At 68.4% G+C, this 52,823-nt stretch carries 59 protein-coding genes and 1 tRNA gene (2 of these 60 cut by a window edge); 25 read left to right on the forward strand and 35 right to left on the reverse strand.

Annotated features, from left to right (window positions below):
• The 5 genes from ACZ5M6_RS03475 to ACZ5M6_RS03495 all read left to right on the forward strand — a co-directional run.
• Window positions 1–1,314 carry the 3' portion of a carotenoid oxygenase family protein gene (locus tag ACZ5M6_RS03475; RefSeq protein ID WP_054764487.1) on the forward strand. The gene continues 165 nt to the left of window position 1, outside the view, so the window shows 1,314 of its 1,479 coding nt (coding positions 166–1,479); the start codon falls outside the window, past its left edge; the stop codon is at window positions 1,312–1,314.
• Between the two features lie 82 nt (window positions 1,315–1,396).
• Window positions 1,397–2,548 (forward strand): acyltransferase family protein, encoded by a 1,152-nt coding sequence (locus ACZ5M6_RS03480; protein WP_464159683.1) that lies wholly within the window; start codon window positions 1,397–1,399, stop codon window positions 2,546–2,548.
• Window positions 2,549–2,596: 48 nt separating this feature from the next.
• Window positions 2,597–3,127, forward strand: a complete 531-nt coding sequence (locus tag ACZ5M6_RS03485) for a CHAP domain-containing protein (protein WP_054764489.1) — start codon at window positions 2,597–2,599, stop codon at window positions 3,125–3,127.
• Between the two features lie 40 nt (window positions 3,128–3,167).
• Complete coding sequence (locus ACZ5M6_RS03490) at window positions 3,168–3,965, forward strand: tryptophan 2,3-dioxygenase (protein ID WP_464159684.1); 798 nt, start codon at window positions 3,168–3,170, stop codon at window positions 3,963–3,965.
• Window positions 3,966–4,057: 92 nt separating this feature from the next.
• Entirely contained in the window at window positions 4,058–4,543 is a 486-nt protein-coding gene (locus ACZ5M6_RS03495; RefSeq protein WP_182714359.1) for a PA2169 family four-helix-bundle protein, read from the forward strand.
• A 76-nt stretch (window positions 4,544–4,619) separates the two neighbouring features.
• Here the strand turns inward: ACZ5M6_RS03495 and rplS are convergent, their stop codons facing one another.
• The gene (gene rplS, locus ACZ5M6_RS03500) at window positions 4,620–5,042 is read right to left on the reverse strand and encodes a 50S ribosomal protein L19 (protein ID WP_054764492.1); all 423 of its coding nucleotides are present in this window, start codon (window positions 5,040–5,042) and stop codon (window positions 4,620–4,622) included.
• A gap of 1 nt (window position 5,043) precedes the next feature.
• Window positions 5,044–5,784, reverse strand: a complete 741-nt coding sequence (gene trmD, locus ACZ5M6_RS03505; protein ID WP_464159685.1) for a tRNA (guanosine(37)-N1)-methyltransferase TrmD — start codon at window positions 5,782–5,784, stop codon at window positions 5,044–5,046.
• A 112-nt stretch (window positions 5,785–5,896) separates the two neighbouring features.
• Here trmD and ACZ5M6_RS03510 point away from each other — a divergent pair, with 112 nt between their 5' ends.
• Window positions 5,897–6,034, forward strand: a complete 138-nt coding sequence (locus tag ACZ5M6_RS03510) for an entericidin A/B family lipoprotein (RefSeq protein WP_054764494.1) — start codon at window positions 5,897–5,899, stop codon at window positions 6,032–6,034.
• Window positions 6,035–6,124: 90 nt separating this feature from the next.
• Here ACZ5M6_RS03510 and ACZ5M6_RS03515 read toward each other — a convergent pair whose 3' ends face one another.
• The 7 genes from ACZ5M6_RS03515 to trxA form a co-directional block, all read right to left on the reverse strand.
• Window positions 6,125–7,834 carry an AmpG family muropeptide MFS transporter gene (locus ACZ5M6_RS03515; protein ID WP_464159686.1) on the reverse strand — a complete coding sequence of 570 codons (1,710 nt, stop codon included), beginning with the start codon at window positions 7,832–7,834 and terminating at the stop codon, window positions 6,125–6,127.
• Window positions 7,835–7,873: 39 nt separating this feature from the next.
• Window positions 7,874–9,394, reverse strand: coding sequence for a response regulator (locus ACZ5M6_RS03520; RefSeq protein WP_464159687.1), 1,521 nt, complete (start codon window positions 9,392–9,394; stop codon window positions 7,874–7,876).
• A gap of 71 nt (window positions 9,395–9,465) precedes the next feature.
• The gene (locus ACZ5M6_RS03525; protein ID WP_464159688.1) at window positions 9,466–11,070 is read right to left on the reverse strand and encodes a YifB family Mg chelatase-like AAA ATPase; all 1,605 of its coding nucleotides are present in this window, start codon (window positions 11,068–11,070) and stop codon (window positions 9,466–9,468) included.
• Between the two features lie 61 nt (window positions 11,071–11,131).
• Window positions 11,132–12,088: a glutathione synthase gene (gene gshB, locus ACZ5M6_RS03530; protein ID WP_464159689.1), complete on the reverse strand. Its 957-nt coding sequence runs from the start codon at window positions 12,086–12,088 to the stop codon at window positions 11,132–11,134.
• 88 nt (window positions 12,089–12,176) lie between these two features.
• Window positions 12,177–12,371 (reverse strand): Trm112 family protein, encoded by a 195-nt coding sequence (locus ACZ5M6_RS03535; protein WP_054764499.1) that lies wholly within the window; start codon window positions 12,369–12,371, stop codon window positions 12,177–12,179.
• A 79-nt stretch (window positions 12,372–12,450) separates the two neighbouring features.
• Window positions 12,451–13,107 (reverse strand): LON peptidase substrate-binding domain-containing protein, encoded by a 657-nt coding sequence (locus ACZ5M6_RS03540; protein WP_054764500.1) that lies wholly within the window; start codon window positions 13,105–13,107, stop codon window positions 12,451–12,453.
• 13 nt (window positions 13,108–13,120) lie between these two features.
• Window positions 13,121–14,026, reverse strand: coding sequence for a thioredoxin (gene trxA / locus ACZ5M6_RS03545; protein WP_464159690.1), 906 nt, complete (start codon window positions 14,024–14,026; stop codon window positions 13,121–13,123).
• Window positions 14,027–14,219: 193 nt separating this feature from the next.
• Here trxA and ACZ5M6_RS03550 point away from each other — a divergent pair, with 193 nt between their 5' ends.
• The gene (locus tag ACZ5M6_RS03550; protein WP_464159691.1) at window positions 14,220–15,689 is read left to right on the forward strand and encodes an amidohydrolase; all 1,470 of its coding nucleotides are present in this window, start codon (window positions 14,220–14,222) and stop codon (window positions 15,687–15,689) included.
• Window positions 15,689–17,029 carry an amidohydrolase family protein gene (locus tag ACZ5M6_RS03555; protein ID WP_464159692.1) on the forward strand — a complete coding sequence of 447 codons (1,341 nt, stop codon included), beginning with the start codon at window positions 15,689–15,691 and terminating at the stop codon, window positions 17,027–17,029. Before ACZ5M6_RS03550 ends, ACZ5M6_RS03555 begins: the two co-directional genes overlap by 1 nt.
• A 62-nt stretch (window positions 17,030–17,091) precedes the next feature.
• Here ACZ5M6_RS03555 and ACZ5M6_RS03560 read toward each other — a convergent pair whose 3' ends face one another.
• On the reverse strand, window positions 17,092–18,501 hold the full coding sequence (locus tag ACZ5M6_RS03560; RefSeq protein ID WP_464159693.1) for a coniferyl aldehyde dehydrogenase: 1,410 nt from the start codon (window positions 18,499–18,501) through the stop codon (window positions 17,092–17,094).
• Between the two features lie 104 nt (window positions 18,502–18,605).
• On the opposite strand from ACZ5M6_RS03560, the gene ACZ5M6_RS03565 reads away from it, so the two are divergent.
• Genes ACZ5M6_RS03565 through arfB form a run of 3 tightly spaced genes read left to right on the forward strand, consistent with a single transcriptional unit; the run spans window position 18,606 to window position 20,868 of the window.
• Window positions 18,606–19,964 (forward strand): PAS domain S-box protein, encoded by a 1,359-nt coding sequence (locus ACZ5M6_RS03565; protein ID WP_464159694.1) that lies wholly within the window; start codon window positions 18,606–18,608, stop codon window positions 19,962–19,964.
• Window positions 19,965–20,008: 44 nt separating this feature from the next.
• On the forward strand, window positions 20,009–20,467 hold the full coding sequence (locus ACZ5M6_RS03570; RefSeq protein WP_152949325.1) for a YaiI/YqxD family protein: 459 nt from the start codon (window positions 20,009–20,011) through the stop codon (window positions 20,465–20,467).
• Complete coding sequence (gene arfB / locus ACZ5M6_RS03575; protein ID WP_054764507.1) at window positions 20,464–20,868, forward strand: alternative ribosome rescue aminoacyl-tRNA hydrolase ArfB; 405 nt, start codon at window positions 20,464–20,466, stop codon at window positions 20,866–20,868. The genes ACZ5M6_RS03570 and arfB overlap by 4 nt, the downstream gene beginning before the upstream one ends.
• Window positions 20,869–20,875: 7 nt before the next feature.
• Here the strand turns inward: arfB and ACZ5M6_RS03580 are convergent, their stop codons facing one another.
• The 4 genes from ACZ5M6_RS03580 to ACZ5M6_RS03595 are packed head-to-tail and all read right to left on the reverse strand — an operon-like array spanning window position 20,876 to window position 24,494.
• Window positions 20,876–21,355: a hypothetical protein gene (locus ACZ5M6_RS03580; protein ID WP_054764508.1), complete on the reverse strand. Its 480-nt coding sequence runs from the start codon at window positions 21,353–21,355 to the stop codon at window positions 20,876–20,878.
• Window positions 21,356–21,368: 13 nt separating this feature from the next.
• The gene (ubiB, locus tag ACZ5M6_RS03585; protein ID WP_464159695.1) at window positions 21,369–22,949 is read right to left on the reverse strand and encodes a 2-polyprenylphenol 6-hydroxylase; all 1,581 of its coding nucleotides are present in this window, start codon (window positions 22,947–22,949) and stop codon (window positions 21,369–21,371) included.
• Window positions 22,937–23,725 carry a class I SAM-dependent methyltransferase gene (locus ACZ5M6_RS03590; protein ID WP_182714346.1) on the reverse strand — a complete coding sequence of 263 codons (789 nt, stop codon included), beginning with the start codon at window positions 23,723–23,725 and terminating at the stop codon, window positions 22,937–22,939. Before ACZ5M6_RS03590 ends, ubiB begins: the two co-directional genes overlap by 13 nt.
• A 10-nt stretch (window positions 23,726–23,735) precedes the next feature.
• A complete protein-coding gene (locus ACZ5M6_RS03595) occupies window positions 23,736–24,494 on the reverse strand; it encodes a Crp/Fnr family transcriptional regulator (protein ID WP_287395686.1) in 759 nt (252 codons plus the stop codon).
• Window positions 24,495–24,660: 166 nt separating this feature from the next.
• On the opposite strand from ACZ5M6_RS03595, the gene ACZ5M6_RS03600 reads away from it, so the two are divergent.
• The 3 genes from ACZ5M6_RS03600 to ACZ5M6_RS03610 all read left to right on the forward strand — a co-directional run bounded on the left by ACZ5M6_RS03600 (window position 24,661) and on the right by ACZ5M6_RS03610 (window position 26,029).
• Window positions 24,661–24,966, forward strand: coding sequence for a 4a-hydroxytetrahydrobiopterin dehydratase (locus tag ACZ5M6_RS03600; protein ID WP_152949329.1), 306 nt, complete (start codon window positions 24,661–24,663; stop codon window positions 24,964–24,966).
• Complete coding sequence (locus ACZ5M6_RS03605) at window positions 24,963–25,763, forward strand: SDR family oxidoreductase (protein ID WP_054764511.1); 801 nt, start codon at window positions 24,963–24,965, stop codon at window positions 25,761–25,763. Before ACZ5M6_RS03600 ends, ACZ5M6_RS03605 begins: the two co-directional genes overlap by 4 nt.
• Window positions 25,764–25,952: 189 nt before the next feature.
• Window positions 25,953–26,029 (forward strand) — tRNA-Arg (locus ACZ5M6_RS03610).
• 105 nt (window positions 26,030–26,134) lie between these two features.
• Here ACZ5M6_RS03610 and ACZ5M6_RS03615 read toward each other — a convergent pair.
• The 4 genes from ACZ5M6_RS03615 to ACZ5M6_RS03630 form a co-directional block, all read right to left on the reverse strand.
• A complete protein-coding gene (locus ACZ5M6_RS03615; RefSeq protein WP_231681394.1) occupies window positions 26,135–27,130 on the reverse strand; it encodes a TolC family protein in 996 nt (331 codons plus the stop codon).
• Window positions 27,131–27,149: 19 nt separating this feature from the next.
• Window positions 27,150–27,353 carry a YgaP family membrane protein gene (locus ACZ5M6_RS03620; protein WP_464159696.1) on the reverse strand — a complete coding sequence of 68 codons (204 nt, stop codon included), beginning with the start codon at window positions 27,351–27,353 and terminating at the stop codon, window positions 27,150–27,152.
• Between the two features lie 27 nt (window positions 27,354–27,380).
• Complete coding sequence (locus ACZ5M6_RS03625; RefSeq protein ID WP_464159697.1) at window positions 27,381–27,953, reverse strand: NAD(P)/FAD-dependent oxidoreductase; 573 nt, start codon at window positions 27,951–27,953, stop codon at window positions 27,381–27,383.
• Between the two features lie 423 nt (window positions 27,954–28,376).
• Window positions 28,377–28,649, reverse strand: a complete 273-nt coding sequence (locus ACZ5M6_RS03630) for a hypothetical protein (RefSeq protein ID WP_464159698.1) — start codon at window positions 28,647–28,649, stop codon at window positions 28,377–28,379.
• A 117-nt stretch (window positions 28,650–28,766) separates the two neighbouring features.
• Between ACZ5M6_RS03630 and ACZ5M6_RS03635 the strand changes: the two genes are divergently transcribed.
• The 3 genes from ACZ5M6_RS03635 to ACZ5M6_RS03645 are packed head-to-tail and all read left to right on the forward strand — an operon-like array spanning window position 28,767 to window position 33,380.
• Window positions 28,767–29,105, forward strand: coding sequence for a rhodanese-like domain-containing protein (locus tag ACZ5M6_RS03635; protein WP_054764514.1), 339 nt, complete (start codon window positions 28,767–28,769; stop codon window positions 29,103–29,105).
• A 31-nt stretch (window positions 29,106–29,136) separates the two neighbouring features.
• Window positions 29,137–30,162: an efflux RND transporter periplasmic adaptor subunit gene (locus tag ACZ5M6_RS03640; protein ID WP_464159699.1), complete on the forward strand. Its 1,026-nt coding sequence runs from the start codon at window positions 29,137–29,139 to the stop codon at window positions 30,160–30,162.
• Window positions 30,159–33,380, forward strand: coding sequence for an efflux RND transporter permease subunit (locus ACZ5M6_RS03645; protein WP_464159700.1), 3,222 nt, complete (start codon window positions 30,159–30,161; stop codon window positions 33,378–33,380). Before ACZ5M6_RS03640 ends, ACZ5M6_RS03645 begins: the two co-directional genes overlap by 4 nt.
• 60 nt (window positions 33,381–33,440) lie before the next feature.
• Here ACZ5M6_RS03645 and ACZ5M6_RS03650 read toward each other — a convergent pair whose 3' ends face one another.
• From ACZ5M6_RS03650 to ACZ5M6_RS03680, 7 genes are all read right to left on the reverse strand, one after another.
• Window positions 33,441–33,860 carry an ArsR/SmtB family transcription factor gene (locus tag ACZ5M6_RS03650; RefSeq protein WP_054764517.1) on the reverse strand — a complete coding sequence of 140 codons (420 nt, stop codon included), beginning with the start codon at window positions 33,858–33,860 and terminating at the stop codon, window positions 33,441–33,443.
• The gene (locus ACZ5M6_RS03655) at window positions 33,857–34,516 is read right to left on the reverse strand and encodes a peroxiredoxin (protein WP_182714341.1); all 660 of its coding nucleotides are present in this window, start codon (window positions 34,514–34,516) and stop codon (window positions 33,857–33,859) included. Before ACZ5M6_RS03655 ends, ACZ5M6_RS03650 begins: the two co-directional genes overlap by 4 nt.
• A 174-nt stretch (window positions 34,517–34,690) precedes the next feature.
• Window positions 34,691–34,858 carry a hypothetical protein gene (locus ACZ5M6_RS03660; protein WP_336968780.1) on the reverse strand — a complete coding sequence of 56 codons (168 nt, stop codon included), beginning with the start codon at window positions 34,856–34,858 and terminating at the stop codon, window positions 34,691–34,693.
• A gap of 71 nt (window positions 34,859–34,929) precedes the next feature.
• On the reverse strand, window positions 34,930–36,120 hold the full coding sequence (locus tag ACZ5M6_RS03665; protein ID WP_464159701.1) for an alkaline phosphatase: 1,191 nt from the start codon (window positions 36,118–36,120) through the stop codon (window positions 34,930–34,932).
• A 110-nt stretch (window positions 36,121–36,230) separates the two neighbouring features.
• On the reverse strand, window positions 36,231–36,524 hold the full coding sequence (locus tag ACZ5M6_RS03670) for a DUF167 domain-containing protein (RefSeq protein WP_464159702.1): 294 nt from the start codon (window positions 36,522–36,524) through the stop codon (window positions 36,231–36,233).
• 73 nt (window positions 36,525–36,597) lie between these two features.
• On the reverse strand, window positions 36,598–37,527 hold the full coding sequence (locus ACZ5M6_RS03675) for an electron transfer flavoprotein subunit alpha/FixB family protein (RefSeq protein WP_336968788.1): 930 nt from the start codon (window positions 37,525–37,527) through the stop codon (window positions 36,598–36,600).
• A gap of 1 nt (window position 37,528) precedes the next feature.
• Window positions 37,529–38,293, reverse strand: coding sequence for an electron transfer flavoprotein subunit beta/FixA family protein (locus tag ACZ5M6_RS03680; RefSeq protein WP_464159703.1), 765 nt, complete (start codon window positions 38,291–38,293; stop codon window positions 37,529–37,531).
• A gap of 115 nt (window positions 38,294–38,408) precedes the next feature.
• On the opposite strand from ACZ5M6_RS03680, the gene ACZ5M6_RS03685 reads away from it, so the two are divergent.
• Complete coding sequence (locus ACZ5M6_RS03685; RefSeq protein WP_182714337.1) at window positions 38,409–38,753, forward strand: hypothetical protein; 345 nt, start codon at window positions 38,409–38,411, stop codon at window positions 38,751–38,753.
• Between the two features lie 339 nt (window positions 38,754–39,092).
• Here the strand turns inward: ACZ5M6_RS03685 and ACZ5M6_RS03690 are convergent, their stop codons facing one another.
• On the reverse strand, window positions 39,093–39,602 hold the full coding sequence (locus ACZ5M6_RS03690) for a prolyl-tRNA synthetase associated domain-containing protein (protein ID WP_464159704.1): 510 nt from the start codon (window positions 39,600–39,602) through the stop codon (window positions 39,093–39,095).
• A gap of 53 nt (window positions 39,603–39,655) precedes the next feature.
• On the opposite strand from ACZ5M6_RS03690, the gene ACZ5M6_RS03695 reads away from it, so the two are divergent.
• On the forward strand, window positions 39,656–40,423 hold the full coding sequence (locus ACZ5M6_RS03695; protein WP_152949343.1) for a DUF6065 family protein: 768 nt from the start codon (window positions 39,656–39,658) through the stop codon (window positions 40,421–40,423).
• A 45-nt stretch (window positions 40,424–40,468) separates the two neighbouring features.
• Here the strand turns inward: ACZ5M6_RS03695 and ACZ5M6_RS03700 are convergent, their stop codons facing one another.
• From ACZ5M6_RS03700 to ACZ5M6_RS03725, 6 genes are all read right to left on the reverse strand, one after another.
• Entirely contained in the window at window positions 40,469–41,056 is a 588-nt protein-coding gene (locus tag ACZ5M6_RS03700) for a CC0125/CC1285 family lipoprotein (protein ID WP_054764525.1), read from the reverse strand.
• 114 nt (window positions 41,057–41,170) lie between these two features.
• On the reverse strand, window positions 41,171–41,809 hold the full coding sequence (locus ACZ5M6_RS03705) for a LysE family translocator (RefSeq protein ID WP_182714335.1): 639 nt from the start codon (window positions 41,807–41,809) through the stop codon (window positions 41,171–41,173).
• Between the two features lie 60 nt (window positions 41,810–41,869).
• A complete protein-coding gene (locus tag ACZ5M6_RS03710) occupies window positions 41,870–42,487 on the reverse strand; it encodes a hypothetical protein (RefSeq protein ID WP_152949345.1) in 618 nt (205 codons plus the stop codon).
• Between the two features lie 77 nt (window positions 42,488–42,564).
• Complete coding sequence (locus ACZ5M6_RS03715) at window positions 42,565–43,047, reverse strand: translation initiation factor IF-2 (protein WP_152949346.1); 483 nt, start codon at window positions 43,045–43,047, stop codon at window positions 42,565–42,567.
• Window positions 43,048–43,112: 65 nt separating this feature from the next.
• Window positions 43,113–43,913, reverse strand: a complete 801-nt coding sequence (locus ACZ5M6_RS03720) for a metallophosphoesterase family protein (RefSeq protein ID WP_152949347.1) — start codon at window positions 43,911–43,913, stop codon at window positions 43,113–43,115.
• A gap of 21 nt (window positions 43,914–43,934) precedes the next feature.
• Window positions 43,935–44,714 (reverse strand): nucleotidyltransferase family protein, encoded by a 780-nt coding sequence (locus ACZ5M6_RS03725; RefSeq protein ID WP_054764530.1) that lies wholly within the window; start codon window positions 44,712–44,714, stop codon window positions 43,935–43,937.
• Window positions 44,715–44,841: 127 nt separating this feature from the next.
• Here ACZ5M6_RS03725 and ACZ5M6_RS03730 point away from each other — a divergent pair, with 127 nt between their 5' ends.
• Together ACZ5M6_RS03730 and ACZ5M6_RS03735 are read left to right on the forward strand one after the other, a co-directional pair.
• Complete coding sequence (locus ACZ5M6_RS03730) at window positions 44,842–46,983, forward strand: hybrid sensor histidine kinase/response regulator (RefSeq protein WP_464159705.1); 2,142 nt, start codon at window positions 44,842–44,844, stop codon at window positions 46,981–46,983.
• Window positions 46,984–47,151: 168 nt separating this feature from the next.
• A complete protein-coding gene (locus ACZ5M6_RS03735) occupies window positions 47,152–48,201 on the forward strand; it encodes a ribonucleotide-diphosphate reductase subunit beta (protein WP_191554865.1) in 1,050 nt (349 codons plus the stop codon).
• 6 nt (window positions 48,202–48,207) lie between these two features.
• On the opposite strand, the gene ACZ5M6_RS03740 is transcribed toward ACZ5M6_RS03735, so the two are convergent.
• On the reverse strand, window positions 48,208–48,702 hold the full coding sequence (locus ACZ5M6_RS03740; RefSeq protein WP_054766805.1) for a hypothetical protein: 495 nt from the start codon (window positions 48,700–48,702) through the stop codon (window positions 48,208–48,210).
• A gap of 150 nt (window positions 48,703–48,852) precedes the next feature.
• Here ACZ5M6_RS03740 and ACZ5M6_RS03745 point away from each other — a divergent pair, with 150 nt between their 5' ends.
• A complete protein-coding gene (locus tag ACZ5M6_RS03745) occupies window positions 48,853–49,116 on the forward strand; it encodes a hypothetical protein (protein WP_464159706.1) in 264 nt (87 codons plus the stop codon).
• Between the two features lie 3 nt (window positions 49,117–49,119).
• Here ACZ5M6_RS03745 and ACZ5M6_RS03750 read toward each other — a convergent pair whose 3' ends face one another.
• Together ACZ5M6_RS03750 and ACZ5M6_RS03755 are read right to left on the reverse strand one after the other, a co-directional pair.
• Window positions 49,120–50,592, reverse strand: coding sequence for a sensor histidine kinase (locus ACZ5M6_RS03750; protein WP_152949349.1), 1,473 nt, complete (start codon window positions 50,590–50,592; stop codon window positions 49,120–49,122).
• Window positions 50,589–51,350 carry a TVP38/TMEM64 family protein gene (locus ACZ5M6_RS03755; RefSeq protein WP_464159707.1) on the reverse strand — a complete coding sequence of 254 codons (762 nt, stop codon included), beginning with the start codon at window positions 51,348–51,350 and terminating at the stop codon, window positions 50,589–50,591. Before ACZ5M6_RS03755 ends, ACZ5M6_RS03750 begins: the two co-directional genes overlap by 4 nt.
• Before the next feature lie 126 nt (window positions 51,351–51,476).
• Here ACZ5M6_RS03755 and rpmH point away from each other — a divergent pair, with 126 nt between their 5' ends.
• The 3 genes in view from rpmH to yidC are tightly spaced (at most 30 nt apart) and all read left to right on the forward strand, a layout consistent with a single transcriptional unit that may run on beyond the window.
• Window positions 51,477–51,611, forward strand: a complete 135-nt coding sequence (gene rpmH, locus ACZ5M6_RS03760; RefSeq protein ID WP_003164000.1) for a 50S ribosomal protein L34 — start codon at window positions 51,477–51,479, stop codon at window positions 51,609–51,611.
• 30 nt (window positions 51,612–51,641) lie between these two features.
• A complete protein-coding gene (rnpA, locus tag ACZ5M6_RS03765; protein WP_054764534.1) occupies window positions 51,642–52,058 on the forward strand; it encodes a ribonuclease P protein component in 417 nt (138 codons plus the stop codon).
• Window positions 52,055–52,823, forward strand: partial view of a membrane protein insertase YidC gene (gene yidC / locus ACZ5M6_RS03770; RefSeq protein ID WP_464159708.1) — the 5' end (the start) only. Its footprint extends 1,031 nt past the window's final position; 769 of the gene's 1,800 nt are visible here — the first part of the coding sequence; it begins with the start codon at window positions 52,055–52,057; its stop codon lies beyond the right edge, outside the window. The genes rnpA and yidC overlap by 4 nt, the downstream gene beginning before the upstream one ends.

Genomic DNA, 52,823 nt, shown 5'->3' on the forward strand with positions numbered 1-52,823 from the left:
GCCCTGCGCCTGATCCACGGCCGCGCGCCGTCGGGTCTGGAGGGCGTTCTTTATCGCAACGGGCCGGGGCGCTTCCGTCGGCCGGGCGGATCGGCGACCCACTGGTTCGACGGCGACGGCCTGATGCGGGCCTTTAGGATTCAGGACGGTCAGGCCACGCTGGAGGCCCGTTTCGCCGATACGCCCAAGCGCCGAACCGAGACGGAGCTGGACGCCGTCGTCACCCCCGGCTTCGGCACACGCGGCGACGCCCGCGCGCGAGTCGGCTCCAATGACGACGCCAACGCCGCCAATACGGGGATCATGCCGGCGGGCGATCGGGTCTGGGCCCTGTGGGAGGGCGGGTCGCCCCTGGCCATGGACGCCGCCGACCTGTCCACCCAGGCGTTCGTCACCCTGCGGAGCGATCTGAAGGGCATGCCCTTCCAGGCCCACCCGCGTCGAGGACCGGACGGCTCGATCTGGAACGTCGGCGCGGCAGGCGATCGGGCGGTGATCTGGCGGTTAAACCCCGACGGGGGACTGAATCAGGCGGAGGTGCTGCGTCTGCCGCGCGCCAGCTACATGCACGACTTCACGGCGACTGACCGGCATCTGATCCTGGTGATGCAGCCCTGGCTGTTCGAGACCCAGGCGACGCCGATCATCAACGGCCTGGTTTGGCGGCCTGAGGCGGGAACCCAGGTCATGGTGCTGGACAAGGACGATCTGAGCCGGCGGCGGATCTATGAACTGCCCGGCTTCTTCCACTTCCACCTGGGCGACGCCTGGGCCGAGGCGGACGGGACCATTCGCTTCGATGTCGCCGCAGCCGAGGATCCGCGCTTCGCCGTCGATGGGGCGAGGGTGCTGGTGGAGGGGCAGGGAACGGTTCCAGGGGATCCGGCGACCCTGGCCTTGATCACCCTTCGACCTGACGGGCGGGCCGAAATGACGCGCTCCAACGCCGTCGGGGAGTTTCCGCAGAGCGATCCGCGTCGTCGGGGGCTTAAGCGACGCCTGACCGTCCATACGGGCGGAGAAACGCGCGGCCGGCCTCTGCCCACCGGCCTGGCCTTGCAGGACTGGGAGACGGGTCGATCCGAGGGCTTCACCTTCGGCCGCCATCAGGTCGTTGAAGAGGTGCTGTTCGCGCCCAAGCCCGGCGCGACGGCCGAGCGGGACGCCTGGCTGATCGGCCCCTCCATCAATCTGGACGCCGGTCGCACCGAACTGCATGTGTTCGACGCCGCCCGGATCGCGGACGGGCCGGTCGTCAGCTGGGCTGCGGACTTCGCCCTGCCCGCCGGCTTCCACGGGGCCTGGGTCGGTTAGTGCCCTGGCCGGGCCAAAAGGCGGCAGGCGCCGTTCTTGCGGCCTTCATGGTTCGCAAAGCCTGACGTGCCAAGGTGAGACCATGACCCCCGTTCAAACGCCGGCCGATCTTCGACCCTTGACGGCCCTGCGGTTCGCCGCAGCCCTGTGGGTCGCCGTCTACACCTTCTGGCCCAATCTGGCCGGGGCGCCGCAGACGGCCGTGGTCGCCAAAGGCTATCTGGGCGTCGAACTGTTCTTCGTCCTGTCCGGCTTCATTCTGAGCCACGTCTATCTTCAGGCGGCGGGCGAGAAGCGGTTTTCCTATCGCGGCTTCCTGTGGGCGCGGATCGCCAGGGTCTATCCGCTGCATCTCGCCACCCTGATCGGGGTCGGAGGGCTGGCGGCGGCGGCTCTGATCGCGGGAATGAGCGTGGACGCCAACGTCCTGTCCTGGTCGTCGCTTCCCGCCAATCTGCTGATGCTCCACGCCTGGGGCCTGGCGCCGGTGGCCGGTTGGAACCATCCGTCCTGGTCGATCTCGGCGGAATGGTTCGCCTATCTGTGCTTTCCCCTGTTCGCCTTCGTCTTCTGGCGTCTGCGCGACAAGCCGGTCGCGGCCGTGGTTGGGGCGGCGGCCTTTCTGACGGTGCTGTATTTCGTGTTCGAGCAGGCGGCGGGTTTTCCTCTGACGGAGGCCACCATCCGCTGGGGGGCGCTTCGGATCGTGCCCTGTTTCGCCCTCGGGTGCGCCCTCTACCTGGTCTATCGCAAGGTGGGGCAGCGGCTGTCCGCTCTCCTGGCGGGCGGGGCGGCGGCGATCGCCTTCGTCTTGATGATGGTCAGCGCGGCCCTGGGGCTGTGGGATGGGATCACCGTCCTGTGCGCCGGCGCTCTGATCCTCGCCCTGGCTGTCCTTCCCAATGCAAGCGCCGGCTGGCTGGCCTCGCGCCCGGCCGTCTATCTGGGTGAGATCAGCTATTCGGTCTATATGGTCTGCGTGCCGTGGAATCTGCTGGCCGTCGGCCTGGCGGCGAAGCTGACGGGCGCCGCTGACAAGCAACTTCAAATTTTCGTGTGGCTGGCGATTCTGGCCCTTTTGCCCGTCGTGGCGGCGGTCGCCTATCACCTGGTCGAACGCCCGGCGCGACAGGCTTTGAGGGGGTTGGCCGAGCGGCCGAAATCCGTGTCAAGCGCTACAGAAGACCGTCCGTCGCCTGACGGCGGTATGTCGAAAACGGTTGTCGAATCCTGAGAGCCTGTGTTCTAAAAACACCATCGGCAGTCGGGATACGGCCTCAGCATGACAAAACGGCTCAAAGCCGCCGCGGTTGCGGCGACCCTCGGTTTTTTTGCACTGGGCGCAGTTCCCTCCAATGCAAAGGCTGACGAGCCGTACTGGCAGTGCGTGACCTTCGCCCGCATGTTCTCGGGCATCAACATCTTCGGCGACGCCTGGACCTGGTGGCGTCAGGCCGCCGAGAAGTTCCGCACGGGCAAGGCGCCCGAGACCGGTTCGGTCCTGGTCTTCCGCCCGGAAGGCCGGATGAGCCGCGGCCATGTCGCCGTCGTTTCCGACATTCTGACCGACCGGGTGGTGCGCGTGACCCACGCCAACTGGGGCGGCAGCCGCGGCAAGGTCGAGGAAAACGTCACCGTCGTGGACGTCTCGCCCGCCAACGACTGGTCCCAGGTCAAGGTCTGGTACAATCCGATCAACGGCCTGGGCACGACCGTCTATCCGACCTACGGCTTCATCTATAAGGGCGCGCGCGACGCCTTCGACGCCGGCCGCCAGATGGCCGCCAATGTGTCGGGCCAGGGTCAGCAATAGGCGGACTTGCGCCTTTCCCGGCCGCGGGCGATAGCGGCGCATGACCCAATCCCGCGACATGACCTACGCCGGCTATCTGGCGTTGGACGATCTGCTTTCGACCCAGCATCCGCTGTCGGATCAGCACGACGAAATGCTCTTCGTCGTCATCCACCAGACCAAGGAGTTGTGGCTGAAGCAGATGCTGCACGAAGTGGCCCTGGCCCAGACCCTGGTGCGGGCCGGCGACCTGGTCCCCGCCTATAAGAGCCTGGCGCGGGTCAGCCGCATCCAGGCGGTGATGACCCAGAGCTGGGACATTCTGGCGACCATGACCCCGGCCGACTATCTGCGGTTCCGGGGCGTGCTGGGCGCGTCCTCCGGTTTCCAGAGCGACCAGTTCCGTCGCTTCGAGGCCATGCTGGGGCTGAAGGACGCCGCCTTCCTGAAGTTCCATGTGGACCGACCCCAGGCCCATGCGGCGCTGGAGGCGGCGATCGCGTCGCCCAGTCTGTATGACGACGCCCTGGCCCAGTTGGCCAAGGCCGGCCTGTCGGTGCCCGAGGCCGTGCTGAACCGCGACGTGACCCAGCCCTATGAACCGTCCGAGGCGGTAGAGGCGGCTTGGCTCGAGGTCTATCGGGACACGGAGCGCTGGTGGGCCCTGTATCAGCTGGCCGAGAAGCTGGTCGACCTGGACGACGCCCTGCTGACCTGGCGACATAAGCACGTCGTCACGGTCGAGCGCATCATCGGCCGGCGCCGTGGGACGGGCGGAACGGAAGGGGCGGCCTATCTGGCCACGACCCTGACCAAGCGGTGCTTTCCTGAGCTGTGGTCGCTGCGGACCGCCCTCTGACGGCCTGTTGATCGGGCGCGGCGCCGCATCCGGCAACCTTCGCCGCGTCCGGCCATTGTCCGCTTGACCGCCTAAGCGGAGGAGCCGACGCAATGAGCAATCCCAACGCCCATGACATCAAGGTCTTGAACGGCCTGATCGAGACCACCCTGGACAGCGCCGACGGCTACGCCCAGGCGGCCGAAGAGACGACCGATCCCCATTTCCGCAGCCTGTTCGAGCGCCGCAGCGAGGAGCGCCGCCAGGTGGTCGAGGACCTGTCGGCCGCCGTGTCCGGTCTGGGCGGCGACCCCGAGGCTCACGGCTCCATCCTGGCCAAGGCCCACCGCGCCTTTCTGGACGTCAAACACGCCCTGTTGAGGAATGACGACAGCGTGGTGGGGTCGATCAACAGCGGCGAGGGGTTCATCGCCGCAAAGTTCGACAAGGCTCTGGATGACACGGCCATCTCGGCCACCACCCGTGAAACCATTCGTCGCGCCTACGCCTCCATCAAGACGGGCCATGATCAGATGGAGGGGCTGAAACACAGTCTGGAAGGCCAGAGGGATGCGTCCAACCCGCTGTTTCCGCAGTAGGAGGCGCGCCGGACGAACAAAAAAGGCCCCGGGCGTCGCTGCCGGGGCCCTTATCGTTTTGCGAACGCGCCTGGGATCAGGCTTCGTCGCCCTTGTCGGCGGCGCCGGTCTCCGGGACCACCACGCCCTTGGCGGGACGAACCGTCTGACGCTCGGCGATCCGGGCCGACTTGCCGCGACGGTCGCGCAGATAATAGAGCTTGGCGCGACGCACGACGCCGCGGCGCTTCACCTCGATCGACTCGACGTTCGGCGACAGAATGGGAAACTTCCGCTCGACGCCTTCGCCGAACGAAATCTTGCGGACGGTGAAGGTCTCGTTCACGCCGCCGCCGTCACGGGCGATGCAGACGCCTTCGAAGGCCTGGACGCGCTCGCGCTCGCCTTCCTTGATCTTCACATTGACGCGCAGGGTGTCGCCGGGCTGGAAGTCCGGGATCTTGCGGTCGCCCAGAACGCGGGCTTTTTCTTCAGCTTCCAGCTGTTGAACGATGTTCATTTCATTTCTCCTCGAGCTTGGCGCTCTTTACCTGTGAGTTGGCGAGATGCGCCTGCCAGAGGTCCGGCCGTCGCTCCCGCGTGGTCTGCTCCCGCTGCGCCTGACGCCATTCGGCGACCTTCTTATGGTCGCCCGACAGCAGCACCTCGGGAATCTCAAGCCCCTCGAACGTCCGCGGTCGCGTGTACTGCGGATGCTCCAGAAGCCCGTCCTCGAAACTTTCGGACGACAGGCTGTCGCCTGAACCGAGCACTCCGGGGATCAGTCTTACGCACGCCTCGATCACGACCATGGCCGCCGCCTCGCCGCCGGCGAGGACCGCGTCTCCGACCGAGACCTCCTCGAACCCCCGGGCGTCCAGCACCCGTTGATCCACCCCCTCGAAACGGCCGCACAGCACGACGATCCCGTCCGCTGTCGCCCATTCCTTGACGCGCGCCTGGGTCAGGGGCCGACCCCGGGCGCTCATATACAAAAGCGGCCGTTTCGGCCCAGGCAGGCTGTCGACCGCCCTGGCCACCACGTCCGCCTTAAGCACGGCTCCCGGACCGCCGCCCGCAGGGGTGTCGTCCAGGAAGCCGCGCGTATCTGTGGAAAAGGCGCGGATGTCAACCGTATCCAGGCTCCACAGCCCCTTCTCGCGCCAGGCCGTGCCGATCAGCGACACCCCGAGCGGGCCCGGAAAGGCTTCGGGGAACATGGTCAGGACGGTGGCCAGAAAAGGGGGGGCAGTGAAGGGCATGGCGGCCCTTTAGCCCCGAACGACGGCGAAAATCCATTGTTTGCGACAGGGATGCGCAACCAAGGCCAAGCTTGGGCGTTCGTGCGGAGCTTGACCATAAACGAGGTTCGCCATGCGCAAGATCATCACCCTGTCGCTCGTCGCCGCCGCCCTGGCCGTCTCGGCCTGCAACACTATCGCGGGCGTCGGCCGCGACGTCTCAGCCGCCGGATCGGCCGTCAGCTCGGGCGCGGAACGGGCGAAACACTGATCGGATGATCCGCAAGGCCCGTCCGTACCGGCGGGCCTTTGCAGTTCAGGACGGCTGGCCCTCGGTCGCCGCCACGGCGGGATCCAGGTCTTAGGCCGTCTGACGGGCCTGAAGCGCGGTCTGTTTTCCGGCCACGACGAAGGCCAGGACGATGCCGAACAGGCCGATGACGAAGGAATAGAGGAAGAAGGCCACATAGCCGGCGCCCAGGGCCGCAGGCGTCACGCCGCTGGCCGCCGCGCCGGTGGTCAACACGCCCTCCTGTAGATTGGCGAACAGGCCGCGCAGGCCCGCGAAGGGGCCGTTCCCTTCCGCCGCCCGGGCCGAGGCCTCCACGATCCGGCCCGATTGCGAGGCGATCAGCTTGCCCGGCAGGGCGTACAGCGAGGTGAAGAGGGCGTATTGGGTGGCCGTAAAGCCGATCGAGGTCAGGCTGGACATATAGGCGATCAGGGCCGTCCCCGCGTAGCCGCCAGAGACGTTGTCGACGCCGATGGCCACCGTCAGGGCCGACAGACTGTGCCCCTGGGTCGCCAGCCAGGCGAAGACCAGGTTGGAGACCGGGCTCATGAAGGCGCCGATGACCATGGTGCGGATCAGGCCCAGCCTGGCCACCGACCAGCCGCCGATGAAGACGCCGAGCGTCGTCATGACCACGCCGAACACCTTGCGCACCTCGGCCAGCTCGGTCTTGGTGAAGCCCAGGTCGATATAGAAGGGCGGCATGATGTTCAGCACGAAGTCGGCCAGGCGATAGACGCAGATCAGGGCCAGGATCAGGGTCGCGACGCCGGCGAACCGCTTGTAGAAGTCGGCCACCGGCTGGCCGAAGGATCCGGCCAGATAGGCGCCGGGGCGGGTCTTCAGTCCCGGCAGAGGCCAGCAGGCCAGAACCATGACGCCCAGGCCCAGGAAGACCGAGACGAACTGCAGATAGACGCCTTCGGGCTTGGCCGACAACGCCGCCTTCACCGCAGCCTGGCCCTCCGCCCCCAGGCCGAAGAGACCGAACAGGCCGTTCAGCGGCGCGGACTGGCCTGTCAGGCCCGAGCCGAGGAACATGGCGGCGACGCCGATGATCGCCAGACGGGCGACCCACTCCAGCACCTCCAGCCTAGGCCGCGACGGCACGTCGCCGACGGGGATGGGGCGGATCGAATGGGCCTTTTCGCGGGGCGCGAACAGGACGCCGGCGATGCCGAGACCCATCAGGGCGGCCATGACGGCGTAGGACAGGTTCCAGTTGTAGAGATCGGCCAGGACCAGGGGCACGGCGCCCGCGACGATCATGGCGACGCGGTATCCCATCTGGTAGGCGGCGGCCATGGCGCCGTGGCGGCTGTCATCAGCCGCCTCGATCCGCCAGGCGTCGATGACGATGTCCTGGGTGGCGCCGAAGAATCCGACCAGGGCGGCGAAACCGGCGACGGCGATCAGGGCGTCGGCCGGGTTCAGCGTGGAGATCGACCACAGGCCGAAGACGATCACGCCCTGGGTCACCAGCATCCAGGCGCGACGGTGTCCCAGGAGGGGCGTCAGAAGAGGGACGGCGGTCCGGTCGATCAGGGGCGCCCAGACGAACTTCAGCGAATAGGACAGGGTGGCCAGGGCGAAGAAGCCGATCACCTCCAGCGTCAGGCCGCTTTCCCGCAGCCAGGCTGTCAGGGTGTCGAAGATCAGCAGATTGGGCAGACCGGCCGAAAAACCCAGAAGCAGCATGATGAAGACGCGCCGCTCGCCATAGACGGCCAGGCCGCCGAAACGGCTTGCGGGTTTGGCGGGTGTGGTCTGGTCGGTCATGCACGGCTCCGGCGGCGGCCGGAGACGGACGCCGTTAACTCAGCCGACCTTGGCGCGGATGTCGCGCTTCGTCCAGCGGGCCAGGGCGGCGCGCAGCCCCTCGGCGTCCAGCGGCTTGACCAGATGGTCGTCCATCCCGGCCTCCAGGCACAGGCGGCGGTCCTCGGCGAAGGCGTTGGCGGTCAGGGCCAGTATGGGGGTGGCGTCGCCTGTGGCGCGGATGGCGCGGGTGGCGGCGGGGCCGTCCATGCCCGGCATCCGCATGTCCATCAAGACCAGATCATAGCGGGCGCGTGCCAGGGCGGCGACGGCCTCCTGACCGCTGGCGGCGGTTTCGACGATGCAGCCCTCGCGCTGCAACAGGGTGCGGGCCAGCAGGGCGCCGACCGGATTGTCCTCGGCCAGCAGGACCCGCGTCCCGGCGAAGCGGGCAGGGACGACCCGGTCGTCCTCAGCCGCCGGAGAGGCGGCGCCGGCCTCGCGCATGGGATCGTCCTGGGCCGCGACGGCCAGCACCCGTTCGGCGAGGGAGGCGCGGCGCAGAGGCTTGATCAGATAGCCGTGGAAGCCCTGGGCGCGGTAGCGCGCGATCAGATCGCGCTCGGACGGTTTCAGCAGGATCACGCCCCGGCCGTCCGATGGCGGAAGCGCCAAGTCGCCGGACAAGGCGCCGACGTGATCGACCAGAACGACCGGCGCCGATGCGGCGAACCGCCCACCGGACGCCTCGATCTGGGCGACGGCGGCGGCCTGGACGAAGGGGTCGGGCGAGCGGACGGCGACGGTCAGGCCCGCCAGAGGCTGGTCTCGCGTACCGGGAACGACATCGAAGGCGGCCTCGAAACAGAAGCGGGCGCCGCCGCCCGGGCGGTCTGCGACCTGGACAGACCCGCCCATGGCCCGCGCCAGTTTTCGGACGACGGCAAGCCCCAGGCCCGCCCCGTCGTGTCGCACGGCGTCGGAAACGTCGGCGTGTCCGAACTCTTCGAAGATGCGCGTGCGGGCTTCGTGCGGCACGCCGGGGCCCGTGTCATCGACGATGAAGGCCAGGTGCGCCGCCCCGCCGGCGCCGTTTCGCCGTTCGACCGCGATGTAGACGCCGCCGGTCTCGGTGAACTTGACCGCATTGCCGGCCAGGTTGAACAGAACCTGCTTCAGCCGGCCCTCGTCGGCCCTGATGTCGGGGACGTCGGCGCCGACGGACCAGACGATCTCCAGCCCCTTGTCATGGGCGCGCGGGCTCAGCAGTTCGGCGACGCTGCGGACCAGGGGCTCCACATCGACCGGCGCCAGGTCGAACTCCAGCGCCCCGGCCTCAAGCCGCGCATAGTCCAGAAGGTCGTTGACCAGTCCCAAAAGATGTTCGGCCGACTGGCGGGCGTTCTCGGCATAGGCGCGCTGGGCGCCGTCCAACCGGGTCCGCTGCAACAGATGGATCATGCCCAGCACCCCGTTCAGGGGGGTGCGCATCTCGTGACTCATCAGGCGCAGGAACTGCTGGGCCGGATCGGCCGTCGCCGCCGAGCCTTCGGTCCGTTTCGTCGCCGCCCGCCGCGCCATGGTCTGTTCCGTCTCCGCGAGGGACGACCTCTAAGCCGAGCGGAGTTAAGGACGCTTCAAGAGGCCCTGGATCAATCGTGGATGAAGGCCGCCCGACCGGCGGCCTCGGCCAGGCTGGAGCGGGCGGCGACGCGGCGGTCGAAATCGGCCTCGGCGCCGACCGTGTTGCGGCGATAGATCAGGGCCTCGGCGATATGGCGGCGCAAGACCCCGTCGCAGCCGTCCAGGTCGGCGATGGTGCGGGCCAGCCTGAGGGTGCGGGTCCAGCCCCGCGCCGTCAGCCCCCCGGCCTCGCCCGCCCGCATCAGCAGCATCCGCCCCGCCTCGTCCGGCGTGGCGAACCGGTCCAGCGCCTCGCCGGAGACCCGGGCGTTCAGCCCCTGGGCGGGATCCAGGCCGGCGGCCCGCGCCCGGTCTTCCTGCAGGGCGCGCGCAGCGGCGACGCGCGCCCTGGCCTCGGCCGTGCCCTCGGACGGGGGCGGCAGGATCATGTCGGCGGCGGTGACGGGCGGCGTCTCGACCGTCAGGTCGATCCGGTCGAACATCGGGCCGGACACCCGGTTCTGATAGTCCCGCTGGCATCGGGGCGCCTTGCCGCAGGCGCCGCGCCCGGCCCCGCCCATGCCGCAACGACAGGGGTTCATCGCCGCCACCAGCTGAAACCGAGCCGGATAGCGGATATGGGCGTTGGCGCGAGCCACGACGATCTCGCCCGTCTCCAGGGGCGCCCGCAGCGAGTCCAGGGCCTGGGCGCTGTATTCGGGCAGTTCATCAAGGAAGAGGACGCCGTTATGGGCCAGCGACGCCTCGCCCGGCTTGGCCCGCAGACCCCCGCCGGTCAGGGCCGCCATCGAGGCTGAATGGTGCGGGCTGCGGAAGGGACGGTCCCTTGTCAGGGCGCCCCGCTCGATCAGGCCGGCGACCGACCAGACCATGGAGGTCTCCAGCAGCTCCTGCGAGGTCAAGGGCGGCAACAGGCCGGGCAGGCGCTGGGCCATCATCGACTTGCCCGATCCGGGCGGGCCGATGAACAGCAGATTGTGGCCGCCCGCCGCCGCGATCTCCAGCGCCCGCTTGGCGCCTTCCTGGCCCTTGACCTCGCGCAGGTCGGGCACGGCCTTGCCGCCGGCCAGGGGACCGGGCTCAGGCGCGCGCAGCACCTGGCTTCCCTTGAAATGATTGATCAGGGCGATCAGGGACCGCGGCGCCAGAATACGCGCCCCGCCGGCCCAGGCGGCTTCCGGCCCCGTGGCTTCCGGGCAGATCAGACCCAGGCCCAGGGCGTCGGCGGCCACGGCGGCCGGCAGGGCGCCGCCGACCCTGGCGATCTGCCCGTCCAGCCCCAGCTCGCCGATGGCGGCCCAGCCGTCCAGGGCGTCCGGCCCGATCACCCCCATGGCCGCCATCAGGGCCAGGGCGATGGGCAGGTCGAAATGGCTGCCTTCTTTTGGTAGGTCGGCGGGGGCCAGATTGGCGATGATTCGCCGTGAGGGCAGGGCCAGACCGATCCCGGCGAAGGCGCCGCGCACCCGCTCGCGGCTTTCAGCCACCGCCTTGTCCGGCAGGCCGACGATGTTGAACACCGTCTGCTGATCCTGGCCGACCAGCTGGACCTCGACGTCCACACGCCGCGCCTCGACCCCGTCAAAGGCGACCGTAACGACTCGCGCGACCATGGCTCCGTCCCCCCTTGGAGCGAGGAACGAACCATGAACTGAACTCTAATTCAAGTGGCGATTACGCAACCTGTGCGGCGCGTTTCGCTTCTATGACCTCCCACATCCGCGCCGTGGCGTCGACGCCGGTGAAGGTCTTCAACTGTTGGGCGCCTGTGGGGGAGGTGACGTTGATCTCGGTCAGCCAGTCGCCGATCACGTCGATCCCGACGAAGATCAGGCCGCGTTCCTTCAGGGTCGGACCAATGGCGGCGCAGATTTCGAGATCGCGCGGCGTCAGCTCGACCGGCGCGGCCGTGCCTCCGACCCGCAGGTTTGACCGGACCTGGTCCTTGGCCGGAATTCGGTTGATGGCGCCCACCGGCTCGCCGTCCACCAGCAGGATGCGCTTGTCGCCCCTGGACACGGCGGGAATGAATTTCTGGATCACCAGAGGATCGCGCGATCCCATGGCGTGGATTTCGATCAGGGCGTCCAGATTGGGATCGTCCGCCTTCAGCCGCACCACGCCCGAGCCTGCGGCCCCATGCAGGGGCTTCAGCACCACCTCGCCGTGGCGCCGGTGGAAGTCGCCCAGCTGGACGGGGTCGGAACTGATCAGGGTCGGCGGGGTCAGGTCGGGGAAGCGCGTGACCAAGAGCTTCTCCGGCGCCGAACGCACCTCGGCCGGATCGTTGACCACCAGGGTCGAAGGGTGGATCGTTTCCAAGAGATAGGTGGCGGTCACATAGGCTATGTCGAACGGCGGGTCCTGACGCATCAGGACCACATCGACGTCCTGCCCCAGGTCCAGCCGAACGGGGTCGCCGAAATCGACGTGGTCGCCGGCCTTGCGACGAACGGCGACCGGACGGGCGCGGCAGTAGAGCCGCCCCTCCTCAAGGGCCAAGGTGCGGAAATCATAGACCCACAGCCGGTGCCCGCGCGCCTGGGCCGTTTCCGCCATCAGAAAGGTGGTGTCGGACTCAATATTGACGGCCTCGATCGGGTCCATCTGGATGGCGACTTTGAGGGTCATGGTGTCTGGGGCCTATCGCGCCTTGCGCTGCTTGGGCCCGATCGGCGTGAGGCGCCCGAGCCGAGGGTTCGTCTTCGTCTGTTGCGGTTCAGTCCAGCGGCCTGGCTTCTTCGGCCAGCATGATCGGCACGCCTTCCCGGATCGGATAGGCCAGTTTCGCGCCCGGCGAGATCAGTTCGCCGGCCTCGCGGTCATAGGTTAGGCGGCCCCGCGTCACCGGACAGACCAGCACCTCGAGCAGGCGAGGGTCGACGGAAACCGGCGTCTGGAAGGCGTCGCTCATGAGGGCTCCTGTCGTCTGCGAAAACCGGGTCGGAAAGGCTGTTTAGGGTCACGGCGCGCTTTGCGCCATATGGGCGGGCCTATTGGATCGACGATGCGGCGTCGTCGCCCCCGTCGGCGGCGTCGATCCGCAACAGGGCGGTCAGGGCCTCGGCGCGCGACATCAGGCTCATCGACTCCAGCAGGGCCTGTTTTTCGGCGGGTTCGAACGGCAGGGCCATGGCCAGGCTGTTGACCAGGGCCTCCATAGGCGCGGTCTCGGCCGTGTCCCAGTCGATCTCCAGGGCGCGGTGAGCCATGTAGTCCCGCAAGGCGTCCAGAAAGGCGTGGCGGTCGAAATCCGGCTCCTCAGGCGGGGGCGCCAGATCGTCCTCATAGGCGTCGAACGCCGCCCGCACCTGTCGATACGGCGTCTTGGTCGGCAGTTCGGCCGCGACGCGGAACCGCGACACCCCGGTCAGGGTGATCAGATAGCGCCCGTCCGACGTCTCGGCGAAGCCGGTGATCCGTCCCGCGCAGCCGACCGAAGACAGGCCGGGCAGGGCCGGCGTCCCGCCCTTGGGCTGGATCAGGCCGATGATCCGGTCGCCCGCCATGGCGTCGTCCACCATGTTCAGATAGCGCGGCTCGAAGATGTTCAGCGGCAGCTGGCCGCGGGGCAGCAGGATGGCGCCGCCCAGCGGAAACACCGGAATGACCTGGGGCAGGTCCAAAGCGCGCACATAGCCCTGGGGCATGGAAGGGTCCGCCCTAGGAGAAGAGGATGGAGGACAGGCGGCGCCGCCCGTCCTTGGAGACGTCCGACCCCAGGCCGGCCGCCTCGAAGATGACCAGAAGCTGTTTGCGCGCGGCCTGATCGTTCCATTCGCGATCGGCCTGGACGATGGACAGAAGATTGTCGATCGCGCCCTTGAAGTCGCCGGCCGCGCTCTGGGCTTCGGCCAGGTCGAAGCGCGCCTGATGATCGTTCGGATCGGCCGCGACCCTGGCTTCCAGCTCGGCCGATGCGCCGGCGGGCGCCTTGGCCGCCAGGGCCAGCTGGGCCCGCACGCTCTGAACCGCCGGTTCTTTGGACTCGGCCGGCGCCATGGCGATGGTCTGGGTCGCCTGTTCGACGTCGCCGCCCGCCATATAGACACGCGCCAGGCCGGCGATGGCCTTTTCATTCTCCGGCTCGATCGACAAGACGTGGGCGAAGGCCTGGGCCGCGCCGCCGAAGTCGTTCAGGCCCAGCGATTCTTCACCCAGCTCCAGCAGTTGAGCGGTCTCGGCGGACCCGGCCTGGCCGCCGGTCAGCTTGTCGATGAAGGCCTTGATCTGGCTCTCCGGAATAGCGCCCTGGAAGCCGTCCACCGGCTGGCCGTTGACGAAGGCGTAGACGGTCGGGATCGACTGCACCCGCAGCTGGCCTGCATAGGCCGGGTTGGCGTCGACGTCGATCTTGACCATCTTGACCGCCCCCTTGGCGGCGCGCACGGCCTTCTCCAGCGCCGGCCCCAGAGTCCGGCAGGGGCCGCACCAGGTGGCCCAGAAGTCGACGATCACCGGCTGGGTCTTCGACGCCTCGATCACGTCCTTCATGAAGGAGGCGTCCGTGCCTTCCTTGATCAGGTCGCCGGAAGGGCGCGGGTCCAGGGTCGGGTCGGCGAAGGTCATGGGGAAGTCCGTGTATCGAAGAGCCTTAGAACCCCAGATGGTCGCCTTACCGGCCCAACACAACTCCCCAGGCCGTGCGAGCGTGGCGCGATCGAGAAAGAACGTCGAAATCTTTTGACGGCCGGGCGGCAAGCCCCTTCTATGACTGCTGCAAGACACGCCGGGGCTGGCGTGTCGTCGGGAGAGGGATCTGATGATCAGACATCATCTGCGGGGCGTCGGCCTCGCGGCCTTGGCGTGCGCCTTGGGCCTGTCGGCCTGCGCCACGACGGAGCCGGACCAGGGCGGGACCGCCCCGGCCAAGGACAGGAGCCTGGCGGCCGGGCTGGACCCGGCGACGAGGTCGGACCCCTATCCTTCGACCTATCAACCGTTGCCGCGCGAGAATTTCGCCGTGGTCGGGGCTACGGTCCTGACCGGGACGGACCGCAAGATCGAAAACGGCGTGGTCGTGGTCACCGACGGCAAGATCGCCGCCGTCGGCGACGCCTCGACCCCCGTCCCTGCGGGCTATCGGCTGATCGAGGCGCGCGGCCGCTATGTCACGCCGGGGATCATCGACGTCCACAGCCACCTGGGCGTCTATCCGTCCCCCGGGGTCCAGGGCATGAGCGACGGCAATGAGGCGACCAGCCCGAACACCGCCCAGGTCTGGGCCGAACATTCGCTTTGGCCCCAGGATCCGGGCTTCAACACCGCCCGCGCCGGCGGGGTGACCACGCTCCACATCCTGCCCGGCTCGGCCAATCTGTTCGGCGGCCGGGGCGTCACCATCCGCAATACGCCCTCCATCACCATGCAGGGCATGAAGTTTCCGCAGGCCCCCTATACGGTCAAGATGGCCTGCGGCGAGAACCCGTCGCGGGTCTATGGCGGCCGCAACCAGAGTCCGGCGACCGGCATGGGCAATATGGCCGGCTATCGCGCCGCCTTCATCGCCGCGCGCGAATACAAGGCCAAGTGGGACAAGTGGCGCGAGACCGGCGAGGGGACGCCCCCGACCCGCAATCTGCAGAACGAGACCTTGGCCGGGGTGCTGGACGGCTCGATCCTGATCCAGAACCACTGCTACCGCGCCGACGAAATGGCGCTGATGATGGATATGGCCAAGGAGTTCGGCTACCGCATCACCACCTTCCACCACGCCACCGAGGCCTACAAGCTGGCCCCGCAACTGGCCCAGGCCGGCATCTGCGCGGCCATGTGGACCGGCTGGTGGGGCTTCAAGATGGAGGCGCTCGACGCCATCGAGGAGAACGCCGCCCTGGTGGACGCAGCCCAGGGCTCCTGCGCCGTGATCCATTCCGACGACGCCGAACTGACTCAACGGTTGAACCAGGAAGCCGCCGCCGCCCTGTCGGCCGGTCGCCGCGCCGGCCTGAACATTTCGGAAGAACACGCCATCAGCTGGATCACCTCCAACGCCGCCAAGGCCATCGGCGTCGCCGACCAGACCGGCTCGCTGGAGGCCGGCAAGCGCGCCGACGTGGTGATCTGGAGCGCCGATCCCTTCTCCATCTACGCCCGCGCAGACCAGGTCTTCATCGACGGCGCCCTGGCCTTCGACCGGACCAACCCCGCCTATCAGCCGACCAGCGATTTCGAGCTGGGCCAGCCGGGCTATGGCCTGACCGCCGCCAACGTCGCCGAAGGAGCCCGCTGATGCGTCTGCCCCACGTCCTTGCGGCCGCTGTGGCCGCCCTGTCTGTCGCCGCGCCTGCAGTCGCCCAGGACACCGTGGCGATCACGGGCGGCCGGGTTCTGACCGGAACCTCCGTCATCGAGCGCGGCACGGTGGTGATCCGCGACGGCAAGATCGTCTCGGTCGGAACGGGCGCCGCCCCGGCCGGCGCCCGCGTCATCGACGCGACCGGCAAGACGGTCGCCCCTGGCTTCGTCGCCGTCGATTCCGGCCTGGCCGGGACCGAGGTGGGCTCGGTCGGCGGCACCAATGAGCTGCGCAACGCGTCCAACACCCTCAGCGCCGCCTTCGACATCTCCTATGGCCTCGACCCCTGGTCCTTCACCCTGCCGGTGGCGCGTCTGGGCGGCATCACCCGCGCCGTGGTCGTGCCCCAGCACCCCGGCTCGTCCGGCGGCCATGTGCATGAGGACGAGACGGCCGGCGCCGGCGACGGCGGCTATCAGACGCCGGGCCTGTTCGCCGGCCAGGCGGCGATCATCGACCTGGGTCAGGATGCGAACATCCTGGTCAAGCCGCGCGTGGCCATGGTCGCCCCGTTCGGCGAGGCCGGGGCCGACATCGCCGGCGGCGCGCGCGGCGCCCAGTTCGTCCTGTTCAAGGAGACGATGGCCGAGGTCCGTCTCTACGCCCGCAACAAATCGGCCTATGAGCGGGCGGGCCTGCGCGACCTCAGCCTGTCGCGCGCCGACCTGGAGGCCCTGATCCCGGTCGCCAACGGCTCCATGCCCCTGATCGTCACCGTCCACCGGGCGTCCGACATCCAGCAGGTGCTGCGCCTGGCGCGCGAGGAAGGGATCAAGTTGATCCTGGACGGCGCCGAGGAAGGCTGGCTGGTCGCCGGCGAGATCGCTTCGGCCGGCGTGCCCGTCTTGCTGAACCCCATCTCCAACCTGCCCGCCGACTTCGAGATGCGGGCGGCGCGGATGGAGAATGCGGCGGCCCTGAACGCGGCCGGCGTCGTCATCGCCATCAAGGGCAACGAGGGTTCGACCCACCGCGCCCGCGAGGCCCGCTACAACGCCGGCAACGCCGTCTCGCACGGCCTGCCTTACGGCGCCGCCATCGCCGCCCTGACGGTCAATCCGGCCAAGATCTTCGGCATGGCCGGACAGTTCGGCCAGATCGCGCCGGGCGCCGCCGCCGACGTCGTGGTCTGGTCCGGCGACCCGCTGGAGCCGCTCAGCCAGCCTTCGGCCGTCTTCATCGACGGGGTCGAGCAACCGTTGACCAGCCGCGCCCTGCTGCTGCGCGACCGTTATCGTCAACAGACGCCGATGCCGCCGGCCTATCGCAACTGACGGCCTTTCAGGTCTGAACGGAAAGGGCGGGACCGCAGGGTTCCGCCCTTTTTCGTTTTGGCCTAGCGGGCCAGAAACCGCAGGGCCGCGCGCGCCAGCCGGCCCGCCGCCCCGTCCCACGGCGGCCCCAGCCGTTCAAAGGCGTTCACCGGCCCCACGTCATAGACCGCCCGCGCATGGCTGAAGCGTTTGAAGCCCTCAGGCCCGTGATAGGCGCCCAGGCCGCTGGGGCCGACCCCGCCGAACGGCAGGTCGTTCTGGGCGATATGAAGCATGGTCCCGTTCAGGGTCACGCCGCCCGACAGGCCGGAACCCAGGATCCGGTCGCGCGTCCGGGCCTGGTTGGTGAAGCCGTACAGGGCCAGGGGCCGGGGCCGGGCGGCCACGAAGGCCAGGGCTTCATCCAGGCTGTCGTATCCGACCACCGGCAGGACCGGGCCGAAGATCTCCTCCTGCATCAGCAGGCCGTCGCTCGGCGGGTTCAGCACCAGGGTCGGGGCGATCTTGCCGTTGTTCCCGTCGCCCGCATCCGGGTGCTCCAGCACCTCGGCCCCCGCCGCCCGCGCCGCCGCCACCGCCTCGCGCAGCCGGAGCCGGTGACGGTCGCTGATCACCCCGCTGTAGTCGGGGTTGTCCTGAAGGGTCGGATAGGCCCGCCGCGCCTGATCCATCACGGCCTCGGCGAAGGCCCGGACCTGACCGGCCGGGACCAGGGCGTAGTCGGGGGCGATACAGGTCTGGCCCGCGTTCAGGAATTTGCCGAAGGCGATCGACCGGGCCGCCTTGTCCAGCGGATAGTCGGGGGCCACGACCGCCGGCGACTTGCCGCCCAGCTCCAGCGTCACCGGCGTCAGGTTTTCCGCCGCCGCCCGCATCACCTCCCGCCCCACCCGCGTCGAACCGGTGAAGACCAGATGGTCGAAGGCCAGGCGCGAAAAGGCCTGGGCTGTATCGACGCCGCCGTTGACCACGGTCAGCACCGCCGGATCGAACCGTTCGGCCACGGCGGCTTCCAGCAGGGCGCCGAAGGCGGGCGTCAGCTCGGACGGCTTGATCATCACCCGATTGCCCGCCGCCAGGGCGTCCACCGTCGGCCCGAGCGCCAGCAGCAGGGGATAGTTCCACGGCGCGATCACCCCGACCACGCCCAGGGGCTCATGCCGGATCCAGGCCCGCGACGGCTGGAACATCAGGTCCACCGGACGCCGCTCGTCGCGCATCCACCGCCCCAGACGGGCGCGCGCATGGTCCAGGCTGCGGATCAGGGGCGTGACCTCCAGCAGCCCCGTCTCCATCGCCGACCGCGCCCCGAAATCCGCATCTATGGCCCGCGCAAAGGCCTCGCGCCGCTCCAGCACCAGGGCCTTCAGCGTCTCCAGCCGCCCGCGCCGCTCCTGGGCCGACGCAGCCCCCTCCGCCCGCGAGGCCGCGTGCTGAAGCCCGAACCGGTCCGAGAGCTGAGCCTGGGTCATCCTGTTCCGATCCTTCGCACCAATTTTTCTTGTATAATCAAAATCATTGCCAGATAACCCCGGCTTATCTAGGGTTGTCGAACCATCGGAGGCAGACGCCGGGCATGACCAGATCCATCGCGGTGACCAGCGAGCGCCTGGGGCGGATCGTTGAGGAGGCCGCGAGCGAGGTCTATGTCTTCGGCGTAGAGGACTTCTATTTTCGACTCGTCAACAAGGGCGCCCGGGAAAACCTGGGCTACAACGCGGACGAACTGTCCCGCCTGACGCCCTGGGATCTGAAGCCCCGCATCCGTCGCGACGACTTCCTGGCTCTGATCCGGCCGCTGCTCGCCGGCGAAGTCGATCGGCTCGACTTCGACACCGTTCATCGACGCAAGGACGGGTCCGAATACGACGTCTCCGTCAAGCTCCAGCTGTTCGACGACGGCGACGACCCGGTCTTCTACGCCGCCATCCAGGACACGACCGAATACCGGCGTGTGGAGCAGCAGCTGCGCGACACGGCCCAGCGGCTGGACGTCATCCTCGACAATACCACCATGGCGGTCTTCCTGATGGACGACCGGCAGCACTGCGTCTTCATGAACCGGGCGGCGGAAAAACTGACCGGCTACGCCTTCGAGGAGACCACCGGGCGACCGCTGCACGACGTCATCCACCACACCCGTCCGGACGGATCCCACTTCCCACTGTCCGAATGCGCCATCGACCGCGCCTTCCCCGAGCGGGCCGGCGTCCAGGGGGAGGAGGTCTTCGTCCACAAGGACGGCGGCTTCTATCCCGTCGCCTTCACCGCCAGCCCCATCCACGGCGAGGGCGCCCAGGTGATCGGGACCGTGATCGAGGCGCGCGACATCAGCGAGGAGAAGCGCAACGCCGAGGTCCGCAACCTCTTGATGCACGAGGTGGACCACCGGGCGCGCAATCTTCTGGCCATCGTCCAGTCCCTGGTGCGCCTGACCCGCGCCGACGATCTGGACGACTACAGGTCGGTCCTGGCGGGCCGGATCGGCGCCCTGGCCCGCGCCCAGACCTCCCTGGCCAGCCGGCGCTGGGAGGGCGGGCGGCTGGAGGACGTCGTCTGGGAAGAACTGGACGCCCTGTGTCCGAAAGAGGCGGTGGAGGTCGAGGGTCCGCCGGTCGATCTGTCCCCCGAACAGGTGCAGCCCCTCAGCATGCTGCTGCATGAGCTGGCGACGAACGCCAGCAAATATGGAGCCTGCAGCCGCAGCGGCGGTCGCATCTGCGTGGACTGGGCGATCAAGGACGGTCAGGCGACCCTGAGATGGCGCGAGGTTGGCGGCCCGCCCGTCAGTGCGCCGACGCGCCAGGGTTTCGGCTCTTCGCTGCAAACCAATATGGCCCGGCAACTGGGCGGCGCCTTGAGCCGCAACTGGGCGAGTGAAGGATTGGAGGTGGAGATCGTCTTCCCTCTGGAGCCCCCGTCGCCGATCGCATGAGGGAGGGTGTGGCGCCCCACCCCCGTCCGCGCTAGGTCAGGCCCATGCCGACCGCCCTCTACATCGACGCCGACGCCTGCCCGGTGAAGGAGGAGGTCTATCGCGTGGCGCGGCGCTATGGGCTGAAGACCTATGTGGTCTCCAACGGCTGGATGCAGGTGCCGCGCGAGGCCCTGATCGAACAGGTGGTGGTGGACGCAGGCCCCGACGTGGCCGACGACTGGATCGCCGAACGGGCGGGTGTGGGCGATGTGGTGATCACGGCCGACATTCCCCTGGCCGACCGCTGCCTGAAGGCCGGGGCCCAGGCGCTGAAATCGAACGGCCAGGCCTTCACCCCGGACTCCATCGGCTCGGCCCTGGCCGGGCGGATGGTGGGCGAGCATCTGCGGTCGATGGGGGTGGCCACCTCCGGCCCGCCGCCCTTCTCGGCCGCCGACCGGTCGCGCTTCCTCCAGGCCCTGGACCAGGCCGTGGTCAAGGCGCGCAAGGCCGCTCCATGAGCACCGTCATTCCCGAGGAGGAGCTGGAGTTCCGCTTCTATCGCGCCGGCGGCCCCGGCGGGCAGAACGTCAACAAGGTCTCGACCGCCGTCCAGATGCGGTTCGACGTGAAGAACTCCTCCAGCCTGACCGAACCGGTCAAGGCGCGGCTGATGAAGCTGGCCGGCAGTCGGCTGACGCTCGACGGGGTGATCCTGATCAACGCCGTCCGTTTCCGCACCCAGGAGCGCAACCGCGCCGATGCGATCCAACGGCTGCAGGCCCTGGTGGACGAGGCCTCGATCAAGCCGGTCTTCCGCGTCCCGACCCGGCCCACCAGGGCGTCGAAGGAGCGCCGGCTGAAGGCCAAGACCAGCCGCGCCTCGATCAAGTCGGGGCGGGGCCGACCGTCGCTCGACTAGGCTCGGATCACTCTTCGACCGGGCGGAAACGCAGGCCCGCGATCCGATCTTCGGGATCGAACAGGATCATCCATTCGGTCACCTTGTTGTCGAAAGTAATGCGGAACAACTGGGCGTCGCCTTCGGCCGCCACGAAATCGACGGAGCGGACCTCCCCGAAGCTCTTGATCAGGGGGATCAGCTGGGGCGCCAGCTGGCGCATGCGCCCGCCCAGGTCGGGGGTGAAGACGGCGTAGTTGAAACCGGCGCCTTGGGCCGAGGCGATGACGTTGCGCAGCGCTTCTTCCGCACGAGCGATGTCGGGCGCCTGGGCTTGGGTCTGAGGTTCGGCTTGGGCCTGGGTGGGCGTTTGAACGGGGGGGACCTGGGCCGCCGGGGCTGCGCCGTCGAAGGTGTTGGCCACGGCGCCGGCCGCGACCTGGCTGAGGGCGGCGTGCGGCGCGGCGACAGCGGTCAATGCCAGGGCCACGATCAGGATGGTCTTCATGCGAAGGCTCCGGTCAGTGCAGATAGGGCCAGAGCGAAAGGCCCAGGGCCGTCAGGGCCGCGACGACCGCGACCGTCAATGAAGCCGCGACCCAAGCCGGAGTTCTCGGCTTTTCGATGACCATCGCCGTTGGGGCGGGCGGATCCTGGATCAGGCGCGAAAGGGCCCGCGCCGCCGCGATCACCTCGTTCAGGGCGTCGCGCGCCTGGGCCTGGGGCCCCAGTTCGCGGCGAATCCACCGCTCCACCACCGGCTGGGCCGCCTTCCAAAGGTCGTGGTCCGGCTGAAGCCGGCGGGCCACCCCCTCGACCGAGACCATGGTCTTCTGCAGCAGGATCAGTTCGGGCCTCAGCCGCATGTCGAACAGGGCGGTGATCTCGAACAGCTGGCCCAGCAGACGGCCCATCGACACCTGGCTGGCGGCGCGTCCGATCACCGGCTCGCCCACGGCGCGCAGGGCCTGGGCGAAGGTCTCCACCGAATGGTGCGGCGGCACATAGCCCGCCTCGAAATGGACCCGGGCGATCCGGTCGTAATCCCGGCTGATGAAGCCCCACAGGATCTCGGCCAGATAGCGCCGCTCGGCCGGGCCCAGCCGCCCGACGATTCCGAAGTCGATGGCCGTCAGATGGGCCGGGGCGCTGGCGAACAGATTGCCCTCGTGCAGGTCAGCGTGGAAAACTCCGTGATCCAGGGCCTGAACGAGGAAGGCGCGCACCACATTGTCAGCCAGGAGGTCGGTGTCCAGCCCCGGCAGCTCGGCCAGGGTCGGGTCGGTCATGGGCAGACCTGGCGCCCATTCCAGGGTCAACACCCGCTTGCCGACCCCGTCCCAGACGACGGCGGGGGCGGACATATAGCCGTCCTTGGCCAGGATGTCGGCCATTTCGCTGGCGGCCGCCGCCTCCAGCCGCATGTCCAGCTCCAGCTCCAGCGAATTGGCGATGGTCTCGACGAAGGCCTGGGGCTCCAGCCGCCGCGACAGGGGAACCAGCCGGTACACCAGGGCGGCGCCGAGCCGCATGGCGTCCAGACCGTCGGCGACGCGCCGCTCGACCCCCGGCCGCAGCACCTTGACCGCCACGGCCCGACCGTCGGCCAGGGTGGCCCGGTGCGCCTGGGCCAGGGAGGCGGCGGCGACCGGCGGACTCAGGTCGATGAACAGGCTCTCGACCGACCGACCGAGGGATTTCTCGATCTCGCGCCGCGCCTCTTCCAGCGAAAAGGGCGGCAGGGCGTCCTTCAGCCGGCCCAGGTCGCGGGCGAACTGGATGCCGAAGATGTCGGCCCGCGTGGCCAGAACCTGGCCCAGCTTGATCGCCACGGGCCCCAGATGTTCGAAGGCCTTGCCCAGCCTCTGGCCCGGCCGCCCCTCGCGCCCGTCGCGGCCCGACAGCATCTGCACGAACCGGGCGAAGGGTCGGGTCCAGACCGGCAGAAGGGGGGTGACCTCGCGCGGGATCAGGGCGTCGTGGCGCGCCAGCACCCACAGCCAGCCGACCAGGCGCAGGAAGGCGGCCACGGGGTTGCGCACTGCCACGGCGGCGGGCGGCGGTGGAGCCGTGCGATAGATCCGGCCGGTCAGATCGCCCACCCGTGGTGGATGGCGGCGATCCCGCCCGACAGATTGGTCACCGACACCCGCTTGAACCCGGCCTCTTCGATCAGGGTCTTGAAGGCCGCCTGGTCGGGGAAGCGGCGGATGCTCTCGACCAGATACTGATAGCTGTCGCGATCCTTGGCCACCCAGCCGCCGATGCGCGGAATGGCGTGGAAGGACCAGGCGTCATAGATCTTGCGCACCGGCCCCGCCGTGGGCCGCGAGAACTCCAGGCACAGGAACCGCCCGCCCGGCTTCAGCACCCGCCGCGCCTCGGCCAGGGCCTTGTCGATATGGGCCACGTTGCGGATGCCGAAACTGATCGAATAGGCGTCGACCGATGCGTCCGGCAGGGGCAGGTTCATCGCGTCCCCGACCGACCAGCTCATCTCCGGCTCGCCGCCCTTGGCCACGCCCGCCAGGATCATCTCGGCGTTATAGTCCAGCACGATGACCGAGGCGTCCGTCCCGCCGCGACGCTCCTGGGCCGCGCGCGCCATCTTGGAATAGCGCCGCGCCATGTCGCCGGTGCCGCCGGCCACGTCCAGGATGGTCTCGCCGGGGCGCGGGTTCAGCTTGGCGGCGGCGATGTCCTTCCACACCCGATGGACGCCGACGCTCATCAGGTCGTTCATCACATCGTAGTTCGAGGCGACGGAGTCGAAGACCCCGCGCACCATCTTCACCTTTTCGCGCGCGTCGACGTCGCGGAAACCGAAGGAGGAACGGTCGCCCGACGAATGCGGGCCGTGGGAGGAGGCGTCGGTCATAATCGGGGGTCTAGCGCGTCGCGAGCCGCCCGTCACGCGATCCGGCCGCCTCGGATTCGGCTTCAGGCCCGGCTTCCGGCTGGGGCAGGGCCAAATCCTTCATCACCTGGCGCATCAGGCCGTAGCAGCCGCAGGACGCCGCCTCCAGACCGTCGCGGTCCCGCACCCGCACCCAGCCGCGGCCGCGCTGGATCAGCTTCCTGTCCTCCAGCACCGTGCCCACCTCGGATACGGTGGCGCGCCGCACGCCCAGCATGCCGGCGATGTCGGCCTGGGTCAGGTCGATCCGGTCGTCCTCGGCCCGGTCGTGCAGGGTCAGCAGCCAGCGCGCCAGCCGCTCGTCCAGTCGGTGCTGGGCGTTGCAGGCGGCGACCTGCTGCACCTGGGCCATCAGGCCTTCGGTGAAGCGCGACAGGGCCTGGCGCAGGGTTTCGCTGGCGTCCAGCGCCGCGCCGAACGCCGCGGCCGAGCAGCAGGCGGCGACGCCGTCGCCCTGGGATATGGCGCGGCTGGCGGCCCGGGCGTTGAACGGGCCGCAGGTCACCCCGACCAGGCCCTCGCGGCCGATGGCGGCCGTCTCCACCGTCTTGTCGTCAGGCAGGACGGTCATCAGCGACACCACCCCCTTGATCGGGAACCAGACCTGATCGACCGCTTCGCCGGCGTCGTACAGCATCTGGCCACGCGCGACCTCGCGTTCCTCCAGATAGGGTTTGATCCGCTCGCGGTCCGCCGGATCGAGGGCGGCGATCCACAGATTGTCCATCATCCTCTTTCCTCTACATCCGACGTCAGCAGCAACGCTTTTCGTCCACGCCCAACGCCCAAGCTTGATCCCGCGTTCCGCGACCCTTTCGGGGTCATGTTGCGGCGTCGCCTGTACGCTTGCGGCGCTCTCCCGAACGCCTTACGCCTTGGAAAAAAGAGGAAGCCCCATGACCGACGTCCGCATCGAGGTCGCGAAAGCGCTCGAAACCTTGCCCGCCTGGCGCGCCGACGACGGCGACCGCCCCGCGATCGCGCGCTCACTCAGGTTCGCCGATTTCAACGCCGCCTTCGGCTTCATGACCCGCGTCGCCCTGATGGCCGACAAGATGGACCATCATCCGGAATGGTCGAACGTCTACGACCGCGTCGAGGTGCTGCTGACCACCCATGACGCCGACGGGGTGACGGACAAGGACGTCGCCCTGGCCCGGTTCATCGATCGCGCCGCCGCCGAAACGGGGGCGAACTCGTGAGCGCTCCCCACGCCCGCCCCGGCCGCGTCGCCGGCAAGACCGTCCTGATCACCGGCGCCGCCGGCGGCCTGGGCGAGGCCATGGCCTTCATGATGGCCCGCGAGGGCGCCCGCCTGGCCCTGACCGACATCGACGGCGACCGCGCCGCCGCCCTGGCCGCCCGCATCAACGCCGAAATCCCCGGCGCCGCCTTCGCCTACGCCCACGACGTGGCCGACGAAGCCCAGTGGGAACAGGTGATCGCCGCCGCCGTGGCCGACCTCGGCGGCCTGTCGGTCCTGGTCAACAACGCCGGCGTCGGCGGCCCCCTGGCCTTCGTCGAACAGGACACGGTCGACAACTGGCAACGTCAGTACGAGATCAATCTGCGCTCGATCATGCTGGGCGCCAAATACGCCATGCCGCACCTGCGCGCCGCCGCACCGGCCTCGATCATCAACATCTCGTCGATCGCCGGCCTGGTCGCCGCCCCCGGCATGGGCGCCTATAACGCCACCAAGGCCGCCGTCTGGATGTACACCAAGACCCTGGCGCTCGAGGCGGCCAAGGCCGACTGGAACGTGCGCTGCAACTCTGTCCACCCGGTCTTCATCAAGACCCCGATCCTGGATCCCTTCATCGCCATGGCCGGCGGCGACGAGGCCAAGGCCCACGAACGCCTGACCCGCGGCATTCCCCTGAAGCGGATCGGCGACCCGGACGACGTGGCGTACTGCGTCCTCTATCTCGCCTCCGACGAATCCAGGTTCGTCACAGGGTCCGAATTCAAGATCGACGGCGGCATGACCGCGCAATAGGGCCCAGGCGCCCTATGGCTTTCTTTTGGGGGCCTACCGCGCTTCGCGCTGCTTGAGGCCGTGGGCGCGCTCCGGCATTTCGCACCGACGCCAGTTTGGAACGGTATCCGCCCCTCATCTGCGTATTCGGGGATTGAGGCCGCCCGCCGCTTGCTGTAAGCGGCCTCTTCCGGCCTTCTCGCCGACCACGCACCCGTAGCTCAGCTGGATAGAGCGTTGCCCTCCGAAGGCAAAGGTCACACGTTCGAATCGTGTCGGGTGCGCCACTTCGGTTTAAAATCGAGAACTCCGCCAGCGGCGGCTTGACGCCCTCGTCGCGTGCCGAAGGTCCGGGCAAGCTCGGTCTGGGAAGCGGATCACCGGCTCTGATCTCAAGCCGATCCGATCAGGGCCCTCAGCCGATAGGCGGCGACGATCCGGGCGGTCCTGGCCTGGGCGGCGGCGGCGGCGGCGGCCGCGGCTTCGCGTTCGGCGTTCAGCAGGTCGATCTGCGGCTTCAGACCGACGCGGACCTCGTGCCGGACGCTGGTCAGGGCCTGGTCTGCGGCCGTGCTCTGTTCGTCGGAGGCCTGGGCCACCAGTTCGGCGGTGTGGATGTCCTGCCAGGCGGAGAGCACCTGTTCCTCCAGGCCCATGCGGGCGGCGCGCAGGCGGGCAAGGGCGGCGCGGACATCGGCGGCAGTCTCGGCGATCCTGCCCGACGTCAGGCCGCCGCTGAACAGGGTCCAGCGTCCACGGATCCCCACGGTCGCGCTGTCGGCGCGATAGTCGGGGAAAAACTGATCCCGAACCGATCCCGCCTCGACGAAGGCGCTGACGGTGGGCCGGCGTTCGCCGCGCGCGGCGCGGGCGCCGGCCTCGGCCGCCTCGACATCGGCCTGCGCCCGCCGCAGGGCGGGACTGGCGCCGAGCGCAGTCGCCATCGCGTCCTCAAGGGAGGCGGGCAGGGGCGGATTGGGCGGAATCGGCTGCAGATCCACCGGCTCCAGGCCGGTCAGATTGCGATAACGGGCGCGGGCGGACACCTGCATTCCCTCCGCCCGGGCCAGATCGGCGCGGGCCTCGGCGGCGCGCGACGCGGCCTGGGCGACGTCCGTGCTCGGGGTTTCTCCCGCCCGGAAGCGCTCGCGCGCCTGTCGCTCGATTTCCGTCATCTGAGCCGCCAGCGCGCGATACAGCCTCAGCACTTCATCGGCCGCGAGCATGTCGCCATAGGCCTGAACCACCGCCGTGACGACCTGGCCTTGAACGGCCTCGCCGCCGGCCTCGGCTGCGGCCATGTCGGCGCGGGCCCGAGCGATTCCCGCCGTCGCCCGACCGCCGGTGAACAGGGGCTGTTCCAGCGTCAGCTGGGCCGCCCGAGGCAAGGGGCGGCGCGTCTCAGGCTCATCGGAAGGCGTTCCCGGGGCGCAGGCCCATGGCCTTGAAAACCATGGCCGCCGGACAGAAGCCCGTGAACCCGGCCTGGATCATGTTCAACCCCGCGAAGACGGTCAGGGCGATCCACCACGGATGGACGGCGTAGGACAGGGCCACGCCCGCCAGCACGACGCATCCGGCGAAGATCATGACTGCACGATCGAGGTTCATCGGTAGGCTCCAGATTAAGAGGAAGGGTCACATGCGAAGCTTGCGGATGCCCATGATGTGCATCGCCAGCCGCTCGTAGGAGGGTTCGCTCTCGCCCTTGCGCACCTTGCGCAGGAAGTATTTTTCGAAGCCCACCTTGGCCAGATGGACCCATTTGCCGCTGGCGGCCCAGTTGACGTTGCGGGGCGGAATCTGCGGCTGGGCGACGAAGGCGACGCCGCCGTCGCCGAAATCCGCCAGACAGACGGCGTTCCAGGTCGCCTCCGCAGCCGGCGTCTCGCCGGCGACGAGGGCGGCCAGATTGGCGGCCACCGCCGTCACCATGCTCTCGATCATGAAGCCGGTCTTGGGCGCCCCCACCGGCACAGGCGTCGGACCGGTGGGGGCGATGGCGACGCAGACGCCCAAGGCGAAGATTTCCGGAAAGGCTGGGTTGCGCTGGTGCTCATCGACCAGGATGAAGCCCCGCGGATTGGTCAGTCCGGGGATGTCGCGGACAGCCGGCACGCCGCGGAACGCCGGCAGCATCATCGAATAGCCGAAGGGGAGCTGGTGGGTCTTGGCGACGGCCCCGTCCTCGGCCACCTCCTCCACATGCATCAGGCCGGGCTCGACCTTGGCGACGCGGGCGTTGGTGATCCATTTGATGTGTCGATCGCGCAGCTTGCTTTCCAGAAGCGACTTGGTGTCCCCACCCCGTCCAGGCCCAGATGGCCGATATAGGGTTCGGCGGTGACGAAGGTTATCGGCGCCCGGTCCCGGATCTTTCGCCTGCGCAGCTCGGTGTCCAGGATCAGGGCGAATTCGTAGGCGGGGCCGTAGCAGGAGGCGCCCTGGACCGCCCCGACCACGATCGGGCCGGGGTTCTCCAGATAGGCGTCGAACAGGGTCGCGGCGTGGGAGGCGTGAGCCGTCTGACAGACCGAGGCCGTATAACCGCCTGGACCGAGCCCCTCGATCTCATCGAAGGCCAGATCCGGCCCTGTCGCAATTACAAGATAATCGTAATCAACGCTCTCGCCGTCATTGAGCTCGACCCGCTTCTCCGAGGCGTGAAGCCGTTTCGCGCCGATGGCGGTGAAGCCGATCTTCTTGCGGGCGAAGATCGGCGGCAGATGAACCTGGATTGCTTCGGGCTCCCGCCACCGGACGGCGACCCAAGGGTTTGAACGAATATGTCTCAGACTCGGCGATCATAAGGACGTCGGCGCGCCCCTTGAGCGCCGCCTTGATCTCATAGGCGGCGATCTTTCCGCCCAACCCCGCCCCGATGATCACAATCCTGGGTTTGGCCATGTCTTCCTCCAGCGGGCGTTTCCATCACCGTTATGCGCTTGACCGGATATAATGATTACATGATATATACAATTATAAAATTGTGAGACTGCAGCCTGCGGACCTCGGGAGATTGGAATGTTCGGATCTGGAAAGAGCGCAAAGCATCGCGAGATCGGCCCGGCCGAGCTGAAGGCCCTGCTCGATCAAGGCGAGGCGCTGGTGATCGATGTGCGCGAGCCGGGAGAGTTCGCAGCCGAACACATCGCCGGCGCCGTCAACCTGCCCCTCTCCTCGTTCGATCCGGCCCGCCTGCCTGCGGCGGACGGAAAGACCGTCATCCTCCAGTGCGCCGGCGGAAAGCGATCCGGCATGGCGCTGGACCGCTGCGCCGAGGCTCAGGCCGCGATCGACACCCATCTGGCCGGGGGCCTGGGCGCCTGGAAGTCGGCGGGCCTGCCGGTCGAGCGCGGTTGATCGGCGCGGCGAAGACGGAAGGACGACGCCGATGAAGAAGTGGACCCTCATGGCTGCGGTCGCCCTGACCCTGTCCGCCTGCGGCGGCTCGGAAGAGAGCAGGACGCCGGCCGCCCGGACCGCGCCTGCCGGCGAGGAGCTTGTTCTGACGTCGAACGCGCTTGCCGACACCAAGACGGTGGCGGGCGAGATCACCACCCGCGACCGGTCCCAAGCCCGGGCGCGCATCCCCGGCCTGCTCGCCGCCCTGTCGGTGCGCGAAGGGGATATGGTCGGCAAGGGCCAGCAGATCGGCCGGGTGGTCGATGACCGGATCGGTTTCGAGACCCGGGCCTATGACGCCCAGGTCGCGGCCGCCGAGGCCGAGGCGACCCGCGCCCGCGCCGACCTGGCGCGGATCCAGGATCTGTACGACCACAATATCTACGCCAAGGCGCGTCTGGACCAGGCCGTCGCCGCCGCCCGCGCCGCCGACGCCCAGGCCGCCGCCGCTCGCGCGCAACGAGGCGCCAGCGCCAGTATGGCGGGGCAGGGCGCGATCCTGGCGCCGGCCGCCGGACGCGTGTTGAAGGTCGAGGTTACGGCGGGGTCGGCGGTCAGCCCCGGCATGTCGATCGCGACCATCACCGCCGGTCCGGCCGTCCTGCGTCTTGAACTGCCCGAATCCCTCGCCGGTCAGGTCAAACCCGGCGCCCGCGTCCTGCTGGCGGCCGATGATCTTCCGGCCGGAGCGCGTCATGGACAGGTGATCCAGGTCTATCCCGCCGTCGTCGGCGGACGCGTTCAGGTCGACGCCGCCGTTCCGGGCCTGACCACCGAACTGGTCGGTCGTCGCGTCGCCGCCTCGATCGAGATCGGTCAAAGGCAGGCCCTGACCGTGCCCCGCCGCTTCGTCGCGACCCGCTACGGCCTGGACTATGTCGAGGTCGTCTCTCCTGACCGCAGGCGCAGCGCCGTTCCGGTCCAGACCGCGCCGACGGACGATCCCGACACGCTGGAAATCCTGAGCGGCGTCAGAGCCGGCGACCGGCTGGTCGCGACGAGGACGCAGGGATGAAACTGGGCCTTTCCGGGCGCCTGACGCGCTTCACCATCGCCTCGCCTCTGACGCCGCTGTTCCTGCTGGCGGCCATAGCCGTCGGCCTCCTGGCCCTGTTCTCGATCCCGCGCGAGGAAGAGCCGCAGATCAGCGTGCCCATGGTCGACATCCAGGTGGCGGCGCCGGGCCTGGCGGCCGCCGACGCCGTCGAACTGATCGGCGTTCCGCTCGAGACCATCGTCAAGAGCGTGAACGGGGTCGAGCACGTCTACACCCAGGCCGAAGACAACGGGGTGCTGGTGACGGCGCGCTTCCTGGTGGGATCAAACCCCGAGGACGCCGCCATACGGATCGAAGAAAAGCTCCGCGCCAACCAGGACCGGATTCCCGTGGGCGTCCCCGATCCCAAGGTGACGGTGCGCGGCATCGACGACGTGCCGGCCATCGTCCTGACCCTCACGCCCAAGCCGGGCGCGGCGGGCCAGTGGACCGATCAGGCCCTCTATGACCTGGCGCACAAGCTGCGCACCGAGATCGCCAAGGTCGACGACGTGGGCTTGACCTTCATCACCGGCGGCCGGCCCGACGAAATCCGCATCGCCCCCGATCCGGCCAAGCTGAACCTGTACGGCGTGCCCCTGGGCCAGGTGATGGAGGCGGCGGCCCAGGCCAACCGCAGCTTCCCCGTCGGCAATATTCGCGAAGACGGTCAGGCCGTCGCCGTCACCTCCGGCCGCACCCTGGCCTCGGCCCAGGAGGTCGGGCTGCTGACCGTCCGATCCGTCACCGGCGCGCCGGTCTATCTGCGCGACGTCGCGGACGTGGCCCAGGGGCCGCGCGAAGACCAGGCTCGCGTCTGGCGCTGGGCCCGACATGACGGTCAGTGGGCCGGCGCGCCCGCCGTCAGCCTCGCCATCGCCAAACGCGCCGGCGCCAATGCGGTGGTGGTGTCCGAGGCCGTGCGTCAGCGCGTCGAAAACCTGAAAGGCAAGCTGATCCCCGAGGGGGTCGAGGTCGCCGTCAGCCGCGACTACGGCGAGACGGCGAACGAAAAGGTCAACGAACTGCTGTTCCACCTGGCCCTGGCGACGGTTTCGATCGTGGTGCTGATCGGCTTCGCCATCGGCTGGCGCGAGGCCGCCGTCACCGCCGTGGTCATTCCCACCACCATCCTGCTGACCCTCTTCGCCTCCTATGTCATGGGCTATACGATCAACCGCGTCAGCCTGTTCGCCCTCATCTTCTCCATCGGCATCCTGGTCGATGACGCCATCGTCATGATCGAGAACATCGCCCGTCACTGGGGGATGCGCGACGGCCGCAGCCGGATGGAGGCGGCTGTCGAGGCGGTGGCGGAGGTCGGCAACCCCACCGTCGTGGCGACCCTGACCGTGGTGGCGGCCCTGCTGCCCATGCTGTTCGTTTCGGGGCTGATGGGCCCCTATATGGCGCCGATCCCGGTCAACGCCTCGGCGGCGATGATCTTCTCCTTCTTCGTCGCCGTGGTGATCGCGCCCTGGCTGATGATCCGGTTCGCGCGAAAGACCCTGGCCCACGGCGGGCCCGATCACGCCCATGAAGAGGGCGGCGGCAAGCTGGGGCGGCTGTACGCCCGCGTGGCCCATCGCGTGATCGGCACGCGCGCCTCGGCCCGCAACTTCCTGATCGGGGTCGGCGTGGCCACCCTGCTGGCCTGTTCGATGTTCTATTTCAAGGCGGTGACGGTGAAGCTGCTGCCCTTCGACAACAAGTCGGAGATCCAGGTGGTGGTCGACATGCCCGAAGGGACCAGCCTGGAAGCCACCGCCCGCACCCTGGACGAGGCTGCGGCCCAGATCCGCGCCCTGCCGGAGGCCGAGGCCATGGAGGTCTATGCCGGCGCCTCGGCGCCGTTCAACTTCAACGGCCTGGTGCGGCACTATTTCCTGCGCGACCGGCCCGAGATGGGCGATCTGATGATCTCCCTCCTGCCCAAGGACGCGCGCAGCCGGTCCAGCCATGCCGTCGCCCTGGATCTGCGCGCCCGGCTGAAGGCCCTGTCCCTGCCCGCCGGAGCCTCGATCAAGGTGGTGGAGACGCCGCCCGGCCCGCCTGTCCTGGCGACCCTGCTGGCGGAGATCTACGGACCCGACGCGGAGACTCGTCGCAAGACGGCCCTGGAGGTCGAGAAGCTCTTCCGCTCCGTTCCCTATATTGTCGACGTCGACAACAGTTTCGGCCAGGAACGGCCGCGGCTGCGGCTGATCCCCATCCGGGACCGTCTGGACTATTACGGCCTGTCCGAACGCGAGTTGCAGGATTCCATAGGCGCGATCCTGACCGGCTCCACGGTCGGTTACGCCCCGCGCGGAGACGGTCGCGCCCCCCTGCCGATCACCGTCGCCCTGCCCCAGTCGGCGCGCAGCTGGAGCCGCACCCTGGTCACGACGCCGGTGGCCGTGACGGCCGGGCCCGCCGGTCCGCGCCTGATCGAACTGGGCGAGGTCGTGGACAGCCGGCGCGAGACCGGCAGCTACGCCGTCTTCCGCCGCGACGGACGACCGCTCGACATGGTGACCGCCGAACTGGCGGGCCAGTACGAGGCGCCCGTCTACGGCATGCTGGCGGTGAATCGCGCCATTCAGGCCCACGACTGGGACGCCCTGGGCCTGCAAAAGCCGGCGATCCGTCTCAACGGCCAGCCGGAGGACGAGTCCGTCCCCTCGCTGCTGTGGGACGGCGAGTGGGAGATCACCTGGGCCACCTTCCGCGACATGGGCGCCGCCTTCATGGTCGCCCTGCTGGGCATCTATGTGCTGGTCGTGGCCCAGTTCCGCAGTTTCAGACTGCCCCTGGTCATCCTGACCCCCATCCCCCTGACCTTGATCGGCATCGTCATCGGCCACATGCTGTTCGGCGCGCCGTTCACGGCCACCTCGATGATCGGCTTCATCGCCCTGGCCGGCATCATCGTGCGCAATTCGATCCTGCTGGTGGACTTCATCCGGCACACGGCTTCGCCCGACAAACCCTTGCGCGACGTCCTGATCGAGGCAGGCGCCATCCGGTTCAAGCCGATCCTGCTGACCGCCCTGGCGGCCATGATCGGGGCGGCGGTGATCCTGACGGACCCGATCTTCCAGGGTTTGGCGATCTCGCTGCTGTTCGGCCTGGCCTCCTCGACCCTGCTGACCGTCCTGGTCATTCCCGCCATCTATGTCGTGTTGCGGGATGACGGAAAACCGGCGACCCGATGACGCCGTCCTGCGAGCGGCGGGGACGCGAGGGGCCGCTCAGATTGAAGCGTGGATCATTCTCTAGCGGCGGAGAACGGGCGCGACGCGAGCGAACTGGGCCGCATCCCCGCGGGGACGCGCCGGCGTTTCCACGCGGGGGTTCTTGGCGCGCGTGGAAACCGGCTGTCCGTCGCCGCAGAAGATGTCGTACAACATGTCCATCACCGCCTGGGCTCGATCATCGGCGATGGAATAGTAGATCGACCGCGACTGCCGCCGGGTCTTCACCAGGCCGTACTGGCGCAGCTCGGCCAACTGCTGCGACAGAGCCGGCTGTCTGATGCCCAGATCCGTCTCGAGCTGTCCGACCGATCGTTCCTCTGCGGCGATGTGGCAGAGGATCAACAGCCGATTGGCGTTGGCCAGCTGACGCAACAGTTCGGCGGCCTGGGGGGCCTTGTCCTTCAGCCGCTCCATGGCGGCGATCGAGTCGTCGCTCATGCGCTGCGCTCGCGATAATACCAGGGCGTCTCGCCCTCGCCGTCGGCAAGGGCCGCGTCCAGGGTGGTGGCGGCCGGCTCCAGCAGGGGCTCGCCCGGGGACCATCCCGCCGGGGTCGACGCCTGTTCGCGGTCGGCGGTCTGCAGCGCCGTCACCAGCCGCAGCAGTTCATCGACCGAACGGCCGATGTTCATCGGATACCAGCTGACCGCCCGCACGATTCCGTCCGGATCGATGACGAAGCTCGCCCGCACCGTGGCGCTGTCGCTGCAGCCCGCATCCACCATGCCGAAGGCGTGGCCGATGGCCATGGAAGGATCTTCGATGATCGGAAAGGCCACCTTGACGCCGAAGCGGCGATAGATGTCCTTCAGCCAGGCCAGGTGGGAATACAGACTATCCACCGACAGGGCCATCAGGTCGCAGCCCAGGGCCTCAAACGCATCCGCCTGCTTGGCCAGGGCGATGAACTCGCTGGTGCAGACCGGGGTGAAATCGGCCGGATGCGAAAACAGCACCAGCCACCGCCCCCGGTAGTCGCTGAGCCGTTTTTCCCCCTGGGTCGTGCGCGCGATAAAGTCCGGCGCCGGATCATTGATGCGAAGGGGGCGCAGGGCTGCGGCGCTGGGGGAGGGGGCGATCTCTGTCGAATTCATGGACCCTACGCTAGCGATTCCCAGCCCCTCTCGCCACCCTGTGATACATAGTTTCGTCAACTATAAAGGTATCAACACGGCGCCTGTTTAACAGCGGCCTGCGCTGTTTCCGAACCCAAGACCTCGGCCGGACGCGGCTGGTTGGCCGAAGACGGCAGACTGTCGGCGATCGACCTAGGGGACGACCCCGGTCTGCGGACCGACGCCCGCGTCGTCTTCAGCCGGCTTGGGCAGGACGCCGTCGTCTTCAGCCCGCTCTTCCAGGCGGTTGGCCTCGTCGCCAACGGCGTCGATGTCTTCGGGGCGGGGCGCGTCGGGCGCAGGGGTGTCGGCGGGCTGCATGCCAAGGCAACCCGCGAGCCGCCGCTCCGTTCCGTCCGAGGTCGGTCTCTGAACCCGCCCGAAGCGAAGCCTCACTCGCCGGACGAGGGCGTCCAGCCGAAGGCCTTCATCATGACGTCGAACAGGTGGGTGTTGGGGAAATAGCCCCGCACCCGCTCGGCGCCGACGCCGACGGCCAGGGCCGGGACTTCCTCGGCCGTATGGGTGCGGTTGACCGTAACATTCTCCAGCCGGACCACGCGCTCGTCGCCGTCCCGCGCCTTCCAGGCCTCATAGCCTTCCAGCAGGGGCTCTCCGCGCCGCCCGCCGTCGACCTGCAGGCCGAAGGAATGGTCGGCGGTGAAGATCATCAGGGTCTCGTCCAGATCGACGCGCGACTGCACCTCGGCGATCAGCCGGTCCAGAGCGGCGATGTGCTCCAGGCCTTCGCGCGGATCGTCGGTATGGGCGTCCCATTCCACCACCAGCAGATAGCCCTTGTCCCCGGCCTGCAGCAGGTCCAGCGCCCTCAGGGTCGCCGCCCGCACGTCGACCTCTTCGGCCACGACCACGGGCCGCCGGTTCCCCGCCGGCGCCGCCTCCAGGGTCGCATAGATCGGCCGGTCGTGCGCCCGGGCCAGGCTGTCGAAGCTGACCCCGTTCGCCGCCATCTGTTCGGCGATCTCCGCCCGGCCCGAGCCGATCAGCACGTCCACCCCGTCGCCGAAGCGCGGCGAAAAGGCCTGGGGGAAGATCTCGCCCCATTTGCCGCGATCATTGGAATGGGCGTAGGTCGCCGCCGGGGTCGCGTCGGTGATCGGACGGTCGGTCACCACCCCGGTCAGCAGGCCGTGCTCCTCGGCGTATTCCAGCACCGTCTTGGTCAGCGTCCCGTCGCGCCGGCCGCGTTCGCCGTCCGGCCCCTGGCTGATCACCCCGTTGTGGGTCTTCACCCCGGTGACGATGGCGCTCATGCCGTTGGCCGAGTCCGAGACGAAGGCGTCGACCGGCGAGGTCTCGCTCAGCCCCAGGTTCGGCCACTGCTGGACGTGCAGCCTCAGCGGTTCGCCATAGGCCATGACGCTGGCGGCATGAACCGAGGCCACGCCCCCGGCGTCGGCCAGGAACAGGATCACATTCTTCGCACGGCCCCCGCTTTGGCTCTGTTCGACCGGCGGACGGGCCGCCGTCTGGGCCCAGGCGCTTCCAGAGGCGCCCCCGGAAGCACAAAGACCGATCGCAAGCGCAAGGGCGGAAATCAGGCGGAGGGAGGCGGGGGTCATGGGCGTCGGTCCAGCAAATCAGACAAGGTCGTCCGCGTCCCCCGAACCGCCCCAACCTGTCTACCGCGAACCTGTGACAGTCGCCGTCTCCCGCCACGGCTCCGGACGGCTCAGCCCGCCTCGCCCGTGGCTGCGGCGATCCGCGCCTTCAGCCCGGCCTCGTCCAGCCCCTCGATCACAATCATCTTCAGCCGCGACTGCCCGCCCCGCTCCAGTACGACCGAGGACCGCGACACGCTGAGCGCCTTGGCCAGGAATTTGACCAGGGCGGCGTTGGCCTCGCCGTCCACCGGCCGGGCGCGCACCCGCACCTTCAGCACGGGCCGACCTTCGGGATCTGTGTCCCAGCCGTCGATCCGGTCGCCGGAAGCGCCGGGCTGCAGTTTGATGGGCAGTCGGGCCATGGGTCCTGCGCAATGGAAAAAGGGCGCGACGTCCGGCGTCGCGCCCCTTCCTTATCGGATCGTCGCGCCGGCCTCAGCCCAGGGCGGCCATCAGTTCCGGCACGGCGGTCTTGTAGTCGGCGACCAGGCCGAAGTCTGCGACCTGGAAGATCGGGGCGTCCGGGTCCTTGTTGATGGCGACGATGGTCTTGGAGTCCTTCATCCCGGCCAGGTGCTGGATGGCGCCCGAGATGCCGATGGCGATGTACAGCATCGGGGCGACCACCTTGCCGGTCTGGCCGACCTGATAGTCGTTGGGCGCGTAGCCCGCATCGACCGCCGCGCGGCTGGCGCCGATGGCGGCGCCCAACTTGTCGGCCAGGGGCTCCATCACGGTGTGGAACTCTTCCGCCGAACCCAGGGCGCGACCGCCCGAGACGATGATCTTGGCGGCGCCCAGTTCCGGACGGTCCGACTTGACCATTTCCTCGGCGACGAAGGTCGTCTTGGGGGCCTCGGCGCCGGCCACGCTCTCGACCGGGGCCGAGCCGCCTTCGGCGGCGGCGGCGAAGGCGGTCGGACGCACGGTGATCACCTTCTTGGCGTCGCCCGACTGGATCGTCTCAAGCGCATTGCCGGCGTAGATCGGGCGCACGAAGGTATCAGCCGAGACCACTTCGACGATGTCCGAGATCGGGGCCACGTCCAGCTTGGCGGCGATCCGGGGGGCGAAATTCTTCCCGTCCGTGGTCGCGGGCGTCAGAATGGCGTCGTAGCCGCCGGCCAGCGGCAGGACCGTGGCCTCGACGGCCTCGGCCAGCACCTTGCCCAGGCCGGCGCTCTCGGCCAGCAGCACCTTGCGGACCCCGGCGATCTTGGCGGCGCCGTCGGCGACGGCCTGCGCGCCCTGGCCCACGACCAGAACGTCCACCTCGGACGACAGGGCCAGGGCGGCGGTCACGGTCTTGTGGGTGGTGTCGCGGACGGCCGAGCCGTCGTGATCGGCGATGACGAGGACGGCCATCTTACAGCACTCCTGCGGACTTGAGGGATTCGACCAGCTGGGCGGCGCTCTCGACCTTGACCCCGGCGGCGCGCTTGGGCGGCTCGGTGACCTTGACCACCTTCAGACGGTCGGCCACGTCGACGCCGTAGTCGGCGACCGCCTTCATGGCGATCTCCTTCTTCTTGGCCTTCATGATATTGGGCAGGGAGGCGTAGCGCGGCGTGTTCAGCCGCAGGTCCACCGTGACCACCGCGGGCAGTTCCGCCGCGATCGTCTGCAGGCCGCCGTCGACCTCGCGCGTCACCGTGGCCTTGCCGCCGTCAATGACCAGCTTGCCGGCGAAGGTCGCCTGGGGCCAGTCCAGCAGGGCGGCCAGCATCTGGCCCACCGCGTTGTTGTCGCCGTCGATGGACTGTTTGCCCATCAGCACCAGGTCGGGCTTCTCCTCCTCGACCACGGCCTTCAGCAGCTTGGCGACCGCCAGCGGCTCCAGATCCGTATCCGACTGGATCAGCACGCCCCGGTCCGCGCCCATGGCCAGGGCGGTGCGGATGGTTTCCTGGGCCTGGGTCACGCCGATGGAGACCACGACGATCTCGGTCGCCGTGCCGGCGGCGTGATGATCCTTGCCTTCCTTCAGACGCACCGCCTCTTCGACGGCGATTTCGTCGAAGGGATTCATGCTCATCTTGACGTTGGCCAGATCGACGCCCGACTGGTCAGCCTTGACGCGGGCCTTGACGTTATAGTCGATCACCCGTTTGACGGGGACGAGAACCTTCATGGGTCTATCCGTGAATTCGCCTGAATGTAGGGGCAGGACATGGAGCGGTCGCGAAGGCCTGTCAACGTAACGCCGGGTCAAGCTCCCGTGCAAAACCCGCCTAACGGATGCTGAGATGAAGCGTTTTCTGACCTTTCCCCGCCTTTCGATGATCTTTCTGGGCCTGTTCGGCGTCGCCGTGGCGGGGGTTTTCGCGGTCCAGGCCTATTGGGTCACGCCGGGCGAACGCTGCGAGGCGGCGGGCAAATGGTACGACATGGACAACCGCATCTGCGCCCAGCCCATCTCCATCGCCCAGATCACCGGCCGCCCCAACGGCGTCTCGCGCGCCCAGGCCTCGGCCGAAAAGAATCGCGAACTGGTCCGTATCGAACACGAACTCGCCGCCCAGGACCGCGCCCGCGACGCCGAAATCGCCCGTCAGAAGGCCGCCTTGGCCGCCGCCCGTCCGGCGAACTGACGGCCTAAGGGCCAATCGACATTGGGTCTGCCGCCGTCCTGCCGGGCGGCGCGCAGCCGCCAACCCAAGAGAGGCGCCTCGGGCGTTGAAGACTATTCCATTGAGTGTCGGTCTTCCTTCCCGCGTCAGCGGAAGGGAAAACGTCTGGCGGCGGAACGCTGATTGAGGGCGGGTTCATCACAACGGGGCACGACGAGGTCACGGCGAACACGGCGCGTTCCGACGGCGTCGTGACCGCTGTGAATCCGCCGTGATCGCTGTGATGAACCCGGTCGCCGCATCAAGGCCTCTGACGCGGGAAGAGCGGCCTGACCGCAGTAGGCTGAATGTCGATTGAACCTAGGGCAGGGCGGCGAAGTCCACCACCAGAGGCTCCCGCTCCAACAGGGCGAGGACGCGGCGAAAGCCCGCCTGATCCAGCGCCGTGGTGGCGGTGTTGATCAGGGGGTGGAAGTTGACGACCTCGGCCTCCCACAGCCTCCGGTCCAGGACGAAGGTCACGCGCCGCTCGGCGTCGTTGATCAGGCCGAGCGCCGTGACCGAACCTGGCCGAACGCCCAGGGTATCGAACATCAGCGTTTCGTTTCCGAACGAGAGCCGGCCTGATCCCATGGCGACGGCGGCGCGTTTCAGGTCGATCATCGTGTCCTGACGGGCCGAGATCAGCCACAGCCGGCCCCTATGATCCTTCAGGAACAGGTTCTTGGTGTGGGCGCCGGGCAGGGCGGCCTTCAGCTCCAGACCTTCTTCGACGCGGAAGACGGCCGGATGGTGGTGGGTCCGGTGGTCCACGCCCTTTTCGGCGAACCAGGCCAGAAGGCGGTGGCGGTCGAAAGCCGGGTCGTTCATCTCGGTCGTTCTCATGGTTGAGTGGCCGCCGATCGGGCGTTAGGAACAGGGCCATGGTCGATACAGCGCCCGCCCGCCAACTGGAACTGGAATGCTATCCGATGACGGCGCGGCCGCCGGACCTCGTGCCCGGTCGCCAGTCGCGCAACTGGATGGACGCCTTCATCAGCCGCCATCCCTATCGGTGCCTGCCGCTGAACATGGCCAACACCACGGGCTGGGAGATCCTGTGCCCGTTCGGCTTCTCGGCCGAATGGAACGGCGGGCCGCGTCAGGAAGACATCGTCATCACGCCCGATCGGCCCCAGCACGACCTGGACCATTTCGTCACCTCCCACTTCTCGCGGGGGGTTCTGACCATGCATCCCCAGTATCTGTTCCGCACGCCTCCGGGCTGGGGCATGATGTGTTCGGGTTCGCCCAACCATGTGAAGGACGGAATCCAGCCCCTGGTCGGGCTGATCGAAACCGACTGGCTGCCCTTCCCCTTCACGATGAACTGGATCTTCACCCGGCCGGGCCGCGTGACCTTCGAACGGGGCGAACCCTTCTGCTTCATCAATCTGATCGAGCACAAGAAGGTCGAACAGTTCCAGCCGGTGATCCGGACCCTGCAGTCCAATCCCGTCATGAAGGGTCAGTTCGAGGCCTGGAACCGCGCCCGGACGGACTTCAACCAGCGTCTGGCCAGCGGCGACCCGGACGCGGCCAAGGAGGCGTGGCAGCGCTATTATTTCAAGGGCGAGGTGCCCGAGGATCTGGGCGCGGCGCCGGCCACCCATTCCAACAAGCGCCGGCTCAAATCGCCCCGCGTCGGCTGACCGAAAGGCCCGCCCCATCCGCGCGGCGGACGGGGCGGTTCGACGTCAGGCGCCGGGCCGGGTGACGCGCGAGCCCAGGTTCTGGATCACCTCGCGGGCGTCGAAGGCGTTGGGATCGCCGGCGGGCTTGGGACCGCGACCCATGATGATTTCGGCGCTGGCCTCGTAGCGGTCGATCTGGCGGGTGTCGATGTCCTGCGGACCCCAGGGGCCCCAGCGATCCCAGGGGCTCCAGAAACCGCTCCGGTAATAGCGCCAGGACGGACCCCAGTAGGGGCCGTAGAAGCGGGAATAGGGGCCGTAGAAGGGGTCGGGCGTCGAGACGAAGCGGGTGTCGCGTTCGGTCGCGCGGTTGACGGTGGCGAACCAGTCATAGCCGCTTTCGACCGTCAGCTCGGCCGAGCGCAGCAGCAGGGACATTTCCACCTGTTCGCGCGAGGTCACCGAATTGCCTGCAAAGGTCACGCGATAGCGGTTGCTCTCGACGCGCTGTTCGGAATAGCCGCCGCGCTGACCGTTGTAGCCGGCGGGCTGATAGGGGGTGGCGGTGGCGCAGGCGGCCAGGACGAGGCCGGCGACGGCCGTCGTCGCCAGCACCTTGAGCGCGGACGTCGTTCTTGAGGGGGCTTTCATGAAATCAACTCCTTGATCGCCCATTCGGGCGCGCTGCCGGCTGAACGGGGCATGAACGAGCCTGTTCCCTCGGCACTCTAGACCGAAGCTCGACCGCGTCCAGACCTGCAGGAGCTAGGCTTGCAGGCGCGAAACGATCAGGACCGCGGCGGTCAGCAGCAAGAGGCCGACGAAGAGGCCGAAGCCGCGGCGGAACCGGGGCGTCTGCATCCGCCGCGACAGGGCGGCGCCGGACAGGGCGTAGGCGCTCATCGACGTCAGGTCCATGCCGATCACGGCCAGGGCGAACAGGGCCAGCTGCGGCGCCACAGGGCGGGAGATGTCCAGAAACGGCGGCAGGACGGCGGTGAAGAACAGAATGGCCTTGGGATTGGCGATCTGGACCATGAAACCGTCCAGAAAGGCGTTGCGGCTCTTGTGGATTTCGACGGCCTCGGGCTCGGCCGCCGTGGCGAAGGCGCCGCGCAGAGCCTTCAGCCCCAGCCAGGCCACATAGAGGGCCCCCAGGACGGCGATCAGGTGAAAGACCTGTGGGAAGGCCTTGACCAGGGCGCCCAGACCCAGGGCCGCCGCGCCGAACCAGACCAGGGTCGCCGTATTCATCCCGACCACGCCGATCAGGGCCGGGGCGCGCCCCCGCTCCACCCCGGCGGCGACGGCGAACAGATTGGCGGGGCCGGGCGTGATCGCCATCACCACCATCACCCCCAGAAAGGTCAGATAGAGGTGCGGGTCGACGGGCAGGGCGGACATGCGGCGTCGTGTCGCTGCATCGGCCCCAGTGGTCAAGGCCTGTGAGGCGCGCCTTGCGTCCTATCGTGCGCGAGGCGCCTTGGGCGGGGCGGGCGGTTCAGGCGCCTCGGGGGCCTCGGGCGCTTCGGCCTCTTCCGGCGCTTCGTCCGCCTCGGTCAGCACGGCGTCTTGGGCCTGGTCCAGCGCATATTGGGCGATCAGCCCATAGGTCTCCATCTGTTCGGGATCGGGATTGGTCCAGGCGCTGTTGCGGGCGATGCCGGTTCCGGCCGCCAGACCCTGCTCCATCGCCTGTTTCACCTCGGGATCGTTCAGCGCCTCCTGAACCAGGGCGTCGACGTCGATGTCCTTCAAGGCCTCGGCCGCCGCCTCGGAGGCGTGGCGCGTGGCCTCGGCGGTGAAGGCGGCCACGTCCGGCGCATATTCGGACCAGAGGGCGGCGATCCTTTGGCCGCGCACGGCCTCGTCCAGGCTCTCGTCTTCGGAAATCGCTTCGGCGCGCTTGCCGAAGGCCTCCATCCGCGCCTCGAAGGCGGCGGCCGCCGTCTCCAGACGGGCTTCAGCCTTCGACTCGGCGGCCTCGGCCCGGTCTTCCTGAGGGGAGGCCAAGGCGCCGGCGAATGCGCAGGACAGGGGCGACAGGGCCAGGGCGGCGGTCAGGCTGAGCAGGCGGATCATGGGAAATCTCCCTTTGAATGACCCGCGCAAACTCCGCCGTCAGCCGCCCCGTCTCAAGTGAAATCGCGGTAAGGCGACTATTGGGCCGCAGGCGCCGGCTCGGTCTTACCGGCTACGGCTTGCTGGACACCCTCGCGGAACTGTTCGGGAATGGCGCGGATCGACTGGCCGGCCGCCGTCGACGCCGTGAGAAGCTCCGTCTTGCGCGCGGCGTTTTCGGGCTTTTCGGCCTCGGCCTTGAAAAAGGCCTCCACCTCTGCGGCGAAGGCGTTCATCCCCGGCGCGTGCCGGTCGATCACGGCGTAGGCGGCGGCCGTCTTGGCGGCGGCGTCCTTCGTGGCGTCGCCCAGAATCGCCTCGAGCTCGGTGTTCATCTGCTCCAGATCGGCCTCAAAGGCCTCAGCCTTGGCCTCCAGGGCCGCCTCTTCCGGGCTCTGGGCCTCCGCTTGGGTCTCCGCTTGGGCCTGTGCAGGGGCAGGCGCAGCGGCTTGGGCGGCGGCCAGCGCCGGGGCGGCGAGGGTCAAAACGGCCAGGGCCGCGACGGAGGACAGAAGACGCATGGCCATGGACCTTTGGGCTGGAGGCGGCGGGATCGCCGCAGGGACGAGGCCGTCGCCTGTGAGGCTCAGACTTCAAACACCCGATACGGCTTTTCCCCCAGAGACCGCAACACCGGCAGAGCCACGTTATAGACGGGCACGCCCCGATTGGTGCGCCCCTCCGGCCCGCCGCGATGGGCGTGGCCGTGCGCCACCAGGCTGATGTTGTCGTATCGGTCGATGGTTTCGGCCAGGCGCGACGAGCCCAGGAAGGCGTGGATTTCGGGCGGCTCGCCCATCACCGTCTCGACCACGGGCGCATAGTGCAGCAGGACGACCGACCGCTCGGTGCGCAGCATGCGGATGGAGTTTTCGATCAGATTGGCGTCCTCGACCGCCTCCTGGACGAAGGTCTTGACCGCCGCCTCGCCGAAGGCGCTCAACATATAGCGGCCGAAGCCGCCGACGAACCCCTTCCCCCCGGCGAAGCCCACTCCGTCGATCTCATAGGCCTGGCCGGTCAGCATGCGGACCCCGGCGTCCGCCAGCATCCTGGCGACCTGATCGGGCTGGCCGCATTCGTGTTCGTGATTGCCCAGAACGCCCACCATCGGAATACGACACAGCCGCAGATCCTCCAGCAGCCGCTCCACCTCGGCCGTCTTGCCGTAGTTGACCAGGTCGCCGCACAGGCACAGCACGTCGGCCTCGTCCGACACCCGTTCGAACAGGTCGCGATAGGGGCGGCGCGCGTCCTCGCCGACGTGCAGATCGCCCACGGCGGCGACCCGCATCTTCTTGGCCGGTCCCGGCTCCAGCCCCGGCTGGGGCGTCTGTCCAGAGGCGAGGGAAGGCGCGGAGGAAGGGGGTTGGGGGGCGTCGGTCATGGGTCGCTCTCCAGCGGGGGCTCAGGTCACGGGATCGTGGCGTTCTTCCAGCCCCTTGCCGACCACGTCGCCGAAGCCCCACTCGGCGACGTCGATCACATAGTCGCGCGGGCTCAGAAGACGGCCGCGGCACACCTTCACCCGCGGGGGTGGCAGGTCAATCTGGGCCGCCAGCCGTTCGGTCAGCTCCTCCATCAGCCAGCGCGGCACCCGGTCGCGCTCGGTCGGATAGGCGAAGCGGAAGTTCAGCAGATGGGCGGCCAGCACCTCCCAATAGAGGTCCATCTGGTCCAGTAGGCTCTTCCAGTCCACGGCGTCGGACTGTTTCAGAATGACGTGGTTCACATCCGCCCCGTCATAACGATAGCGATCCTGAATGAAGACCTTGGACAGGATCAGCGCCGTGGGCGGGGTGATCCGCACCTCATGGCCATAGACCCGGATCACATCTCCGCCGAACCAGCTGTCCGACACGGCGATGGCGCCGTTCGACATGGCGAAGATGACGTCGAAGAAATGCCGGTCGTCCTTCCAGACCTTGGCGATCCAGCGTTCGTCCTCCACGTCGGTGCGATAGCCGCGCTTCTGGAAATAGGCGAGAATGCGGGGATAGTCGCCGGGCTTGCAGAAGACGTCCAGATCCTTGGTCGGGCGGCGCACCCCCGTATAGGCGGTGACGGCGTAGGTGCCCGAGAGCAGGAAGGGTATGCCGCTCTCCTTCAGCAACCCCAGGCTTTCCTCATAGAAGGCCAGGGCGTCCGGCGGCGGCTCGAAGGTCGGTTCGGCGATGACGTCGGACATGGCGGGCCCTGGATTGGCGAGGGCAGTGGAACGACGGCCCGCATCGGCGGTTCCTGCGCCCCATCTCCGCAATTCTACCTAGGCGTCGCAAAACCGTATTCTTAGGATATTCATTCACGGGGGAAGCATGGTCGGTCTGACGACATCCATGCGGCGCGGGCGCTGGCGGTTCTTCCGCCATGACGCCGGACAGGAGGCGGGTCCCCCGCCCTCCGTCTATCTGCTGCTGTTCGTCGCCTCCCAGCTTCTGGGTCTGTGGAGCGTAGCCGCGCTGGACGCCAAGGTGATGTGGCCGGCTAATGCGGTGTTGCTGGCCGCAGTCCTGCAGTTGTCGCGTTACAAGGCCCTGGGGGTTCTGGCCGGGTGCGCCCTGATCAATCTGGTCAGCAACATCATACGCGGCGACGCCGCCGTGATCGCGGTCACCAACGTCGCCTTCAACATGACCCAGGTGATCGTCGCCACCCTGCTGATCCGTCGCTTCTGCGGCGCCGCCCTGGACATGCGTCGTCCGAAACGGCTGCTGCGGTTCGCCCTGATCGCTGCGGCGCCCTCCGTCGCCTTCACCACCCTCCTGGCCGGCCTTGTCGCCGTCGTCGTCAGCGGACCGCCGTTGGAAAGCCTAGGCTTTCGGATGCGGCACCTCTTCGACATGGAACTGCTGGCGATGATGATCGTCACGCCGACCCTGTTGCTGGTGGCGCGCAGTCACCGCTTCCGCTCCGACGCCCAGGCCCGACCCGCTGAATTCGTGCTCCTGATGGTTCTTGTGACCGCCGCCGTGGTCTGGGCCTTCGGCCAGAACCAGGCGCCGATCCTGTTCATGATCCTGCCGCCTCTGATCCTGCTGGCCTTCCGACTGTCTCCGCCCTGGACCGCAGGGGCGGTTCTGTGGGTTACGGTCATCGCCGTGGGCGCCACCGTGACGGGTCACGGCCCCGTCACCCTGACGCGCCTTCAGCCTGACCCGGTTCTGGACACGGTCCCGACCGTCATGCGGCAGATGAGCGTCCTGCATCTGTTTCTTCTGACTCTGGTCGTCACCGCCCTGCCGATCACCACATTATCGACCGAGCGGCGGCGGCTGATGACGCGATTGGGCGTGCGCACCGAGGCCGCCCTAGCCGCCGTCAAACGGGCCGAGACGGCCGATCAGGCCAAGTTCCGCTTCCTGGCCATGATGAGCCATGAGATGCGCACGCCTCTGACCGGCGTCACCGGATATGCCGACCTTCTGGCCCGACGTCCTGGGCTGGACGACGAGGGGCGCCGTCAGGTCGAGGCGATCAAACAGTGCGGCGAGGCCATGCTGCGCCTGATTGAGGATCTGCTGGAGGTGTCCCACGGCGGGGCCGAGGTGGCGCTGAAACCGACCGACATCCCCGCCTTGATCGAAGAGGCGGTCGCGCCGTCGCGGGAGTGGGCGAATGTTCGCGGCCTGGACTTCACCGTCAGCATCGCCCCCGAGGCCCAGGGCGGGGTCTGGACCGACGGCCGGCGTCTGCGCCAGATTCTGCACCATCTCAGCGCCAACGCCGTGAAATTCACCGGCCTGGGCGGCGTGCGGGTCGTGGCGGACCGACGGGGCGATCATCTCCGCGTGCAAATTCACGACACCGGCTGCGGCATGACGGATGAGGTGCTCTGCGGCGTCTTCTCCCTGTTCCAGCAGGCGGACGCCACCACCAGCCGGGCGCATCAGGGCGCGGGAGTGGGTCTGGCCCTGGCCAAGAGCCATGTGGACCGACTGGGCGGAACCATTTCGGTGGAGAGCGCGCCCGGCATGGGAACGACCTTCACCGTCGAAATCCCAGCCGAGCCGGTCGAAATCGTTCAGAGCGACGCCCCCCAGCCGTTGGAGGCGCGGCGCATGCGGATCCTCGTCGTGGACGACCATCCCCTGAACCGCAATCTGATGCGGGTCATGCTGGAGGCGGCCGACTGCGACACGGCCGAGGCGTGTGACGGCGCCGAGGCGGTGGAGGCCGTCGCGGCCGGCGCCTTCGACCTAGTCCTGATGGACGTCCGCATGCCGGTCATGGACGGGATCGCCGCCACCTGCGCCATCCGCAGTCTGGCTGGACCGGCCGCCGACGTCGCCGTCCTGGCCGTCACCGCCGAGGCCATGCCCGAAGACGCCGCCCGCTGCCTGGCCGCCGGCATGGACGGTCATCTGGCCAAGCCCATCACCCAGGCGGCCCTCTATGCGGCGATCGACACCGCCCTGGCTGCGGCGTCTGACCGTCGGGACGACGCCCAGGCCGCCTGAGGCGGGGCGCCCATCCCCAGGGCCGTCCCCAGCTTCTTAACCGCCGCACACAAGATGTAGCGGTAGGACAAAATGTGATCGCAACATAGATGATTTCCGACTTGGCGCCGGGCGCGCCGAGTCGCATGGTGCAGGCCTCTCCGGAATCGCTCTTTCAGGTCCAGTTCGATGAACGCCATCACCCCGATCATCCGCCCCGACCGCGCCGGTCTTCTGACGCCCTCCGTCGCCTACAAGCCCTTCCGCTATCCGTGGGCCTTCGACATGTGGAAGAAGCAGCAGCAGGTCCACTGGATGCCCGAAGAGGTGCCGCTGGGCGAGGACGTCAAGGACTGGGCCTCGACCCTGAACGACAATGAACGCAATCTGCTGACCCAGATCTTCCGCTTCTTTACCCAGGCGGACATCGAGGTTCAGGACAACTACATGGAACGCTACGGCCGGGTGTTCAAACCGACCGAGGTGAAGATGATGTTGGCCGCCTTCGGCAATATGGAGACCATCCATATCGCGGCCTACGCCCTGCTGCTCGAGACCATCGGCATGCCCGAGAGCGAGTTCGGCGCCTTCATGGAATATGAGGCCATGCGGGACAAGCACGACTATATGGGCCAGTTCGGCGTGGATTCGGACGCCGACATCTGCCGGACCCTGGCCATGTTCGGCGGCTTCTCAGAAGGGGTTCAGCTGTTCGCCTCCTTCGCCATGCTGATGAACTTCCCGCGCATGAACAAGATGAAGGGGATGGGCCAGATCGTCTCCTGGTCGGTGCGCGACGAGAGCCTGCACTGCGAGGGCATCATCAAGCTCTATCACGCCTTCAACAAGGAGACGGGCGCCGTCACCAAGGCCGTGGCCGACGACATCGTCGACTGCTGCAAGACGGTGGTGAAGATGGAGGACAAGTTCATCGACCTGGCCTTCGAAATGGGCGCGGTCGAGGGCATGACCCCCGACGACATCAAACAGTACATCCGCTTCATCGCCGACTGGCGCCTGCGCCAGCTGAAGCTGCCCGAGGTCTATGGGGTCAAGGAAAACCCGCTGCCCTGGCTGCAGGCCCTGCTGTCGGGCGTCGAACACGCCAACTTCTTCGAGGCCCGCGCCACCGAATATTCCAAGGCCGCGACGCAAGGCAGCTGGCACGGCGCCGACGGCGTCTGGACCGAGTTCGACCGGATGATGGCCCGGCGCGACATGAGCCTGGTCGCCGGCTGATCCGGTTCAGGGCTGCGGCCTTACCCAGGCGGGTCGGGCCGTGCAGGCCTCGCGGAAGCCCGACTGGCACAGGCGCACCTGTTCGCGCCAGGCGGCGTAGTCGCGGTCGTACTGCTCCTGGGCCGCCCGCGTCGCCTCGGCGGCCGCCCGCGCCTCCTCCTCGATCCGCCGGATCTCGATCTGGCGCCGGGCCACGGCGGCGTCATACTCCAGCCGAGCGGCCTCGTCGGCCTTGTCGGCCAGGGCGTTCTGGGCGGCGATCTCGGCGTTCAGGGCGCGGGTGGTGCGCAGTTCCTCCTCGGTCTGTTTGGAGTCGTCGGCCCGGTGATAGGCCTCGCCCCGCGCCCGCTCGAGCGCCTCGCGCGCCTTGGGGTCGTTGGGATCGGGCAGGACGCGCTGATCGCCATAGGGGTCCGACGCCTGCTGGGCGGCTGCCGAAAGGGGCGCCGCGACGGCCGTCGCCGCCAGCAAGGCGGACATCAGGGACGTGCGAATGGTCATGGACATCTCCCGGTTCAGACCCTCGCGGCCAACCTTGGCCGTAAAGGGCGGTTGCGGCAACAACGTCGTCGCGACGAAAAGGTGGCGCCCGGCCGCGCTTCGCGTCATGGTTCCGCTTCCTGAAGCCGCACCCCCGCCGAGCCGCCGTCCATGATTCTGAGCACTTCGTCCGGAGACTTCCCGATCCCCGCCGATGTGGCGCGTCAGCTGCCCAATGTCCCGGCCCTGCCGGACCCGGCCGCCCCCAACGCCCGGCTGCAGATCGAGGACTTCCGCCACTGGCTGGACGCCTCGCCCGAACACGCCATCAGCTATGAACGCCTGCGTCGCTGGCACCTGGTGCAGGAAGAGCTGGCGGCCCAGGCCAAGGCGGCCAACCGACCCTTCGTCGTCACCGACGACGGGCTGGAATAGCTATCAGGCCGGCAGCCGCAACTCGAACACCGCCCCGCTTCCGTCGCCGGGAACCAGTCTCAACTCGCCGCCGTGCAGGGCGGCCAGTTCGCGCGATATGGTCAGGCCCAGGCCCGATCCGTCCGAACTCTTGGAGCTGACGAAGGGTTCGAACAGACGTTCGGCCAGGCGCGGCGGAATGCCCGGCCCGTCGTCGGCTATGCGGACGACGCAGACCCCGTCCTGACCGAAGGCGCTGACGGTGACGGCCCCCTTGCCGCGCCGCTCGGCGGGTCGGCCGGGATCGGCCTCTATGGCCTGGCGGGCGTTGCGCATCAGATTGACCAGGATGCGGTACAGCTGATCCGGATCGGCCTCGACCGCGAACCGGGCGGGCACCTGTTTGATCAGCCGCACCCCCTCCGGCTCCAGGCCGGCGTCCTCGGCCGCCAGGGTCAGGGCCTTGGTCAGGACCACGCGGGTCTTCTGGGGCGCGGGCTCCTCGCTGCGGCCGTATTCCAGCACATTGCGCGACAGGCTTGCGGCCCGGCTCAGCGCCCGCTCCAGCCGGGGCAGGGCCTTGGCCACCTGGGGGTCGGCCGAGGTCGCCAGCCGCTCCGACGCCATCTGGGCCGAGGTCAGCATGTTGCGCAGGTCGTGGTTGATCTTGGCCACCGCCTCGCCCAGGGCCACCAGACGGGCGCGGGAGCGCAGGGACTGGCGCACCTCCTCCTGCATCCGGGCCAGTTCGCGCTCGACCCGGCCGATCTCGTCATGCCGGTCCGACGGGGTCTCGGCCTCGCTCTCGGGATCGGCGGCGAACCGCTCCATCGAGCGGGTGACGCGCTGGAGCGGCCGCAGCACCAGAAGCGCCAGACCCCCATAGAGCAGGGCGCCCGCCGTCAGGGACACCAGCAGGCTGACCAGCAGACTGTTCAGAAGGAAGGCCTTCAGCTCCAGTTTCAACGGCTGGGCCGGGGTGACGATCTCGATGAAGTCGCCGGAGCGATAGCGGGGCTTGGCCTGGACCCGCAGCGACCGGTCCGGATGGCCGAATAGGGTGCGCCAGGGGTCGGTCAGCCGCGCCCAGCTGTTCTGTTGACGCAGGTCGATCAGCTCCGGCGCGCGCGGCAGGTTGGGCGCCTGGAGCAGCAGCCGCCGCACCCCCTGTTCGGTCAGGGCCACGGCCTGGACCCCGCCGATCCGCATCAGCTCGGCGGCCGTGTCGTCCTCGACCGCGCTGTAGGGCAGGGCCTCCACCCCGACCGAGGCCAGTTCGGCGGCCTGGAGCCGGTCGCGCAGCCAGCGCTCGTGGAAGGCGGCCAGGTTCGGCCCCATGATCAGGGCCTCGACCGCCAGGGTGAAGGCGAAGGTCAGCAGCAGCAGCCGGGCCGACAGGCCGTCGGGCGCCCGGGGCCGCAGCCGTTCGCGCCAGGTCTCAGCCGTCTGGGGCGACAGCTTCAGCGCCGTCGCGAGCCGATCGAACAGGGGGATCATGCCGGGGCCGCCCCTCCCTGGCTTCGGGCGCGTCGGGCGCGGATCATCTGGACCAGTTTGATGCCGATCGGCAGCAGCAGGGACAGGAAGGCCACCCCCATCAGCGGCCAGAAGAACTGATGCAGCAGCATGGGCAGGTCCGGCCGCACCCCGGCCCGCAACAGATCGCCCAGCTGCGATCCGATCCAGGTGTAGATGAAGGTGGACGGCAGCAGGCCGATGAAGGTGGCGATCACATAGGGGCGCAGCGGCACCGCCATCATGCCCGCGGTGGCGTTGACCAGGACGAAGGGGACGCTGGGGATGACCCGCAGGGTGAACAGGGTGGTGAAGGCGTTGCGGTCGATCCCCTTGGCCAGCCGGTCCATGAAGCCGGCGTCCGCTTCGAACTTGGCGCGCAGCCAGGTTCCGATCGAGGTGCGATAGACCGTATAGATCACGACCGAGCCGAGGGTCGCTCCGCTGGCCTGGGCCAGGGCGCCGACATAGGGGCCGAACATCATCCCGCCCAGCAGGGTCAGAAAGACCGGCCCCGGAATGGTGGAGGCGGTGGCGACGGCGTAGACGGCGATGAAGGCGACCAGGGCGGTCCACCAATGGGCCTGGGCGTAGGCCTGCAGGTTCAGCCCATGCTCGCGGATCAGGTCCATCGACAGATAGCGATTCCAGCCCAGGGCGAAGAAGGCGGCCACCAGGCCGGCGATGACCGCCAGCGGGGTCAACCGCAGGGCCCAGTCCTTCGCCGTTCGTTTCGCCATACGCGCTTCAATCCCGAATTGCCGGTCGAGCGTTGACTCGCGCGACCATGCGACTTATACGCCCGCCCTTCCTGCGGCGGACGCCTTTCGCCCCGTCGCCCAACCTTTTAACGTCAGGAGCCGACCGTGAAGCGGACCTATCAGCCGTCGCGACTCGTGCGCAAGCGCCGTCACGGCTTCCGCAGCCGGATGGCCACCAAGAACGGCCAGAAGATCGTTGCGCGCCGTCGCGCCAAGGGCCGCAAGCGCCTGACGGCGTAAGCGGCTCTCGCGTCCGAAAGCCAAGGACGCATGAGCGACCCTTTACAGATCAAGCGTCTGTTGCGGCGGCCCCAGTTCCTGGCGGCCGCCAAAGGCGTTTCCGAGGCGCGCGGCGGGGTGGTGATCCAGAGGCTGGATCGCGGCGACGGTTCGCCGCACGTCGGCCTGGGCTTCACCGCCACGCGCAAGATCGGCGGGGCGGTGGTCAGGAACCGCGCCAAACGCCGCCTGCGCGAGGCCGCGCGGGCCATGCTGCCCCAATATGGCGTGCCCGGAAGCGACTATGTCTTCATCGCCCGCATGGGCACCACCGAGCGGGCGTGGGACCGTCTGCTTGACGATGTGAAATCGACGCTTACAAGGCTGGCGACACCGAGAAACGATCGGGGGGCCGACCGGCCTTCGCCCGCCCCCGCCCCCTCCGGCCAGGACCGCCCGAATCCATGAAAAACGAGAACTCGCGCAACACGATCCTCTTCATCGTGTGCTCGGCCCTGATCCTGGGGGTCTACTGGTTCGCCGTGCTGCGGCCCCAGGCCGAGCGCAGGGCCGTCCAGCAGCAGGCCCAGGCCGAACAGTCCCAGACGGCCGAGAACGCCGCTCGCACGGCGCTGAGCCCCCAGGGGCCGGTCTTCGTCACCGATCGCCGCCAGGCGCTGAGCACCGCCGCGCGCGTGCCGATCCACTCCGGCACCCTGAAGGGCTCGCTGTCGCTCCAGGGCGGTCGGATCGACGACCTGTTCCTGACCGACTACAAGGAGGTCCAAGACAAGCCTGAGCCGGTCGAACTGTTCCGCCCCCAGGGGATGCAGAACGCCTATTTCGCCCAGTTCGGCTGGACCGGCCCCAATGTGGCCGGCGGCGTGCCTGGTCCCAACACCGTCTGGCGCCTGACGGCCGGTTCGACCTTGACCCCCACCTCGCCGATCACCCTGACCTGGGACAATGGGCAGGGTCTGCGCTTCACCCGCGTGGTCTCGGTCGATGACCGCTACGTCTTCTCGATCAAGGACACGGTCCAGAACCTGGGAACCCAGGCCATCACCATCGCCCCCTACGGCAGCGTCCAGCGCCAGGGCGTGCCGCCCCTGGCCGGCTCGTCCCACATCGTCCACGAAGGCGCCATCGGCGCCTTCGGCAAGCCGGGCGAGTACCGGACCGAGCAGAAGAAGTACAAGGACTGGCTGAAGGAGCCGCGGATCGAGAACGCCT

Source organism: Brevundimonas sp. Br13 (assembly GCF_055391505.1).

Bases quoted from the DNA above. Each gene is read 5' to 3' on its own strand.
- ACZ5M6_RS03710 (WP_152949345.1), bottom strand. From the start codon at position 42,487: ATGATCCGCCTGCTCAGCCTGACCGCCGCCCTGGCCCTGTCGCCCCTG.
- ACZ5M6_RS03720 (WP_152949347.1), bottom strand. From the start codon at position 43,913: ATGACCGACGCCCCCCAACCCCCTTCCTCCGCGCCTTCCCTCGCCTCT.
- ACZ5M6_RS03725 (WP_054764530.1), bottom strand. From the start codon at position 44,714: ATGTCCGACGTCATCGCCGAACCGACCTTCGAGCCGCCGCCGGACGCC.
- ACZ5M6_RS03520 (WP_464159687.1), bottom strand. From the start codon at position 9,394: ATGGCGCGGCGGGCGGCGACGAAACGGACCGAAGGCTCGGCGGCGACG.
- ACZ5M6_RS03640 (WP_464159699.1), top strand. From the start codon at position 29,137: ATGAAGAAGTGGACCCTCATGGCTGCGGTCGCCCTGACCCTGTCCGCC.
- ACZ5M6_RS03535 (WP_054764499.1), bottom strand. From the start codon at position 12,371: ATGAGCGACGCCTTCCAGACGCCGGTTTCCGTCGACCCTCGCCTGCTC.
- ACZ5M6_RS03550 (WP_464159691.1), top strand. From the start codon at position 14,220: ATGATCAGACATCATCTGCGGGGCGTCGGCCTCGCGGCCTTGGCGTGC.
- ACZ5M6_RS03700 (WP_054764525.1), bottom strand. From the start codon at position 41,056: ATGAAAGCCCCCTCAAGAACGACGTCCGCGCTCAAGGTGCTGGCGACG.
- ACZ5M6_RS03625 (WP_464159697.1), bottom strand. From the start codon at position 27,953: ATGCATGTGGAGGAGGTGGCCGAGGACGGGGCCGTCGCCAAGACCCAC.
- rplS (WP_054764492.1), bottom strand. From the start codon at position 5,042: ATGAACATCGTTCAACAGCTGGAAGCTGAAGAAAAAGCCCGCGTTCTG.
- ACZ5M6_RS03660 (WP_336968780.1), bottom strand. From the start codon at position 34,858: ATGCAGCCCGCCGACACCCCTGCGCCCGACGCGCCCCGCCCCGAAGAC.
- ACZ5M6_RS03480 (WP_464159683.1), top strand. From the start codon at position 1,397: ATGACCCCCGTTCAAACGCCGGCCGATCTTCGACCCTTGACGGCCCTG.
- ACZ5M6_RS03750 (WP_152949349.1), bottom strand. From the start codon at position 50,592: ATGATCCCCCTGTTCGATCGGCTCGCGACGGCGCTGAAGCTGTCGCCC.
- ACZ5M6_RS03675 (WP_336968788.1), bottom strand. From the start codon at position 37,527: ATGGCCGTCCTCGTCATCGCCGATCACGACGGCTCGGCCGTCCGCGAC.
- ACZ5M6_RS03560 (WP_464159693.1), bottom strand. From the start codon at position 18,501: ATGACCCAGGCTCAGCTCTCGGACCGGTTCGGGCTTCAGCACGCGGCC.
- ACZ5M6_RS03655 (WP_182714341.1), bottom strand. From the start codon at position 34,516: ATGAATTCGACAGAGATCGCCCCCTCCCCCAGCGCCGCAGCCCTGCGC.
- ACZ5M6_RS03635 (WP_054764514.1), top strand. From the start codon at position 28,767: ATGTTCGGATCTGGAAAGAGCGCAAAGCATCGCGAGATCGGCCCGGCC.
- ACZ5M6_RS03510 (WP_054764494.1), top strand. From the start codon at position 5,897: ATGCGCAAGATCATCACCCTGTCGCTCGTCGCCGCCGCCCTGGCCGTC.
- ACZ5M6_RS03735 (WP_191554865.1), top strand. From the start codon at position 47,152: ATGAACGCCATCACCCCGATCATCCGCCCCGACCGCGCCGGTCTTCTG.
- ACZ5M6_RS03650 (WP_054764517.1), bottom strand. From the start codon at position 33,860: ATGAGCGACGACTCGATCGCCGCCATGGAGCGGCTGAAGGACAAGGCC.
- ACZ5M6_RS03540 (WP_054764500.1), bottom strand. From the start codon at position 13,107: ATGCCCCAGGGCTATGTGCGCGCTTTGGACCTGCCCCAGGTCATTCCG.
- ACZ5M6_RS03555 (WP_464159692.1), top strand. From the start codon at position 15,689: ATGCGTCTGCCCCACGTCCTTGCGGCCGCTGTGGCCGCCCTGTCTGTC.
- ACZ5M6_RS03705 (WP_182714335.1), bottom strand. From the start codon at position 41,809: ATGTCCGCCCTGCCCGTCGACCCGCACCTCTATCTGACCTTTCTGGGG.
- ACZ5M6_RS03580 (WP_054764508.1), bottom strand. From the start codon at position 21,355: ATGAAGACCATCCTGATCGTGGCCCTGGCATTGACCGCTGTCGCCGCG.
- ACZ5M6_RS03645 (WP_464159700.1), top strand. From the start codon at position 30,159: ATGAAACTGGGCCTTTCCGGGCGCCTGACGCGCTTCACCATCGCCTCG.
- trxA (WP_464159690.1), bottom strand. From the start codon at position 14,026: ATGACCTTCGCCGACCCGACCCTGGACCCGCGCCCTTCCGGCGACCTG.
- ACZ5M6_RS03665 (WP_464159701.1), bottom strand. From the start codon at position 36,120: ATGACCCCCGCCTCCCTCCGCCTGATTTCCGCCCTTGCGCTTGCGATC.
- gshB (WP_464159689.1), bottom strand. From the start codon at position 12,088: ATGACCCTCAAAGTCGCCATCCAGATGGACCCGATCGAGGCCGTCAAT.
- ACZ5M6_RS03570 (WP_152949325.1), top strand. From the start codon at position 20,009: ATGCCGACCGCCCTCTACATCGACGCCGACGCCTGCCCGGTGAAGGAG.
- ACZ5M6_RS03595 (WP_287395686.1), bottom strand. From the start codon at position 24,494: ATGATGGACAATCTGTGGATCGCCGCCCTCGATCCGGCGGACCGCGAG.
- ACZ5M6_RS03600 (WP_152949329.1), top strand. From the start codon at position 24,661: ATGACCGACGTCCGCATCGAGGTCGCGAAAGCGCTCGAAACCTTGCCC.
- ACZ5M6_RS03565 (WP_464159694.1), top strand. From the start codon at position 18,606: ATGACCAGATCCATCGCGGTGACCAGCGAGCGCCTGGGGCGGATCGTT.
- ACZ5M6_RS03590 (WP_182714346.1), bottom strand. From the start codon at position 23,725: ATGACCGACGCCTCCTCCCACGGCCCGCATTCGTCGGGCGACCGTTCC.
- ACZ5M6_RS03730 (WP_464159705.1), top strand. From the start codon at position 44,842: ATGGTCGGTCTGACGACATCCATGCGGCGCGGGCGCTGGCGGTTCTTC.
- ACZ5M6_RS03525 (WP_464159688.1), bottom strand. From the start codon at position 11,070: ATGGTCGCGCGAGTCGTTACGGTCGCCTTTGACGGGGTCGAGGCGCGG.
- ACZ5M6_RS03755 (WP_464159707.1), bottom strand. From the start codon at position 51,350: ATGGCGAAACGAACGGCGAAGGACTGGGCCCTGCGGTTGACCCCGCTG.
- ACZ5M6_RS03745 (WP_464159706.1), top strand. From the start codon at position 48,853: ATGATTCTGAGCACTTCGTCCGGAGACTTCCCGATCCCCGCCGATGTG.
- ACZ5M6_RS03515 (WP_464159686.1), bottom strand. From the start codon at position 7,834: ATGACCGACCAGACCACACCCGCCAAACCCGCAAGCCGTTTCGGCGGC.
- arfB (WP_054764507.1), top strand. From the start codon at position 20,464: ATGAGCACCGTCATTCCCGAGGAGGAGCTGGAGTTCCGCTTCTATCGC.
- ACZ5M6_RS03490 (WP_464159684.1), top strand. From the start codon at position 3,168: ATGACCCAATCCCGCGACATGACCTACGCCGGCTATCTGGCGTTGGAC.
- ACZ5M6_RS03740 (WP_054766805.1), bottom strand. From the start codon at position 48,702: ATGACCATTCGCACGTCCCTGATGTCCGCCTTGCTGGCGGCGACGGCC.
- trmD (WP_464159685.1), bottom strand. From the start codon at position 5,784: ATGCCCTTCACTGCCCCCCCTTTTCTGGCCACCGTCCTGACCATGTTC.
- ACZ5M6_RS03690 (WP_464159704.1), bottom strand. From the start codon at position 39,602: ATGAACGACCCGGCTTTCGACCGCCACCGCCTTCTGGCCTGGTTCGCC.
- ACZ5M6_RS03715 (WP_152949346.1), bottom strand. From the start codon at position 43,047: ATGCGTCTTCTGTCCTCCGTCGCGGCCCTGGCCGTTTTGACCCTCGCC.
- ACZ5M6_RS03485 (WP_054764489.1), top strand. From the start codon at position 2,597: ATGACAAAACGGCTCAAAGCCGCCGCGGTTGCGGCGACCCTCGGTTTT.
- ACZ5M6_RS03695 (WP_152949343.1), top strand. From the start codon at position 39,656: ATGGTCGATACAGCGCCCGCCCGCCAACTGGAACTGGAATGCTATCCG.
- ACZ5M6_RS03620 (WP_464159696.1), bottom strand. From the start codon at position 27,353: ATGAACCTCGATCGTGCAGTCATGATCTTCGCCGGATGCGTCGTGCTG.
- ACZ5M6_RS03670 (WP_464159702.1), bottom strand. From the start codon at position 36,524: ATGGCCCGACTGCCCATCAAACTGCAGCCCGGCGCTTCCGGCGACCGG.
- ACZ5M6_RS03495 (WP_182714359.1), top strand. From the start codon at position 4,058: ATGAGCAATCCCAACGCCCATGACATCAAGGTCTTGAACGGCCTGATC.
- ACZ5M6_RS03680 (WP_464159703.1), bottom strand. From the start codon at position 38,293: ATGAAGGTTCTCGTCCCCGTCAAACGGGTGATCGACTATAACGTCAAG.
- rnpA (WP_054764534.1), top strand. From the start codon at position 51,642: ATGAGCGACCCTTTACAGATCAAGCGTCTGTTGCGGCGGCCCCAGTTC.
- ACZ5M6_RS03685 (WP_182714337.1), top strand. From the start codon at position 38,409: ATGAAGCGTTTTCTGACCTTTCCCCGCCTTTCGATGATCTTTCTGGGC.
- ACZ5M6_RS03630 (WP_464159698.1), bottom strand. From the start codon at position 28,649: ATGGCCAAACCCAGGATTGTGATCATCGGGGCGGGGTTGGGCGGAAAG.